Origin of the sequence: Psychrobacter sp. PG1 (genome assembly GCF_014897815.1) — a bacterium.
GTDB lineage: Bacteria > Pseudomonadota > Gammaproteobacteria > Pseudomonadales > Moraxellaceae > Psychrobacter.
Genome location: NZ_JABUZG010000084.1, coordinates 115,343 through 173,013 on the forward strand (window position 1 = coordinate 115,343; position 57,671 = coordinate 173,013).

Genomic DNA, 57,671 nt, shown 5'->3' on the forward strand with positions numbered 1-57,671 from the left:
TCACCAACCACCATCAGCGATACCGACTCAGATGCACCAATCAAATCTATCAGCTGCTTTTGCGGAATATTGGTATCTTGATATTCATCAACCATGATGTAGCGATATTGGTTTTGTAGCATTTGGCGAAAGGTATCATTCGTCTTTAAATGGCGCACGACCTGACTGATAATATCGTCAAAATCGTAGAGATGATTGGCACGCTTATACTCATGAAAATCGACTGCCAATTGCTCAATAATCGGAATATGTACGGCGATATCAGGATAACTGCTTTCGATTAAATCACGGATATGAATACGTCTATTCCGAGAGCTAGAAATGATATTTTGCAGTGTCTTTTTGCGCGGGAATGCTTGGCTCTTATTTTGCGCGGGATACTTTTTTTCTTTGTGAATTAAGTCGATGGCATCTTCGCTATCGCCCGTGTCTAAAATCGTAAATCGTGGATTTATACCGAGTAGCCCTGAATATTGGCGCAATAGCATATTGCAGAATGAGTGAAAAGTACCACTGGTGATATCGTTGAGCCGTTTATCAGTTGGCAGCTTATCCTTTACCAAGTCTTCATCAGACTGTTTATCAAATAAGGTATTCGCAAGTAAGGTTTTGGCGCGACCTTTGATTTCATTCGCTGCTTTACGCGTAAAAGTCAGTAGCAAGATGCTTTTGGGCGTGACCCCACTCTCTAATAAATAACTGGTACGGTACGTGAGCGTTTTAGTCTTGCCAGAGCCTGCACCAGCAATGACTAGCACCTTGCCGTCGATAGTTGTGGCTGCTAATAACTGGTCAGGATTTAGTTCACGGGCATAGTCTACTTTTAATCCTAATTCACTATTCAGCCTGTCACTTAACAGCTCAATATTTGCAGCATTATTAGCATCGATTAAATTTGCCTCTAGCTTTTTAATTGCCTGCTCAAGTCGTGCCAGCTTGGACTTAATTTCGATGAAGTTCTGTGGATAGTTATAGCTGTGCGTGTCAAAAATCGTGGTAGTCATTATAGGGTTTTGCCTTTCATTTTATTTTAGCGGCCTTTATCGATACGGCGCATTTATCATTTATACCTAGGGCATGTCATCAATTAGCACATTAATACAGTTAGCGTTAATAATGAGGTCTGCTCGTACAGTGTAACGAGTCGTAGGCGCTTACCTGTTATACGCCGACAAGCCAAACTATCGTTTTATAGCACAGCTTACCATAATCGATAAAACAGCAAAATTGCCAGTCATGACCGAACGCAAAATCTCAGTATACAACACAACAACCTCACCCCTATTCAGGTAAATTTGCTACAATGTGCCCAATTTTGATTTATCATTTAACCAATCTTTATACCAACTGATTTTATTATTATATTGAGAGAATGTTATGGGTTTTAATTGCGGCATCGTCGGCCTACCAAACGTGGGTAAATCCACCTTGTTTAATGCGTTGACCAAAGCGGGTATCGCCGCTGAAAACTTTCCATTTTGCACCAAAGATCCCAACACGGGTATCGTACCAGTACCTGACCCACGCCTAAAGAAATTGGCTGATATCGTTAAGCCTGAGCGTGTATTACCAACGACGATGGAGTTTGTGGATATCGCAGGTCTAGTCGCTGGTGCTTCAAAAGGCGAAGGCATGGGCAACCAGTTCCTAGCCAACATTCGTGAGACTGATGCGATTGCGCACGTCGTACGCTGTTTTGATGATGACAACGTCGTCCACGTTGATGGTCGCGTCAGCCCGATTGATGATATCGAAACCATTAATACTGAATTGGCATTGGCAGATTTAGAGGCCGTTGAGCGTGCCATTCACAACCAAACCAAGAAGGCTAAAGGTGGCGACAAAGACGCGCAAGCATTACTTGATATCTTCAAAAAAGTTGAGCCATTATTAGCAGAAGGTCAGGCAGCACGCGCCGCCAATCTGGATGCAGATGAGAAAAAACTCATCAGAAGCTATGGTTTAATCACCCTAAAACCAACCATGTATATCGCTAACGTCAGTGAAGATGGCTTTGAAAATAACCCTTACCTTGATGCGGTACGCAACTATGCGACTGGCGAAGATTCTATCGTTATCGCTCTATGCAACCAAATCGAATCTGAAATCGCTCAGCTTGATGAAGACGACAAAAAAGACTTCCTAGCTGAGATGGATATGGAAGAAGCTGGTCTTGATCAAGTCATTCGCGGTGGTTATGACTTGCTAGATATGCAGACTTACTTTACTGCTGGTGTTAAAGAAGTGCGCGCTTGGACGGTTGCAGTTGGCGCAACGGCTCCGCAAGCTGCTGGCGTGATTCATACCGATTTTGAGCGCGGCTTCATTCGTGCCGAAGTCATTGCGTATGATGATTTTATCGAATACAACGGTGAAAAAGGCGCAGCTGCCGCTGGCAAATCACGCTTAGAAGGCAAAACCTATATCGTACAAGATGGCGATATCATGCACTTTAGATTTAACGTGTAACGTTAAGCGGTACATCCTGACTGATAGTTAATAAGCCGATGTTGGAAATTCTCCATCATCGGCTTTATTTTATCTTAACATTGTTATATTATAACATATCTTTATTTTACTATTTGAGGACTTATACTGTGACTGACTATTTCTCTTTTTCTAGATTTGCCAGTGTTGCGCTTGTAGGAAGTATCATGACAGGCTCTCTATTGGGCTGTCAGCCTAATACAGAAAGTGATACGGTAGTATCTGAAGAAGTAACGCCCGTAGACGATCACGCTGAACATGCTCATGAAGAGCACGATGCTATGGAAAAAGGTCATGAAGGACACAATCATGAAAGTCATAGCCACGAAGAAAGCGCGCACGCAGGCCACGATCATGCAGAACATGCCAGCAACAGCACACCATTCTCTTGTGAGCCTACTGCTACTATCGGCGTGTCCTACCATGATGATGCTCCATTGCAGACAGTGCACCTACTCATCGATGGTATCGAATACGATTTGACCGCTACTTCTGATAGCGACGCCAGTACTGAAAAAACCATCTATACTAGTGATATCGGATTAGATAATACCCATGGCATTATATGGCAAGTAAATGGTGACAAGGCAACGTTGCGAAATAAAACATTGGGCAGCAATGTAGCTATCGAAGAGGAAGAGGTGCTTTTTAACTGCCAGAAATCTTAGTAGCTGTACCAAGGGCGCTATTTTGCTATGCTAGAGGCTCCCTTGGTTTCGGATGTTTCAATATGCTAACTACTCCAACCTCTTTGCCGTCTCCTACCACACAATGGTCTCATCTCCTCAACTCGCAGCGTCTTGGTGCTGCCAAAAAGTTTAACACCAATACGAGTACTCGCTCTCAGTTTCACAAAGACTACGACAGACTGGTATTTTCTCACTCCTTTCGGCAGTTGAATCAAAAAACCCAAGTCCATCCATTAACCAATCAGCTCGGTATCCATACACGTCTGACTCATTCGCTTGAGGTCTCCTCTATTGGACGCTCTCTAGCAATGATGGCAGCAGAAAAGCTCCATGATAAATTGGCCAGCGGTCTACCAGCAGGCGTATCGCCAGCCGATGTCGGTGTCATTGTACAAGCAGCGTGCCTCGCTCACGATATTGGCAACCCGCCTTTTGGTCATGCGGGAGAGTATGCCATTCGAGATTGGTTTAGGCAGCCTGACCCTCAAGCGATATTACAAAAGTTAAGTAGCAACGAGCGCTTGGACTTGCTGGCCTACGAAGGTAATGCACAAGGGTTTCGACTGTTGGCGCGTAATGAGCACCATCCCGATAAAGGTGGTATGCGTCTCACTTGTGCGACCTTAGGCGCTTTTATGAAGTATCCGTGGCTTGCCTCTCACAGCAACGATGACAATGATAAATACCATCAAAATGTACAAAAATTTGGCTGTTTTTATAGCGAGTCAGCACAATTAGAAGAGTTGGCAGCCTGTTTGCATTTACCGCGCTCAACACAGCACGATGGTTTTGCACGTCATCCGCTGGCTTATTTACTAGAAGCGGCAGACGATATTTGCTATGCCTTGATCGATTTAGAAGATGGTATCAATCTCAATATGCTGACCTATAGTGAGGTTGCCGCCATATTTTATGAGCTGATTGGTAAGCGCCCTAACAGTATCAATCTGCCCGTACACATGTCTGTCAGGCAGAGCTTAGCGTCATTGCGAGCCCGTGCGATGATGCGCTTGGTCAATACCGTGACCGATGCTTTTGTCGCCAACAGTGATGCATTGCTGGCTGGTACACTACAAGGCAGTTTATTTACCCATTGTGATGCAAATGTGCAAAATGGCATCTTGCAGGCCAAGCAATTGGCACGTGAGAAAATATTCAATCACCCAAGCAAAGTACGTATGGAATTGATGGCCAATCAATGCTTGCACCGATTATTAGACGCCTTTATACCACTGGCTTGGACAAACGCAAAAGCTACCCCTATCTCCTTTGAGCAGCAGCGCCTACTCATGTTGTTACAGCCACATCTTGATGAGCATCGGCGGATATTATCAGATAATGTCTATCACAATATCTTAAATATATTGGACTTTATCACTGGGATGAATGATCATGAGGCGTATCGATTGGCACAAGAGTTACAAGGCCATTGGGGTACGATGGTTTAAAAGACCCGTGCAGGTCTAGTAAATTAACACAAGTTGCGTATTTCAGTCGTATTTTTACGCTGAAATGAGTATGATAAACCCTTATTGGACAATTTTGAAATATTATGAGCAGTCGCGAACAAAAGAAACTTCAAACTCGGCACGCCTTTTTTAACGCCGTCCTTGATTTATGTATGACAGGGCAGTCTTTTAGCTCAATCAGCCTCCGGCAAGTAACGCGTGAGGTTGGCGTGGTGCCGACCGCATTTTATCGGCATTTCGATGACATGGAATCGCTTGGTCGAGCATTGGTGGTAGAAGAGCTAGGCGGTACGCTGGCGATCCTAAGCGATAGCTTGCAAATTGGGCGTAAACGTAGCTTTGATCGCCAAATTGCTAAGAGCATTCAGCTGTTCTTGTATATGGTCAGTGATCAGCCTTATTACTGGCAATTTTTAGTCAGTGAGCGCTACGGTGGCTCAGAAGCTGTACGCAAAGCCATTAACGAACTTGTCAAAAAACATGCTCAAAGCTTGGCTGATGATTTAGCGCTACAGCCTGCTTTTACTCATATCAACGCCTATGACCGTCGCCTACTGGCTGAAGCTGGGGTAAATATGTTCTTTTCTTGGATTATCGATTGGTTGGAGCTGACTTATACTGAAGACCATGATGATGAAATCGATCTGAATGAGATTGAAGAAAATAAACAGCTGATGCTCCATAATTGCACTCGCCAAGCACAGATGTTGTTTTATGGTGCTTATAACTGGAAATCTACGGAAGAGACGCACTTAGGAGATTAGGTGGCATCAGATATTCTACCGCGGCACTGATTGAGACTCTTTTTAGGTGGCTCAACGTTAGAAACTGGGTCTAAATGCCCATAAACGCTGTGTCACCACTTTAATTTCTTTGGCTTGTTTATTATTGCCACTCTCATTATTGCCATTATTATTGTTAGGCGTGCTGTTATTCGCATTACTCCCTGCTGCCGCGCTAGCATCAGTCGCAATTTTACTAATCAGTACGGTTGCAAACCGTTGTCTTTGTTGACCAAGACTTGCACTATCCGTTGCGGTAATAAGCGCCAAAAAGGCTTGGCTATCGACTGCGAGCAGTGGTTTTAACGCCTTTCGCTGATCATCATTCAAGCTGCTCAACATCGGCAATTTCCACACATCATCGATAGAGGCTAACGCCTGCTTTGCCCGCATATCGACCAACCCCTGCATCTGTTGGCTGGTTGCGCCATCTATCAGTGCAGCCAGCAAAACTGGACTGGCAGTATTGACATTAATAGGCACATGATAAGGAACCGCCGTAATATAAGGACGTAGTGCCGCTAGTACTTCAGCATTTACCCCTCGAATCTCTTGCAATTGATCGACACTGACCAATGCTTGATTGGGCAAAGTCTTACTCGCTGAGCCACTTGATTGCTGAGCATAAACCACACTCTCATCACCACCGTCTTGGTAAACGTCGCTATCCGTATCTTGATAATCAAGAACAGCAATGGCAATATCAGGTTCTAGATTTAATTGTGTCAACAGTCTTTGAAATATGGCTAAGGCGGCGCTATCAACCACGCCATTCTGATATAAGTTATTAATATTAAAACGACTGGCTTCATCACGCAATTCGATACTGATGCTATGATTGGCTAAAAGATAAGGCGGTAATGGCTGCGCCCAAATGTCTTGCTCACTATCTGTGTCATTCAGCTTATCGTCAGCACGAATCATCGTGATGGCTAATTGCTGACCAGCATTGATATCTTGTGACAGCTGATTTTGATCAAACAATAAGCCGCTACGCCTAATAGCAATCTTTTGACTGGCAAGCATCGCCCCCGCCACCACGGTAATACTGACCACCAATAGTAAGATAGTGAGCAGCGCTACTCCGCGCTGAGAGTGCGCTGTCATTAAATTAAACCGCCTTTATTATTGACCCAATGGTACATGTTAAATATTACTTCCTGCATTGTTATTTACATTGCTATTCGGGTCGTCATTATTAGTCTTATCACTACTATCGTTATTGCTACCATTGCCATTATTAGCAGCATTGTTATTGCTTTTATTGGTATTGTTAATTGATATTGGTTGGGGCGCAAGCGCCCACTGCCAAGTGATGGGCATATCCTGATAAGTAAAATTGACAGTAATGCCTTTGGGCAATAAAACCACTGCTGGCTTGGCGTTTACGGCATTGGCCGTTTGCCCAGAGGTTGTCTTTGTACTGCTATTGCCGTTATTACTGCTGTCTGCATCTGGGAATTTGGTGCTCAGTTCAGGTAAATATGCTTGCCAACGCCCTGCGGTAACGCCTTCTAGCAATACACTGTCTAGGCTGATGCTATCGCGCCCACCATCGATGCTGGTATATTGGCGGCGAATTAAACGCTCATCGGCAAAAATGTATTCAATATGCTGGACACTCATGCTACTTTGATAACGTGGATCGGGGTCGGCAAAACGAACAAAGCTGACATGCTCACCATCCAAGCTCATAAAAGGCCCAGGTACTGTTTCATTGGCTTGGGCGCTATTGTTTGTGCTATCACTGGCATTTGTACTGTTACTTGTCACACTGATATTTTGAGTATTTGGTATTTGATAAGGGATAATTTGACCCATATCTTGCTGTAGCTGCAAATAAGCATATTGCAAAACAGCTAAGTTATCAGCATGAAATTGTGCACGTTCTCGGGCGCGGTTGACGCTATCAAACACCTGCCAGCCAGCCACCGCCAACATCGCAAATATTGCCATGGCAACCATCAATTCAAGTAGCGTAAATCCACGCTGCGACTTCACGGATTGCCTCCAGACTGCCCTGCAATATCAGCGCCCAAACTGCTTAAGTCCAAACTACCAATGTCTTGCTCTGCATTGCTCAATATTACGTTGATATCCGTCACGGCTGTGCGCGTCTGTCCATCTATAATGGGTGCGACAGCGATATTCACCTCTTTTAAAGCAGGCGTAATGGCATCATTGACCGTCATCACTACTTGCCAATCACGCCCTTGAGCATTGATTGTTTGTGTGCGATTGGCCGTCAGCCATGTCTCTTGGATACGCAAATCAGCGGCCGCGTTCTGTGCGACAAAATGTGCCAATGTACGTGTGCGTAAGACATCCACTGAGCTGAGATAGGCACTACTGGCACGGCTAGCAGCCACCGCAACAACTGCTAAAATTGCTAACGCTACCATTACCTCAATCAGAGTAAAGCCGCTTTCATGCTTTGATAGCATTGGCTTTTTGTTTATATCAGCAGATATAATGCCATCCTTATCTATCATCAGTTACAGTCCTTGTCCGATCGTCATACTACCATCAGGCATAATAGTAATGACCTCGCCCACCAGACGCGAATTGTGCAGCACCTCAATGGTGACAGGCGTTGCTTGCCCTGTACCAAACCATAATATCTGTGGGACTGCTTGATTGGCAAACCAAGGCTGCAATGTTTGTCCCTGTTCAGGCATTGATAGATTGCCAGCCTCCAAGCTTTGCACCCTTAAACTAACCCCAGCAGGTAACTCTGGCAAACTGACTTCTGGCTCAATCTCCCAGCTAGGTACTGGCTGTTGCTTTCCCATCGCCCCCGACATATTTGTCAGGTCAGCAGACAATTCCATCGAATTTTTAGGCGTGCTGTCCATGCTATTTGACGGGGTATCATTGGTCTGATAGGCAATATAAGGATTTGATAAAGTAACAATCACAGGAGCTACTTGACCTTGTTTATCTGCTTGCAAGCTCAAACCCATCGGCTGCATACGCTCAGCAGACAACAACCGTACATAGCTCAACGAATCCGTTAGATGTTCATAAAAAGCACGGTTTTTACGCGACTCACTACTGCCCACCGACAAGCTCATCATGCCAGCAAAGATAGACAGAATAACGACCACCACTACAATTTCGACAAGGGTAAAGCCCTGCTGTGCCTGAGCAAAGTTTGAGGATTCATAAGGGGAAATGTGAGCGTTTCGTACTAGAAAGGATTTATGCTGATAAACCAGAGGTAAGAGACATCTATCCGTGTTTTTATACTGCAAATATTGATGACTTAAGTGTGAATAGCAAGTGACCGCTGAGCTGGAAGGAATCTTGGCAGTGACCGGCATATTGCACCTATAAACCTATGAGTAGGTTGTGGTATAAAGAATAAAACTATAATTGGGCGGTACAGCTGGTAAGCATATATCCATTTTTAGCATGGATGCACCGTGCTGCGATAACGAATATAGCAACACGAATTTAAAAAAATTGGGTTAAAAGACCATAAGTTAAACAAAGATATTAATAACTGGTATTACGGTGCTCTTCTGACTCAGTATCGATTTGCTCGACCAACTCCTGCATATCTTCATCCATCACCTCATCGTCGGCCGCAGGATAATGGCTCGGCAACTCAAGCATTTGCTGAACGAAGGCATAACGCAGGGTATCACGGCGACCCAAATACCGCTGGTAAAAGCTTGAATTTAATAGTCCAGCACCGCCCTGACCCATCGCCCAAATCGAGGACAAATAGTCGCGCGTGCTCAAACTACTGTGCTGCTCTTGTAAATACGCACTGATAATGTCAATCAAGCGTTTCATACGCTGACGGCGAATATCATATAGCTCACCAAATAAACGATTAAGACCCGTCACTGATGCAGCCAAACGCTCTTCGATTTGATTGAGCAACATGGCTTTTTGTGGATTAAATAACTGCTGAAAGATCATACGAGCAACGCCTGCTGATGGACAATCATCAATACGATTAATCTCAAACAGTTGTTCTTCATAGCGGATAATAATACGCAAATAGAGTTCATCTTTACTGGAGAAATGCTTGTACAGTGTACCTTTAGCCAGATCCAGCTGGTCTGCCAAACTGTCTAAAGTAATATCACCATCGCCCGACTCAAGTAGCAATTGCTCTGCCATCGCTAAGATATTCTCTTCTCGTGCCTTGAACTGATGCTGACGACTCATAATCTCTCCTAAAACCTGACAAGATTAAGCATATGACCATCTTGTGGATGAATGCATCGGCGACAAGCGTATAAGGTCATACAAAGTCTGCTCGAAAACCACCAAAGGAGATATGCTTATGTTTGCTAAATAGTCATTGATAATCATAGGCTTATGCTCCACATCATAAGTGCAAATAACCTAAAGCAACAGGACTGTATCATAAATGACTGAGTGGTCATAGCATAACCATTTTAGTGATACTGTGCCAGTAAATTCTCAAAGTTTTTTGCAGTTAATACCCCAACATCATCGCTACTACAGCCATACATCTCTGCCAAACAACTGGCGACATACGGTACGTAGGCAGGCTCATTCGGTCTACCACGCTTGGGCACCGGTGCTAGATAAGGACTGTCAGTTTCGATAAGCAGTCTGTCTCTAGGCATGTTTTTTGCTGCATCTTTAATCATTTGAGCACTTTTAAAGCTAACAATGCCCGAAAATGATATATAAAACCCTAAGTCAAGTGCACGCTTGGCCGTCTCCCAATCTTCGGTAAAGCAGTGAATAATACCGTGTTCAGCGCCTTCTGATTTTAGGATATCAATCGTATCTTCTTTAGCATCACGCATATGAATGACGAGTGGCTTTTGCAGGCTTTGACTGGCATGAATATGACGAGCAAGACTGGCTTGCTGCTCTTTTTTGTTTTCCGTTGACCAGTAATAATCTAATCCTGTCTCCCCAATCGCCCATACATGGTCGGCATCAGCGGTTTCGATCAAACGCTCAACCGTCGCTGATTGTAAGACACTAATGTCCTCACAAGGATGAATACCGACGCTCATGCCAAGATTTAGCGCCTCATCGCTATAGGTGCTGACAATATGAGCAATCTCATCATATTCGGCAAAATCACACATAATTGCCATTGCCCGAGTGACATTGGCAGCTTTCATCGCGTCAATCGCGCCAGACAATTGACCATCATACTTGGTTAAATCTAAACGATTAAGATGACAATGGCTATCAGTAAACATAAGTAATCTCGTTAATAAAAATGAATGAATAAAAAATATTAGGTTTAAAACCTTAGAGTATTGATTGCTCCAAAGGCAACTGTTTTCAAGCAAAGTTTAGCGTTACACTATCAGAGTCATGGTTAACCGTGTCTGAAACGGTATCAAAACTGACTATATTCTTGACATGAGCCTTGATATAAAGACAGCTAATCAACCATAGAAGCCATTCGCTAGCGAAAACATTACGCCTTCTACTCACTTTTCATAAGCCCATCATTATGAACCATAAAAAAACCATCAGCCTTTCTCCGATTATAAAAACATTATTACCCAAACAGCTCTATAAAAAGCGGTTTTTGTTACAAGACAAAGGGCTCAATAATCATATCAATATCGCCAAAGATGCACGCATCATTGGCAATTCGACCATTACCATTCGTAAGGGTTATGACAATCACATCACTATCGGTAAGGGCGGCAAATTTAATCAGTTAAAAATTGACATCAACGGCAATCACAATCAAGTCACGATTGGAGAGCACGTTAAATTCTCGGGGCGATTATTGGTTGTCGGTAATTATCTACATATTTATATCGGCAATCATACCACCGCTATTGACTGCTATATTTTGGCGCGCGATAAAAGTGTGACCATTGGTCAATCATGCATGATATCACGTGGTATCGAAATTCGAGCGACTGACGTTCACAAGGTCTATGATATAGACACTAACGCGCGAGTGAATAAGGCACATACAGACGTCAGTTTAGGAGACCATATTTGGATTGCCGCCAATGTAACCATTTCTAAAAACGTCTCTATCGCCAGTGGTTGTATTATTGCAGCAGGGGCATTTGTCAATAAACCAGTTGAGACGCCCAACTGCATGATTGCTGGTACACCAGCCAAAATTATTCGCCAAAATGTACGCTGGGAGCGTTAAAGAGTTAAGTTACAAGGCAACGTTTTACTAAAGCAAGCGTTAGCCGTTTGATGTCAATGCAATGGCACCACTCGCATTACTTCTTCTATGGTCGTCAGCCCTTCACTAATACGCTTTGCACCCGATAAGCGCAATGGCTGCACACCTTCGCGGTACGCTTGCTGCTTAAGCACATCTAAATTGGCATCGGCGGCGACCAGTTTTTTTAGCTCATTTGACAACGGCATGATCTCGTACAGACCAACGCGACCTTGATAGCCCGTATGGCGACAATGCTCGCAGCCTTGCGCCGTATAAATTTGCGCTGGAGCGGGCGCACGCCAAGGCTGAACCAATTCCTGCCACTGAATAGCAATTTCACTGTCTGGGATTACGTCTAGAGCTTTTTTGCAATGCGGACATAAGGTGCGTAGCAAACGCTGCGCCATGACGCCTAATATCGTCGCTGAGGTTAAAAACGGCTGAATGCCCAAATCATGCAAGCGAGTAAGTGAGCTTGGTGCATCATTGGTATGCAACGTCGAGAGTACCAAATGTCCAGTGAGTGATGCTTGTACTGCCATATTGGCGGTTTCGGCATCGCGAATCTCACCAACCATAATGATATCTGGGTCTTGGCGCATCAAAGAGCGAATACCATCGGCAAAGTGCAAATCAACCCCTGGATTAACCTGCATTTGGTTGAAAGCTGGTTCAATCATCTCGATAGGATCTTCAATCGTACAAACGTTAACTTGTTCTGTGGCGAGCTGCTTAAGCGTACTGTACAACGTCGTAGTCTTACCTGAACCCGTTGGCCCTGTGACCAAAATAATACCGTTGGGATGCGCTGTCAGCTCATGCCAAGTATCGAGCTGTTTACCTGACAAACCAAGCTGAGCAAACGAGCGCACCAGCACTTCAGGGTCAAATACCCGCATCACCAGCTTTTCGCCAAAGGCTGTCGGCATCGTCGATAGGCGCAGCTCAGTTTCTAGACCCTTTGGCGTACGGGTTTTCAACCTACCATCTTGTGGTTTGCGTTTTTCTGCCACATTCAGTCGTCCTAATATTTTAATCCGCGCCGTCACCGCGACAATGATTGCCAAAGGCATCTCATAGACGGTATGTAGCACGCCATCGATACGAAAACGGACTTTACCCGTCTCACGGCGAGGCTCTAAATGGATATCACTGGCTCGCTGCTCAAAAGCATATTGCAACAACCAATCGACAACTCTGACAATATGTTGATCGTTGGCATCAGGGTTGGTATTGTCGCCCAGTTGCAATAATGCCTCAACATTGGTGACATCAGCCGCCGCCCGCTTATGGACACTATTTGCTCCTGCAATCGCTTGGGTGACTTGGTAAAACTCTTGACGGTAGCGATTGATTTGCTCAGGATTGATATAAACCGTACGATAGCTTTTAGACTTGATTAATTTTTCGATACTTGTCTGCCACTCCGTACAAAACGGCTGGTCTGTACCGATGACGACTTCATCATTCGTCACTTCAATGGGCAAAATATGCTGTGAGCGGGCATATTCAAAGGACATCAGTTGGGTCACGGCTGGGACATCGACTTTTAATGGATCAATACGGACAAGTGCCATGCCTGCTTTGGCAGCCAACCATTGATTCAACCATACCAAAGTCAATTTATGCTCAACGTTTTTATCGAGTGCATGACCGTTTGGCAGACCAAATTCACTGATGGTCAGGAGTGGATGCTGCGCTTTATCACGGCGGCTCGTCATCACTAAATTGTAGCCACGCTGATCAATTACCTTATCTGCCAATAGTTCATCTAAGCACCAACGTAAATCAATCACGATTGAATATTTCTGAGCAGACATATTTTTCTTCTTTTATTATTGATGCGTTATTTATTGAGGAGTGATTTATGGATAATTCATGCGGCAGTAATGGCGTCACTGGGCGCTACAAGCTCACTTTCACAACAGCCATTATCTGCAATTGCCCTGATTCTATCAACTGGAAGCTCACATCGACAGACTTATAACGCATGACAAACGGCGTATTGATCTCCGCGCGACGATAGGCTGGACGCGGGTCTTGCGCAATTAATGCTTTAATAGTCTCGATATCAGCAATGAGCAATTGCTCTTGCATTTGTCGAATAAGCGTCGCTACACTATTATTTTTTGCATGAATAGCTTTCTTATTATTTTTATTTTCAGTCTCATTGTCATTTTTATCGCATCGTCCAGCATCAACCAACGTCATAAATTGCTCGTAAGCAGACTCCGTGATAATTATCTCTAATAAATCTGGCGCAGTTGGCGCAAACCCGCTTTTTACATTGCTGAGCGCATCGCTATAAGCGACATAGGGCTTAATATCGATAATCGGCGTACCATCTATCATATCTGCACCGCTAATAATAAGTAACACGCGCCCATCACAAACCTCGATACTTTCAAGCTTGACGACAGATAACCCAAGCGCTGAGGGTCGATACATACTGCGACTGGCAAACACCCCTATTTTTTGATTGCCACCGAGCCTTGGTGGGCGGACTTGCGCACGAAAGTCAGTGCCGCTTTTGCCAATGTGACTGTCTTTATTGGTATAGTTATGATGAAACTGCCAACTGATCCAGATATGGCTGAACGCGTCTAAACCGGCAAATGCTGCTGGCGAGTCATAAGGCGCTATCATCTCAATGATACTGGTGAGCGCAACCAAGTTCGGCTGGCGTGGCGCACCAAATTTCTGTGATAGCGGCGCGCGATGGTAGCCAATCATTGGCGCATGGTGGTAACCCGCCAAAGAGATATTATCATCGGACATCATGTTTCTCCAAAAAACCGTTCAATAGTAAGCATCTGCTTTTATGAGAGCGTTTAGCACATATTATCCAGTGATACAAAATTACTCACTAACGATATTCCATTTTATCATGCCCCATCGTCGCTGCCAGACGGATTTTTATTTTAAATTTTGGTATTATGAGCCATAAATTCGATGAGAGCCTTTATTTTTCAACCCTTATAAGCCAGCAACAGCCATTGTCGTGGTTTGGCAGGTGACAGATTCAGTCGTATCTATCCTTAGACCTTATCAGTCCCTCTCCTGATTTTAAATGCTCAATAAGGTGTTAGAATATCGCCCCATCACATTGATTAAAACATCGGCTATGCTACTTACTTTGCATGACAGAGGTTTTAAACGATTGGCTGTTCCAATAGTGATTGAAAATTTACTACCCTTCTATACCCTTTTTCATTGAAAATTTTAATTTAACACTCATTTAAACTTAATAAAACCGATAGCAACTTATTAACGAGGACTTTATGTCAAAACTTCGCACCGAAACGGTCACAGAGGTTCATCACTGGAATGACGCTCTATTTAGCATCAAGACAACTCGCGACGATGGCCTGCGCTTTCGTAATGGAGAATTTGCGATGATCGGAATCGTTGTCGATGGCAGACCGCTATTGCGCGCTTATTCGATTGCTAGCCCGAACTACGAAGATCACTTAGAATTCTTTTCTATCAAGGTTCAAGATGGTCCATTAACCTCGCGCTTGCAGCATATCAAAGTTGGTGACGAGCTGTTGGTCAGCAAAAAACCAACGGGCACTTTGGTACTAGATGATTTACTGCCTGGCAAAAACCTTTATATGCTCTCTACAGGCACTGGACTGGCGCCATTTTTATCGTTGGCACGTGATCCTGAAGTCTATGAACGCTTTGAAAAAATCATCTTGGTACATGGTGTGCGCCATGTCGATGATTTGGCGTATCGTGATATGTTTGAAAACGAATTACCTAACGACGAGATCTTTGGTGAATGGTATCGTGAAAAATTCATCTACTACCCAACAGTGACTCGTGAAGATTTCAAAAATCAAGGTCGCGTGACTGACTTAATGACCTCAGGAAAGCTCTTTGAAGACATTGGCTTACCGCCGATGAATAAAGAAGACGACCGTGTCATGATCTGCGGTAGCATGCCATTTAATGCTGAAGTTTCAGCGATTTTGGATGATTTTGGTTTGACTGTTTCACCACGCATGGGTGTCCAAGCAGATTATGCCGTTGAACGTGCTTTTGTAGGCTAAACCAATTTAATTGAAAATTATATCAAATAATTCTTGACGGATAAAAATAGGCTGCTATAATACGCAGCCTATACAGAGTTAACCCTGTAGCCCAATTCGATAATCTCTATCTAATAGACCTTATCTTCTAACATGCCAGTGTGATGGAATTGGTAGACATGACGGATTCAAAATCCGTTGCCTAATAAGCGTGTCGGTTCGAGTCCGACCACTGGTACCAATATTAGTAACAAATCAGCCTCCTCATCAGGAGGTTTTTTTGTGCCGGTAATATTATTGCTATACTTACTTCTCTATTTCAGATTGCAGCACCGCAATTATCTTAATGGGCACGGCAAACTCCCACGGCATGCCAGCATTACAATAAAAATGTCCGTCACGAAATGATACGATATAAGCCGTAAAATCATTACCACAATGATCCATCATTGCTTGCTCATCACTATCATCACAAACCGCACACCATACTTTTTTATCGCCGCGTGCTAGCATCGCCCTTGTTAAATCGCTCCCTTTTAGTTCATTATTCATCATCAGCTCCTTAGTCATTCTAAACTCTCTAACATCAAGCTCTTAAAGAGTTAATTTTACCAAAACTCCATTTTCGATCTTGGCATGAGCGATAAGTAATGTCTTTTTTACATGGTCATAGAGGCGCACAAGGCATTACTTATTGTTTTATAATCATCCATTAGCGCGGATACTATATTGTAAAACACCAGAATCAAAACTGTAACATCTAAATGTGAGATTTATGACAAACGGTGAGGTGGATACGACAGGTGGTGCAAGAGTACAAATGAGTTTGATTTACAGTAGACTTAGATAATTCAATAGCAGAAATATGTTTGCTAAATACGATTTTTTTGAATTAATACTTCTGTTTATCATTAACTAACTCTATGATATATAAGATTTATGACATATAAAATTATTCATATATCATTGCTAGTGTCCTGCTAACCTAGCAAAGGAGTCTATCGATAAATCCAAATTTTGACACTCAATCAAAGCGCTTGAATCAGGTAAAATAGTGAGTATGACAACTTCTATAAATGCTAGCCCTCGTAAAATCATTCATATAGACATGGATGCTTTTTATGCCAGTGTGGAGCAGCGTGACTTTCCTGAACTGCGCGGTAAGCCACTGGTGGTTGGTGGCGATCCAAGTGGTCGCGGCGTGGTCGCAGCAGCCAGCTATGAGGTGCGTAAATTTGGTGTACGCTCTGCCATGTCTTGTTATGAGGCGCGTAAACGTTGCCCAGAAGTCATTTTTGTTAGACCACGTTTTGAGGTTTATCGCGCAGTTAGTAGCGATATTCGCCAGATTATGTACCGCTTAACGCCACATGTTGAACCATTGTCTCTAGATGAGGCGTATCTCGATGTTACAGGGCTCAAAGTCCATAAAGGCTCAGCTACCTTGATGGCGAACTGGCTAAGGGCACAAATACTAGCGCATACTGGGTTAACCGCCTCAGCAGGTGTGTCGTTTAACAAGATGTTGGCTAAAATTGCCTCTGATATCAATAAGCCCAATGGTACGGCCATTATCACGCCAGCGGACGCTGATGCCTTTATCAGTACGCTACCTATCGAGCGTTTTCATGGTATTGGTAAAGCCACTGCCAAGCGCTTACATGCAATGGGTGTAAGTACTGGCGCGGATCTCAAGCGAATGCAAGCAGCTGTCTTGGTGCAGGAGTTCGGCAAGCGTGGGCAGTTTTATCACGATATTGCCCATGGGCGTGATGAGCGTGCTGTCAAATCTGAGCGCGCGCATAAATCTGTGGGTTCTGAGACCACATTCAAAGACAATCTAAATGACAACCATGAATTACGTATACAAATTTATGAACAAAATGGTGATGCCTTTCATCAATTGCAACAAAAACAGCTGGTCGCCTATACCATTACTCTAAAAGTTAAATACGCAGACTTCACTCAAATCACCCGCTCACACACGCTATCGACTGCCTTTAACAGTGCTGATTCTGCCCATTATTGGTTGGACAAACTGTTTTTAGACATTCCTCGTGAGCTACCTATCCGCTTAGTCGGTGTTACTTTCTCTTCATTAGCACCTGCCGCCCAATTGTTGCCGCAGTTAAATTTGTTTGAATAACATACTGACGCTTATCGCTTTTGTTGATGATTCATTCTAACAATTAATGCTTAGGCTATTTAATATACAAACCCTTTTGTGCGCATAAGTCCTTACTAAACTGCCCTTTCATGACATGGTTTCTGCTACAATTACGCCAAAATTTACATTCATTTAAAGATTAATTATGAACGATTTTCACACTATAGACTCTACTACTGCCGCCTCAATTGATGCCGAAAAAAACAACAATGGTTTGAACTATTTGAGCGTTGATGACTATGATTATGAGCTGCCAGATAGCCTGATTGCACGCTATCCTCTCTCACAGCGTTCTGCCTCAAAACTTTTGTATTTGCCTGCCAATAATCAAAAAGACTCTACGCTTGTAGAAGATCGCTTATTCACTGAGTTACCTGAGTTATTAAATGAGGGTGATTTGATTGTATTTAATGATACAAAGGTGATGAAAGCGCGTCTTTTTGGACAAAAGGATACTGGCGGTAAGCTTGAAGTATTGATTGAACGTTTGGTTGATATCTCAGATTTAGAGACAGCGACTTTATATGTAGAGGCTGAAAAATCTGTAGAAGCTGCAAATGACAAAGCCGTGAATCAAGAACATATTGCACTTTGCCATGTTAAAGCCAGTAAAGCGCTCAAACTTGGACAACACTTGCAGCTTGCTGACGGTCATATGAAGGCGGTGATGATTGGTCGTCAAGACAACTTATTTATTTTAGCGTTTGATGCGCCGATCTTGCCGCATTTAGAGCTTTATGGTGAGCTGCCTATTCCCCCCTACTTTGAACGCCATGCGGATGAGACAGACAATACTCGTTATCAAACGGTTTTTCATGATCCAACCAAGCTTGCGAGTGTGGCTGCACCGACTGCAAGCTTACACTTTGATGAATCGGTACTGAGCAAACTTGCGGCAAAAGGTATTCGTACGGCTTTTGTGACTTTACACGTTGGCGCTGGTACATTTGCGCCAGTAAAAACGAACAACTTGCTCAATCACACCATGCATAGTGAATATGCACATTTACCACAAGCAACCGCTGAGCTCATCAATGAAACCCATGCGAATGGTAAACAAGTCATCGCTATTGGCACCACGGTCACACGCGTGCTCGAAACGGCTTATCAAAAAACAGCCGTTAATGGGCAGCCTCTCTCCAGCTGGTCAGGTGACACCGATATATTCATTTACCCAGGGTTTAAGTTTGGTGTGATAGATCGACTATTAACCAATTTCCATTTACCCAAATCAACGTTATTAATGCTGGTCTCGGCATTTTCGGGTAAAGATGCCATTGAGCATGGTTATCAACATGCGATTAAAGAACACTATCGTTTCTTTAGTTATGGCGATGCAATGCTGCTCGACAGAAAGCGATATTAAACAATGCTTAAACATTTTTTGCATTGTCCACAACAGTTGTGAAATAAACTGGTAAACTAAATGGTATTTTGTTATAACAGCACAGATAACTTATATCTTAAAGGTCTGCACATGTCTTGTCATTTATCTCATCGGTTGACTACGGTACATCGCGCGGTCTCGATGGCACTAATTTGTTCCGTAGGCTATGCGGCTCTCGTATCGAGTGCACAAGCTGCAACGATTGGTAAGACTGTTGTGACCTCTGCCCAGCATGAGCCGCTAGCTGCGAGCATTATGGTCAGTGATATCCGAGCCGCTGACTTTTCAGCAAGTTTGGCAAACTCTACTATTTATCAGCAAATGGGCTTGGCCCAAACTGATTCGATGACCGTACGTTTTAAACCTACCTCAGCGACCAGCGGTGAAGTATTTATTACTACTTCACAACCTGTATCTACACCTTTTGCTGATGTGGTTTTGAACATAAATGATAAGGGTCAACGCAACGTCATTCCCAAGACATTGTTGATGCCGCTCAATAGCCGTTTGCCCATTGACGCGCCTAAAAATATCGTTACTGGCGCAAAAAAACCCAATCTACCCAGTGTGTCCTCTAATACGGCTAAACCGTTGACCGTTAGAGAAGGTGCACCGCCGCCATTAACATTATCACCTATACTAGCGACTACTCACTCGTCAACGAGCGAGTTGGTGGCGTCTAAATTGCCAGCACCTAATATCCAAGCACCTACAACGACTCCTACTTCGCAAGGCAACAATCTTGCTTATGCGCCTAGCCGGCTAGATAATGGTCGTTTAAACAACGTTAACAATACTCTTAACGCTAACGACAATGCTCGTAATCCAACCAGTCGATTAGACAATGGTCGCTTGAGTGTAAATGGCAACGTTACCACAATGGGTAACAGCAATATCGACCTCAATTCTGCTAAGAATGTAGCGAATGATACAGCCCTAGTCAATAACAAGACCATGCCAATAGATAATAGTCTATCAGCTACAGCTGTCACTGATAAGCAGCTCGATATTTTGAATATTCAAGTCACTCGCCAGATACAGCCAAGTAGCAAATCAGAAGCTGGCATGATGACTGCTTCTCCTATTATGCCAACGCCGAGTGACAACAAAGCGAGTACACCAAAAGCCAGTCTTGACACTAGCAATACAGCTGTCGCCACTGTCCCATCTAGTTTCACCAACAACGCCTCTATCAGTACGGCAGCCAGCACTACTACTGCGTCCCAATATCAAGTACAGCGCAACGACAGTCTATGGATTATTGCACAGCAAATTGCGCAAGAAAATGACTTAGACATTCAAACAGTAATGAAGCAGATTCAGACGCAAAACCCTGATGCCTTTATTAATAAAGACGCGGGTCAACTCAAAGCGGATGCCAAGCTTAGCTTGCCCAGTTACGATGTCGTACCATCACAACAAAAACTAGAAGCGGCGATTGAGGCGCAAAGACAATATAGCCGCAGAGCAAACACCCCTGTGGTAAAAAAGGCCGCAAAAGCACCCTCTAAAAAACTGTCTGAAACAAATCAAGTCGCTAAACAGCGTAAAAAACCCATGATTACTAAAACACAAACGTTGCCAAAAGCACAATTTTCAGTGCTCGCACCTGGTCGTAATGGCAACGCAGATGGCACCCAAGCAACATCAGCAGCGACAACAGGTAATGGTCTCAGCACAGATATATTAGCCACGCTCAAGGCCTCAAGACAAAGTACCGCAGCTCAAGCTCAGCAGCTGTCAAAAACCAGCAGTGCACTTGATAGCTATACAAGAAAAATTCAATTACAAAACCAAAAACTGGCTGAGCTCCAAGCTCGTCTCAAAAAACTACGCAATCAATAATTGCCTAACTGATCAACGCAGTGTGCTGTGATCATAGGCGTGGGAGTAACTATGGACAATATGCTATATATCATCGCCGGATTGGTACTTATTCTAATAGTAGCCGGTTTACTATTGTACAAAAAGAAAGCGCAAAAGCCCTCAGCGCAGCCGGGAATGAGTACCGCTACGCCAGCTCCGATGCCAAAAACGGATCACAACACTCCTGCCCAAAGCCGCAAAGATGATGACAATAAGTTTGATCATATTACGATTGCCCAGCGCTTCATGGATCAACAGCGTTATGACAAAGCCATTGAAACCCTCAGTCGCGGCCTAAGCGAAAAACCGAATGATGGTCAATTATCTGTTAAATTACTCAGCATATACGCGACTATTAATCAGCCAGAGAACTTTAACAAAGTTTATGATGCCATCAAGACGCAAAGCGACCCAAAAAGTCTTGCGCTAGCTGATGAGTTAAAAGCTTTATTTTCGGAAGAGCAGAATCAAGTCGCAGCAAAAGAGGCACCCGTAGAAGATAATAGCCATTTTGAAAGCATAGATTTTGACTTACCGATTAATCAAATCGATAGTAAGAACGCGCTATCTGATCAGCCAGCAACCTCTGAAGATAACCGTAGTACGCTGATAGATGACAGTATGTCTAACTCGTCAGTAACAAACACATCTTATGAGGCCAGTCTTACTAGCGACAATGTAGAAAATAACTTTGATCTTACGCTGAGTGATTTAGAGAATAATATTGGCGCATCTGAGGCGACTGATACGGCACCAGTCACATCACCATTAGAGATGATGGACGACGAAAGCCTGAACACTGCCAATATCAACATAACTGATAATGATGTCGCGGTGTCCGCAGAAGATAATGATCTCAATGATCTTAGCGATTTTGACTTCAGCTTTGATTCATCTGAAGAAACTGATGCGCAGGCAACGGATTCTGTCATTCCAGACCGCCCTGATAGTATTAACGAGGAAATGATGCTAGAAGATGACGCGTTCATTTTAGACTTTGATGATCTAGCAACTGATGTCGATAAAGGTGTTGACGAGACTGTTGAAGCATTGTCTATCAACACTGTCCAGAATGACGAAGAAAATGATTTCACTTTGTCTTTAGACAGTCTCGATGCGCCAAACAACATAGAAACATTAACAGAAAGCGAAGCGCCTGTACTTGAAGAAAATAGTGATATTGATAACTTCATTATTGAAGAAGATCGTTTTGAAACCGAAAGCTTTGAAAATATTAATCTCGAAGCACAATCGCTTGATAATAATGATTCAGAATATGCTCTTGCTGAAGAATCTAGTGTTACACCGACAGCCCCGTTGCTATTCGATGATAACTCTTTATTAGACAATGAATTCGATACTCACTCTTCAACAGCACTCAGCCCAGTTGCTCAAATTGAGGACGAGTCGGCCCTTACCGCCGAAGAAGATACTGAAACGGCAGAAGACTTTTCCTCGCGCTTTGCGGCCGACTTTGACTTTGTCAAATCATTAGATAGCACTCAAGTTACGCTAGATTTGGCAGGCCAATATTTACAATTGGGTGAATACGACAGTGCCAAACGCTTATTGAATGAGGTATTAATTCAGGGCACTAGTGAGCAACAGAACCAAGCAAAAGTATTACTAGATCGTACTGCGTAAAAGCCCCATCGTTCTTTGGTCAGCAAGTATTCTATAACACTAAGAATACTTGCTGATTTTTTTTGCATTTAACCTTTATACTATTTATTATTACTGAGCGCTATTAGCTATTAGCTATTAGCATCCAACCTTAAACTCTCTTTTTTATCACATACTTCTTTATTACGGCTCATACTATGCCATTTTCTGCTATGACAAATACATTATCCAATCCTGTCCAACTCATTTATGCTGGCGGTACTTTTGGTAGCTATGGACGACCCTTAGCACCGTTATCAGCAGAAGTATTCTTACCGACTTTACAAAAGCTATTGACTGACCGAGATAACGCTAACCACTTGCCTCAAATCTCATGGCTGGATAACGCCTTAATTAAAGACAGTAGCCAATTTACCCCTAACGACTTTGTACATTTTTATCAGCTTTTGCTAGCAGCCTATGCACAAGGCGACAGGCGTTTTGTGCTCATCACTGGTACAGATACTTTGAGTTATTTGGGTGCCTTTTTAGCAGAAGCGTTTGCTGGCAGTGATATTTGTATAGTCGTCACTGGTAGTATGCGCCCATTGTTAGACAGCGAGGTGATACATTCCTATGATATCGATGACCATAGCGACGCATGGGATAACCTCAGCGATTCACTAAAACTGGCTGCTGCTGGTGAGTCGGGTGTGAAGATTGCTTTTGGCGGTGAGTCTTGGCCTGCGCAAACGGTACAAAAAATTCATAGCCATGATTTGATGGCATTTACGGGTCACTCCAGAGCCGCCTATCCTGCCAATAGTTATATCAAAAACTTACCGGATACCCGCCGCCAGCATTGGCTCGATGATCAGCAAGCAATGATTGACTATATCGAATCTCGGGCTGAGCAAGCACGCATTCATGCTTTATATTGCTTGCCAAACGACACTGAGGTAATGACTAGCCAGCTACAGGCATTATTATCACAGCCGCCATGTGGCATTATCCTGTTAGGATTTGGCGCAGGTAATGTTCCTTATTCGCAAGCGCTAGCAGAGGCACTAGAGCTTGCTTATAAAAACGGCCACATGGTGATATGCGCTAGCCAGTCTCCATTTGGCGGTGTCAGTGACAGCTATGCGGCTGGTAGTTGGCAATATGAGTATCATGTTATTGCTGGCGGACGCTTAACGATTCCCGCTATCTATGCACGATTATTATGGCTATTGCTGCGTTATGACAATCCCACTCGGCGCAGACAACGTTGGTTGAACAATGTCAATCAGGCGGGCACCACTATCAAAAAACGTTAGACTATCGTTAAATATATTTACTTTATAAGCGCCAATACGAAAATGTCCAATACCAACCATGTCCGAGATTAACATGTCCGAGATTAACAGCATCAACGCTGAAATGCCCCCAACCTATACATTAGCCATTGCAATTGAGTTCTTGGGCACGCGCTATCATGGCTGGCAGCGACAACGAGAAGTATTAGGCGTACAAGAAGCATTAGAAACCGCTATCGGTAAAGTCGCAAATGAGACGGTAGAGGTCGTCGCGGCTGGTCGTACCGATGCAAGCGTTCATGCCAGCAATATGATTGCCCACTTTACGACACGTGCCTATCGTCCTACTCATAACTGGCTGCGCGGGGTAAACAGTCTATTGCCTGATGATATCGCCTTGCGCTGGATTCAACCAATGCCTGACGACTTTCATGCGCGTTTTGGTGCCATTGCCCGTCGCTATCGCTACATCACGCTGAATCAAGCACAGCGCCCTGCTATTTTGAATCACCAAGTTACTCACATCTATGAACCGCTCGATTTAGCAGCGATGCAACTGGTGGCGGCTGAGATCGTCGGTACTCACGATTTTAGTAGCTACCGCGCCGCTGCTTGCCAGTCTAATCAGCCGGTACGCTCAGTCAGTCACGCAAGACTCTTTGCTCATGGTCAGTTTATTGTTTTTGATATTCAAGCAGATGGATTTTTGCATCATATGGTTCGTAACTTAATGGGTACCTTGTATGCCATCGGTCGACACGAATTGCAGCCAGAAGCCTTTTTAGATATTTTAGCCAAAAAAGATCGTACTATCGCACCGCCTACTGCCTCTGGTGATGGTCTATACTTTATCAATGCTTACTATCCTGAGCATTTTCAACAACGACTGCCAAATGCTCCTTTAACCCCCATTTGGCTAAATTTACCTGACTAAATAAATAGAAGTTGGCATACATAACGGTTACAGGCTGTCAAGTAAAAACCTAGTGCTGTATTGCTTTAATCCGCTAACTTACGTATAATATGGGCTTATTTTTAATTGATTGATACCAACTATGGCAAAAGACGATATTATTGAATTTGAAGGCGAAGTCATTGACACCCTTCCAAATACCCTGTTTAGAGTTCGTTTAGAAAACGGACACGAAATCATTGCTCATATCTCAGGTAAGATGCGTAAGCATTATATCCGTATCTTGACAGGTGATAAAGTTAAGGTCGAAATGACACCTTATGACCTATCAAAAGGTCGTATTACTTATCGTGGCAAAAACTAATTTCTTATACACTAAAATGGTTATAAAAGCATTTATATATATACAGCTGGTTGCTAAATGGCTTCTTTTCGCTGATAGCTGATATAGACGCTTGGGTGGTTTAACTGATAATAATAATGAAAATGCTAACCTGCTCATTATTGCCTATCAATATTTTAGTTATTCAGTCTTAGTTATTTGTTTTTATCATAAAAAATACCGCTAAATTTCAGCGGTATTTTTTTGTCTAAATTTTATGAGTTGACTTCCTTTCAAACTTTTAAATCATGATTAATAAGTAGCATGGTTAAGAATTAGCATGATTAAGAAGTAGTGAGGCACTATTTAAACTCGACCGTCGCACCATTTTGAATCACCCCTAGCAAAGCAAGTGCATCCCAATTTGTCAGGCGTATACAACCCGCTGAGGCTTGACGACTAATACGATCAGGATCTGGTGAGCCATGAATACCATAAGAAGGCTTACTAAGCCCAATCCATACTGAGCCCACTGGATTATTGGGGCCAGGTGGAAGAATAGACTTGCTACCGTCTTTAGCAGTATAAGTATAATTAGGCTCATGTACCTTCACCTCTACCGTATGTGTCCCTGTTGGTGACGGTGTTGCCGTACTACCTACTGTGGTCGGATAGCTGGCAACTAAGTTGTCTTTATCATCATAGGCATATAGCGTTTCAGTGGCTTTATCAGCAACGACTCGACTAACAGGCTTGATATTTGGATTGCCAGGATTATAAACTGTGATGGTTTCGCCTGCCGTAAAGCTAGCCTTAGGGTTTAACGCTTTGAGATAGCTTTCACTGATATGGAATTTTTCTGCTAGCCCTTCTATGATGCTCTCGTAATACAATCCCTCAAGTTTGGATTTGGCTTCAGCACCAGCTGGTATTTCTGTCGTCTTAATATTAACATCCGCATCAGTTATCTGATAACTGACTAGCACTGGCTGCACCGTGAGTTTTTCATTCTTTGTCAGCGCTTGCCATGTTTCGTTGTTTAGCGTGTCAGTAACTGCCAAACCATTTGCTTGTTGAAACGCTTGCATGGCCTTGCGGGTATTTTTGCCCCAATAACCATCAACAGGGCCTACACCATTGTGATGCCAATTTAATAAGGCTTGCAATTTAGTACCGATGATACGGTCGATACTCATCCCCTCTTTCCAAGTAGCATTATTCACCTTTTGCGCAGCAACTGATAAATTGTCTGTCGTATACTTGATAGTAGGTAAAAATTTGTTCGAAGCATTTGCGGTTTTGCTATCACGTGCTAGCTTTTGGCTAACGCCATTGGTCACAGGGCTGACCTCTTCAGCAGCATTCGCTTTATTAGCATTATTTTTGCTAATACTGGCTTCATCGTTATTGGTCGGTGCTTGATTGTTAGCATTTACACTATCCAGTGGTGCTGCAATGCTCTGCCCCATGAAAACTGCCGTAGAAAAACCAATCATCGCTACTGCTGTGCTGATTTTTTTTAATTGATACACCTCATGCTCCTAATTTTTTATAAAAATAATAAGTTTTATTTTGTTATGTTGTCATCAAGGCTTGTTATTTTGAGTTGTAACGCCTTCATAACCAACTTTACTCAAACGCCTTTTTATCAGCTCTCTTCTAACGTGAAAGTCTGAGATTCTAGTGGTTTGTAAGCTGTTAATAGTGTCATATTACCTTGTGAGCATATAACAGCTTTATGTTAATAAAGCCCTTGTCCTGCGGTGTCTGTGTTAAAACAAGTACTTTTTTACAACTATCTGGTTTAGTGTGTTACCGCTAGAAAGCGATTAATAATAAACATAAAAAAACCCATAATTTGCTGAGCAAACTATGGGTTTAGAACGACGATAAACGATAAAGATGAGAATTTTTCCCTATCAAAATAAAACAGGGGAAAATTCAATCTATATCACTATAGTGGGACTAGAGTAATTTAGCCAATACTGCTTGACCCATCTCTTGGCACCCTACTTGCTTCAATCCAGCTTCACTACTGTCTAAGATATCAAGCGTACGCAAACCGTCATCAAGGACATCACTCACTGCTTGCTCAATCGCTTGTGCCGCTGCTTCTTGCTTAAAGGTATAACGCAGCATCATCGCAACCGATAAAATAGTCGCCAATGGGTTGGCTTTGTCCTGCCCAGCAATATCAGGCGCTGAACCATGACACGGCTCATACATCCCTTTGCCTGCTTCATCAAGACTGGCTGATGGCAGCATACCGATAGATCCAGTGAGCATAGCAGCCTCATCAGACAAGATATCACCGAACATATTGCCTGTCACCATGACATCAAACTGCTTAGGATTCTTGATCAATTGCATACAAGCATTGTCAGCATACATGTGCGATAACGCCACGTCGCTATAATCTGCTTGCTGCATTTGGGTCATCGTTTGCTTCCACAGCTCGGTGACTTCTAATACGTTTGCCTTGTCCACTGAGCAAACTTTAGCTGCTGTGTCTGCTGCTTGCGCACGCGTTTTTGCCAATTCAAAAGCAACTTTGCCGATACGCTGAATCTCGCTTGTGCTATAGACCATGGTGTTGTAGCCTTGCTGTTCACCATTCTCTAGTGTGCGGATTCCACGTGGCTCACCAAAATAGATACCACCAGTCAACTCACGAACGATAAGCAAATCCAAGCCTGAAATAATCTCAGGTTTGATACTAGACGCATTGACCAACTGCGGGTAAAGCTTTGCCACACGTAGATTAGCGAACAAACCAAGCTCACCACGTATTTTAAGTAAACCACGTTCAGGGCGCTTGCTGCGTTCAATACCATCCCATTTAGGGCCACCGACCGCTCCTAACAATACCGCATCTGCTGCACGAGCACGGTCTAGCGTCTCATCTGGCAAAGGCTCACCCGTTGCATCAATGGCCACCCCGCCAATCAATCCAGATTCAAGTGTCAAATCTAACGCAAATTTCTTATTGACCGCATTCAGTACGTCAATGGCTTGAGTCATGATTTCGGGACCGATACCATCGCCCGCTAATGTTAAAATCGTTGCCATACTAATCCTTGTGGGTAGGTAGTTTTTTATTTATGTTAGGGCGTGTCCTCATTTTAAAAATGGTGATAAAAATTGCCGTCAAACAAGGAAAGTAGCGCAAATAATATCGAGATATTGATAAGCTATTTAACGATGTTTGGCAAAATTTAGCCATTTTTAACTCATTTAGAGGATAATCGATTGAATTGAGGACACGCCCTAATACTATAAATTTACGATATTTTCCTAAAAACGATTTTTAGTGCCTTCAATAGCACAAAAAATCGTGGTCAATTTACTATTTTTGAAACTCAAATAGGCTTTAAGCTTTGGCTTTTACTTTCGATGATGCAGGCAATGCTTTCACGATACGAGTTTCTACAAACTCTCCTTGATGCTCAGCAGACAGCTCTTTACAAAAGCGGCGCTGTACGGTGTTGCCTTGATACAGATCAACACATAGCGGCTGTGGTGAAGCGGTGTCTAATAAACTGCCAGAATTATCGTTAGATTTTTTCTGATAAGCCCGTAATTGATAAGTATCAGCGTCAATAAAATCGTGAATTAAAGTAAAACGCTCAACATAGCCCAGATTGTTTTCTGGATAGAAATTCACCTGTACTTCGCGTTTTGCAGGTTTTACCCGCGCATAATAATTGGTTAGACCCTGCATGCCTGAGGCAGACAAAGGTACAATTTTAATCTCATTTTTATGAGCGAGTGGTGTCATATCTATGTTTGCATGCATTAATGTTTGTGCATGCTTATTGTTGGTATGACTGCTGGTATGACTTTTGCCCTTTGCACTCATATCTTTCATCGCGACCAGCATGGCAGGATTGATAGGCTCATGCGTATCAGCCCCTATCACTCGTGTCTTATCTATCCTTGCAATTTCACAATGATAAGTTCCTATACAGGCAATATTAACTTCACCCGCAATCGGTTGAATCTTACCTGCCCATGCTTTGGCGTTTTCTGCCTCATCTATTTTCTGATACCCAGTCAATAGCTGACAGCCTGACAACAATAAGCTTGCGGCAACAACCGTACTTGTCCATAAAGCATAACGTTTTTTATTCATAATGGCGGCTACTATTTATGAGAGAAATAATAAAATATCGTAAAAAAACTACCCTTCATTTTAGCCAGTTCACCGCCATAACTCAACGTTACATTATTACTGTTCAGCAGTTTTATAAGTAATGGCTTGCAGATTCATTATTTATGCTCGTACATCGTTAAATATCCATGGTGTTTTTTGCATTATATTATGCTCATAATCTTTAATGGCATCGCTTTGCTGCAAGGTTAAACCAATATCATCAAGGCCATTTAACAAGCAATGTTTGCGAAAAGCATCCACGTCAAATGCATATTCTTTACCTGTTGAGGTGATGACGACTTGGCGTTCAAGATCTGCGGTTAGCTCATAGCCTTCATTAGCAAGCGTGTCTTTCATTAATGTATCTACAATTGCCTCGTCCAAGACAATTGGTAGCATGCCATTTTTAAAGCAATTGTTATAAAAAATATCGGCAAAGCTTGGTGCAATCACCGTACGAAAACCATATTCAGACAACGCCCATGGCGCATGCTCACGACTAGAACCACAACCAAAGTTGCGGCGTGCCAGCAAAATCGTCGCGCCTTGATAACGTGGCTTATTTAGCACAAATTCTGGATTGATAACGCGTGTGCTATTGTCTTGACCAGGATACCCTTCGTCAAGATAACGCCAATCATCAAACAAATTGACGCCAAAACCTGTGCGTTTAATAGACTTTAAAAACTGTTTTGCAATAATTTGATCGGTATCGACGTTTGCGCGATCTAATGGGCAAACGATACCCGTTTGAGTGTTATAAGCTTGCATGAGTTTTCCTTAAAATATCGATTACTAACGTAAATTTTTTTGACGGTCTAATGAATCTTAAAAGAGCGTGCCATTTGTTTAACAATACTTGTCATTTTAGTTTTTTCACTTTCAGGATAATTCAGATGTAATACTGCTTCCTGACCATCCTTAACTTTAATAACATGATAAAAAACTTGACCGTCTTTTCTATAGCCGCTTGCTGTATAGGTTTTATCTTTTAACAGCTCGTAAGTAACTGTCATGCCTGTTTTATATCGATGCTGCTTCTCTTTTAGATAATCACTATCTGTATAAAAGAAAACAGTTGGTGTATTACTCCCAAAGACCAAAATAGTGGCATTAGAATTGGGTAACTTAAAATGACGACCATCACCATTATCTGCCTCAGGCAACCATGCCAATTGATTTGGCACATCGACACAATAGGCAAATCTTCCATTACAGTAATCACGAGCCATTGCTAGCTGAGAGCTACCCAATAAGCAAAATAAAACAAACAGCATTTTCATTTTTATGCTCTATAGAAATGCAAAGTTAAAACGTCCGCACATCGACAAAGTGACCCGCCAATGCGGCGGCAGCGGCCATTGCTGGGCTTACCAAATGGGTACGACCACCATTGCCCTGACGACCTTCAAAGTTACGGTTAGACGTTGAAGCGCAGTGTTCTTGTGGCTCAAGCTTATCCGCATTCATGGCAAGACACATCGAACAACCCGGCTCACGCCACTCAAAACCCGCCGCAGTAAACAAGGCATCTAAGCCTTCTGCTTCAGCCTGCAACTTCACTTGCCCAGAACCTGCCACAACGATGGCTTCTTTGATATTGTCCGCGACTTTACGACCTTTAATGACTGCGGCGGCATCACGCAAATCTTCGATACGCGAATTGGTACATGAACCAATAAAAATGCGATCAAGCTGGATATCGGTAATCTTTTGCCCAGCGTCTAAACCCATATAGGTATAAGCACGTAACCAGCCTTCTTCTTGTGCTTCATCTGCCGCTTGATCAGGTGTTGGTACAGATTGAGTGATATCGACAACCATTTCAGGAGAGGTTCCCCAAGAGACTTGTGGCGCTATTTGGCTACCATCCAACTCAACCACGGTATCAAATACCGCGTCATCATCTGAATATAAGGTACGCCAGTAAGCTTCCGCTTGTGCCCATTGCTCAGAGGTTGGCGCATAAGGACGACCTTTGACATACTCGATGGTTGTGTCATCGACCGCAACCATACCCACGCGAGCACCCGCTTCGATTGCCATGTTACAGACGGTCATGCGACCTTCCAAGCTCATCTCTTCAAATACTTGCCCAGCAAATTCGATAGCATGACCTGTCCCGCCAGCCGTGCCAATTTTGGCAATGATAGCCAATACCACGTCTTTTGAGGTCACGCCAGCACCAAGCTTACCAGTGACACGAATTTGCATATTTTTTGATTTCTTTTGAATCAAGCACTGCGTTGCCAATACATGCTCAACCTCTGATGTGCCGATACCGTGCGCTAAGCAGCCCAGCGCGCCATGAGTAGCGGTATGAGAATCACCACAAACAACCGTCATACCCGGTAACACCAAACCCTGCTCAGGGCCAACGACGTGTAAAATACCTTGACGAGCATCATTAATCATAAACTCAGCGATATCGAATTTGGCGCAATTTTCATCCAATGTCACTACCTGCAAGCGTGATACCTTGTCTTTGATACCAGGCACGCCTTCTAAACGCTCTTTAGTGACTGTGGGTACGTTATGATCAGGACTGGCGATATTAGCCGACAGGCGCCACGGTGCTCTATTGGCTAATTCCAAGCCTTCAAATGCTTGCGGACTGGTCACTTCATGCAACAGATGGCGGTCGATATAAATCAGGCTCGAACCATCGTCACGCTTGGTGACTTCGTGAGCATTCCAAAGTTTGTCATATAACGTTTGACCTGCCATGTTGCTATCCTTTATTAGTTGCTAATTACTGGTTTTTTTACTTGCTTATAGTCATTCCACTATAAAAGTATTACTGCGTTAACCTCGCTTGAAGTATTAAATATACATCTACACTCGGTTGCCTTGTACTACTTTTAAATTGACTCGACTATAGCCTATGGTAAAAATTTTATACGTCGCGATACTTTATCATCAGCGGCATCGTCAGCAGCGCTTGTATCAAAATCGATATTTTTATATTGGCGATTTTACATTGATGACCATTATCAGCGCTTAAAACGTGCGATGAGCTGCAAATAGTCAATTTAATAGAATAAATATGTCACAATACGCCTTGATGTCTTGTGATTATAGCAGGCTAATCCTATAATAATAATTGATGATTTTTGCCCAGACGCAAACTTTTATTTCTAATACATTGTGATTGGGTCAGCCAACTTTTATTTATAGCTCGCAAAGTAGCTAAGGACATCCGTTTGAACACCACAAACTTGACGACATTCGTTACCGTTATGCACACTGGCAGCATCTCAGGTGCCGCAGAAAAACTGTTTATCACACAGCCTGCCGTCAGTAAACGCATCAAAAATTTGGAAGATGAATTCAACATTACTTTGTTTGATACGGTGGGACGCGGCATTGTACCGACCCAAGCAGCCAATGAAATGCTGCCGCACGCCAAGCGTTGGCTAGAAGATTATGAAAATTTTAAGATTAATCTGCAACACTCTCAGCATATCGTGTCTGGTAAATTAGTGATCGGTACCAGTCATCATATTGGCTTGCACCATTTAGCGCCTGTACTTAAGCATTTTATCCAAGCTTATCCTGCCGTACAACTAGAAGTACATTTCGTTGATTCAGAAAAAGCGCACAAAGCCGTACTCGATGGCGATTTATCATTAGCATTTTTAACACTGCCGCCCGTTTATGATAAGCGCTTGACCTATCATACGCTATGGTCAGACCCTCTTTACTTTATGACAGGTACGCTATCGCCTTTAGCGACCAAATCTAATGTGACACTAGAGCAATTGGCACGCTATCCTGCTATTTTACCGTCTGCCAACACCTTTACCAGTCAAATTACCTTGGCTGAATTCGCCAAGCACAATCTGAAACCTTATGCCACGATGAGCACCAATCCTCTTGAGTCTATCCGCATGCTGGTTTCTGTTGGTCTGGGATGGTCTGTATTACCGCAAACCATGATTAGTCAGGATTTAGAACGTATCGATATGGCAGACAATATAGAGTTACAACGCTATTTGGGTGTGGTTATCAATCCGAAATTGACGCAATCTAGCAGCGTTACAGCTTTGTTAGACTTGTTAGCGCCTATTGAATAAGACTCCCGCTAAATGAGGATTAGAGCGTGCTATGGAATCTAAAAAGCACGCTATTCGCATTTATGACCCTCATGCGTTATAATACGCTTGACGTTGTTTTTATAACAAAAATTTACTATAAGAACACTGATAGTCATATATTGAACACTTCGAGTAATATATGATGGTTAACAGTAGGTTTAATGGTTTTAAATGATTGGTTATATAGGTGGCCGATACTGATAAATGAGTCGCAAATGCGAGCAGTCGATATTATTTAATATGACATTCTTATTGATCTCTAAGCACTGCGAATTCATATTAGCCCTAGAACAGCATCAATCATATAAAACTAACAGCAGATATTGAATAAAAGCCATTATGTCCTACTTAATGGCTTTTTTCGTCTTTAGATATTGTTTGGGACATCGTCTTATAACACTTAATCTTTATAGTTAAAATAATTACCGCCAACCATGTTGGTTAAGGACAATTTATATGAACGGAGTTTCTAGTGGCGTGCTGGTATCACTTGGCGCCTATTTTTTAGTGATGATTGGTATTGGCATTTACGCTTACTTTAAGCAAGCCAATGATACTGAAGGCTATATGTTAGGAGGACGCAGTTTAGGTCCAGCAGTTACTGCACTATCGGCAGGTGCATCAGATATGTCAGGTTGGTTACTACTTGGCTTGCCCGGCTATATGTATGCTGACGGTGTCGTAAGTATATGGATCGCACTTGGTTTGACACTTGGTGCATTTTTAAACTACCTTATCGTGGCACCGCGCCTTCGCGTTTATACCGAAGTGGCTGACAATGCCATCACTCTACCCGATTATTTCGCCAACCGCTTCGAAGATAAGTCGCACATGCTGCGTGTTATCTCAGCCGTGGTTATCATTTTATTCTTCACGGTTTATACTGCTGCAAGCCTAGTAGGCGGTGGTAAACTCTTCGAAAGCTCGCTCAATCTTTCTTATAGCACTGGTCTATGGGTCACCGCTGGCGTTGTCGTTGCTTATACGTTATTCGGTGGTTTCTTAGCCGTTTCAATGACTGACTTTGTACAGGGTATCATCATGCTATTTGCGATGGTCATTGTTCCTGTCGTCGCTTTCACTGATTTGGGTGGTATTTCAGCCACCACTCAAGCGGTTAGAAATATCGATCCGAGCTTGCTTAACATTACTAATGGTATGAGTATCCTTGGTATTGTGTCATTGATGGCATGGGGTTTAGGTTATTTTGGTCAGCCACACATCATTGTACGTTTTATGGCCATTCGCTCAGTCAAAGATGTCCCTACTGCTCGTAACATCGGTATGAGCTGGATGATTGTCAGCCTTATCGGGGCACTGATGACAGGTTTTGCTGGTCGTGCTTATGTGCAAAAGACAGCGATGACTTTAGATGATCCTGAAACCATCTTTTTAGTATTTACGCAGTTTTTATTCCATCCATTGGTTTCAGGCTTCTTATTAGCGGCAATTTTAGCTGCGATTATGAGTACCATCTCATCACAGCTATTGGTAGTATCAAGCTCATTGACTAAAGATGTCTATAAGTTATTTTTTGATCAAGATGCACCTGAGGCGCGTCAAGTATTGGTCGGCCGCATTTCCGTAATCATTGTCGCCGTTGTTGCCATTTTACTGGCGTCTAATCCAGAAAGCTCAGTATTGAATTTGGTTTCTAACGCTTGGGCAGGGTTTGGTGCCGCATTTGGACCGTTGGTTATTTTCAGCCTAATCTGGCGCGGTATGAACCGTAATGGTGCAGTTGCTGGTATGGTCGTTGGTGCATTGACGGTTATTCTATGGATTTATGGTCCTTTCCAGATGAATGGCATGGCACTCAATAGCTGGTTATATGCTATCGTTCCAGGCTTTATCTTAAGTACAATCGCCATTTTTGCGGTAAGTATCATGACAGGCGGTCCAAAAGCCTCTGTTACTGCGAAATTTAAAGAAATGGAACTTAATTTAAATAAATAAGCTTATCGATATAATTATCACTATAAAAAAACCTCGCCATTATTGGCGAGGTTTTTTATTGATGACTATTAAATATAATACCTAGGACATTGGTACATAAGTAAGCTATGGTTATTTCTATTAGAGATCTCATACTTAGCTAATAGCGCTATAACATTTCATAATTCAGGTGTTAACTTTTCACTCAATCATCACGCTTGTAGCCACTTATGCTATGTCATTAATCATCTAACTTGTTAGTGTAAGATATACTACTGAATAAATTTATAATGCACCTCAAATATCAAAGATAAATGGATAAGCAGAACTACCTCAGCGAGGCTAAAAAGTTAGAGATATGGCAGTTATGATATCTATTAGCGCTGAGAGGTCAATGAGTCTTGGATTTAAGTGTGTTTCAAGAAGCGTATATTTCAGCTGAAATATACTTATGATCATCATAACTCAATGATGTTGTGGCTTATGTTTGAGGCAAATATCGTTTCATTGCAGGCAAGAAACCAATCACCGCCTTCTTAGACATCGCCTAAAAAAGGCTGTCAAATAAATTTATTATTTTGCTAAAAACCTTTATGCACACTTTAAAGTCGTTGATTTAATGTTCTTTTATATCAATTTCTATTTCGAACACCGATAAAAAAGCGACCCATCACGGATCGCTTTTTTTATGTATTGATACTGCTAAATATACGTATTATTTAGTGTCTTGGTAAGACAATTTTACACCGAATATGTATCCATCATTGTCTTGAAAATCACCAACAATTTTGTCACTTGGCAACACACCTTGGGCATCGCCAAACCATAGGTATTTGCCACCTGCTGATACTGCCCAGTTTTCTGTCACGTTATACTTTGCACCCAAACCAGCGCTGTAATAGCCTTCGATAGGACCTAACGACGTGACAGGGTTACCAGCACCACTATCCCAACCAACGGTACCACTAATTGCAAGTGCTGGCGCAACACGCTTGGCTAGACCAAGCTCTACTTGCCATTGATCCTCTTCGTACTCAACCAAGTTTAAACCATCAGGTCCATAAGATCTTTTACTAACCTCATTATATAGTGGCGGCGTAATCTTAAAGTCACCCCAAGGTACCCAGCGCACTTTTGCAGTTGCTAACGTCGTTGGGTTAATACCGGTTTGAAAATCAAAGTTTACGGATTTAGGAGTAGTAATTTCCATATTACTGGTGCGATTGGCTGCAGCTGGATCACCAGCTAAAGCACCTGCAATCGGGTAATTTTCAGCAATCTTCATGTTGTGGTCGATTTCAGAGCGATAGGTCAGCGCTGCTTTTAAGGCAATTTCAGGTTTGCTATAGGCAATACCAGCTATATAACCATAATCCATATCAGGGCTGTTACGTGAGGTATAGCCAGTAGCAGGACCATAAGCCAAACCTCGTAATTTCACTTCAGACTCAATACGCTGAGCGACTGGACCACCGTATACTTGAAACTCTTTATTGGCACCAAATTTTGCCCCAAGAATAGCTGTCAGGCTGTTACTACGTACTTCAACATTAGTACCTTCCCCTGCATTAGCTGCTTCAGCATTTGCGATACCTACTGCTCCACGCAAACCATCTAACTGCGCTTGCTGTTCATCTGTCAAGACTCCAGCCGTTTCTCCTGGCGTGAGCGCACCTATTCCAGCCAAAGCTGCGGCATAAGTGGGAGCTTGATTGTTAGTAATGGCAGCGACAGAAGCATCAAGATCGCCTTTCGACACAAAATTGTTGTCGCCAGTGTATTGCGCTGCTGCGCCAAAGGGCTCATCATATAAGATACCAACACTAAAGGTTTCATTGATATCTGTTTTTACACCATAACGAAAAAAGTCATAATACTCAGCGATATCGCCAGTCTTATCACCTCTAACATAGGTATTGTTGCTAGGAACGTTATTGGCACTATCATAACCACTAACGTCAGCATCGATATAGGTGTAAACAGCTTCAGCATAGGTGCCATCTTGGAGGAAGGCTGTGACATCCTGACCTGAACGGTCAAGACCAGCAGCATTGGTTACGCTAGCTACAGAAAAAGCGGCAATCGCTACTGCAAGAGTTTTTAAATGAAAAGTATTGCGCATTGTGTATCTCCAAACGTCCTTGTTGTTTTACTACTTAAATAATCAATATGTAGCATTGCTGCGCATAACTTTATGATTATAAAAGTCGTGTCCTGAGATGAATACTAATGCCTTTTTGACACTAAAACAACAATTAAAGTGCTTTATTTCCCGAATATGACTGGACAGTACAAATAAGATACAGGTACAAAACTAATATCTAGTTTTTCATTCTGATATTTTTTAAATTGCTCTCAGTATTTTTTAGAGATAGCAGGCAGATACTTATCTGTTATAACTTAATAATTCTAAAATACTCCAATCCTTTATTAAACTTAAATACACTGGCATAAAAAAGCGACCCAATCAGGATCGCTTTTTATTATTTAGACTATGGATTTATAAGTTAGCAAATTACAACTTATATTAGTTTGCTTGGTAAGAAAGCTTCACGCCAAGTGCAAAACCATCGTTGTCTTCAAAGTTACTAACCACGGCTTTAGTCGGAATTTGGCCTTTAGCATCACCGAACCATAGATATTTACCACCAGCTGATACTGCCCAGTTTTCAGTCACATTGTACTTGGCACCCAAACCAGCACTGTAGTAGCCTTCGATAGGACCTAGCGAGGTTACAGGGTTACCAGCACCACTATCCCAACCGACAGTACCTGTCACTGCTAATGCTGGCGTCATGCGCTTAGCGAGACCTAGCTCAATTTGCCATTGATCTTCATCGTAACTAACTAATGCCAAGCCTTCATCATCTTTTGTCGATACTTTACTGACATCATTGTATAGTGACGGTACGATAGCAAAATCACTCCAAGGCACCCAACGGACTTTCGCAGTAGCTAGCATGGTAGGATTGATACCCGTCTGGAAATCAAAGTTGACTGATTCTGGCGTGTTGATTTCAATATCAGAATGTCTGGTAGTCGGCAACGCTAGGCCAGCGGTAGCACCTGCAGCCGTAGCAATTGGAAAAGTCTCAAAAGCTTTTGCATTGTGCTTGATTTCAGAGCGATACGTCAAAGCAGCTTTAAGTGCAATTTCAGGCTTGCTATAAGCCATACCAGCGATCCAGCCATAGTCTTGGTCATTACTGATGTGAGTGGTATAACCCTTGGCTGAACTGTATGCATCACCGCGCAATTTTACATCTGCCTTTACGCGCTGAGCAACTGGACCACCATAAGCTTGAAACTCTTTGTTAGCACCAAATTTAGCACCAAGAATACCAGTAATACTCTCAGTACGTACTTCTACTTGCGTCGCTTCGCCCGCTACTGCTGCTAGACCTTTAGCGGCTTCAAGACCAATAAGCTGACCTTGAGCGGCTTGTAATTCTTCAGCAGTTAGACCACCTGGATTACCTGGAGCAAGCGCCCCTTGCAATTGTGGTATTAATACGTTATCGACATAAGCTTCGGTAATATTAGGGTTTTTTGTAAAGTCTTGAATGATAGCGTCACGATCACTGTCGGTAACGAAATCGTTTTGACCGTTATAATCCGCAGCTGCACCAAAAGGCTCATCATATAAAATACCGATGCTAAACGTGTCGTTAATATCTGCTTTTACACCATAACGGAAAAAATCATAAGACTCTGCGATATCATTGAGCTTATTGCCTGACAAGTCGTTACCACTCACATCGGCATCGATATAAGTATAAACAGATTCGGCGTAGGTGCCATCTTGTAAGAATGCAGTGATATCTTGACCTGAACGATCAAGACCAGCAGCACTAGCAACGCTAGCAATAGAAAGAGCAGCAACAGCTACTGTGAGAGTTTTCAAATGAAAATTTGCGCGCATTATGTATCTCCAAACGTCCGCATTGTTTTACTACTTTACTTAATTTTAATAAGCAAGCAGCATCCGAGGTGGAGGATAGTAATGATTTTCGAACATTAAAACAACTGCAAAAACACATTATTTCCCGATTATGACTGAACAGTATCTGTATTTCATAATGCGGATATAGTGGATATTATAGTCATAAATTTTCAACCATTTAGTTTTTGCAGATATTAATAATGAGGGGGTCTTTCTGCCATTACATCAAAAGGTGCAATGCCGCCTTCAGGATCCTGACTTTCCACTTGTTTATAAATCAGCTGCAACTGTCGTTGTAATGTCTGAATATCTTTATCTTGCCGCGCAATCACCTCATCGAGTCGCTCTACTGTCATCTCTAGATGCGCCATACTCATCTGTAAATCAATGACTTGTTGCGTTTGTAAGTCAACATGCATAGCTAAAGCCTCGTTCTGAGCTTTATCTTGAGAATTAAATTGATTCATATTTTTCTCTGAATTATCATAAACATAAGACTGGTAGGATTCATTAATGAAATGGCTCGATGACCGATAAAAAGTAGCAATTAGACGACGATGCTCTTTATAAAATAGCAGCCTTGAACAAAAGTCATAAATAGTGCGGATAAAATCATTTACGCTCACTACAGTCACGTGATGGCATGTTATACTGCTCGCAATTTTGCAGCAACCCCTACCTCACTATTATATAAGCTTAAGATATTCTATGGCTCTGATACATTTAAAAGATATCCACCTCGCTTTTGGCGTCGCTCCTGTTCTTGATGGCATTGATTTTGCTATTGAAGCAGGTGAACGTGTCTGTTTAATTGGCCGTAATGGCGAAGGCAAATCCACCTTATTTAAGCTAATTAACGGCACCTTACAACCTGATAGCGGCGAAGTCATTATCAATAGCAGCGTGCGCGTGGCGATGCTAGAACAAGATGTTCCCGAGACAAGCGGACGTATCCTAGACATCGTTATGGGTGGTAGCAGCCGCACGGCTGAGCTGCTTATCAACTACAATGCCCAAACAGATTTATGTGCCAATGGCGACATGGATGCTTGTGAGCGTATGGCAGACTTGCAGCATGATATCGATGCGGTACACGGTTGGGATTTAGAACGAGAAGCCACCCGCCTGATCAAAACCATGGGGCTGGATCCAGATGATGATTTATCTTCATTATCAGGTGGTCGTAAGCGCCGTGTACTACTAGCACGCTCATTGGTCACCAAACCTGATGTACTGCTGCTCGATGAACCAACCAACCATTTAGACGTTGATAGTATTGAGTGGCTAGAGCGCTTCTTATTGGATTGGCAAGGCCTGACATTATTATTTGTCACCCATGATAGAGCATTCGTTAACAAACTATCGACGCGCATCATTGAGCTAGATCGTGGTCAATTAACCAGCTATGACGTCACTCAAGGCGAAGGTGGCTATGCACGCTATCAAGAGCTAAAAGAACTACAGTTACTCGCTGAAGAAAAAAATAACGCCAACTTTGATAAAAAACTGGCGCAAGAAGAAGTATGGATTCGCCAAGGTATCAAAGCCCGTCGTACCCGTAACGAAGGCCGTGTCCGCGAGCTAAAAGCATTGCGTGAAGAGCGTAGCGATCGCCGTGAGCAAGTCGGTAATGTGAACATTACGATGGGTCAAGGTGAGAAAAGCGGTAAGCTGGTCTGTAAAGTTAAAAACTTACATCTTGAATATGATGGCAACGTATTGGTTGATAATTTTACAACCACTATTATGCGCGGTGATAAAATCGGCATTGTCGGACCCAACGGTGCGGGTAAAACCACACTGATTAAAGCCCTACTCGATATTTCTGATGATGAAGTCACAAAGACTGGTAGTGTTGAATTAGGCACTAACTTAAAAATCGCTTTCTTTGACCAGTTGCGCGATCAGTTAGACCTTGAAGCCAGTGTGGCGCAAAACGTCTCTGAAGGCTCAGACTTTGTAGAAGTGGGTGGTCGTAAGACACACATCATGAGCTATCTACAAGATTTCTTATTTGCCCCAGAGCGTGCGCGTACCCCTGTCAAAGCACTATCAGGTGGTGAGCGTAACCGCGTGCTACTTGCAAAACAGCTATTAAAGCCTGCCAACATTCTGGTACTTGATGAGCCAACCAACGACTTGGATATGGCGACACTTGAGCTACTAGAAGAGTCCGTCGCCAGCTTTGGCGGTACGATTTTGCTAATCAGCCATGACCGCTCATTTATGGACAATGTCGTTACCTCTACTTGGGTATTTGACCAAGATGAAGACGGCAAAGGTATCGTCAAAGAGTATGTCGGTGGTTATCAAGAATACTTGGTACAGAAAAACCGTGAGCAAGCCGCACACGCGGCTAGAGCACCAGCCAATAATGCAAATACTGCCAGTAAAGTTACCAATAAGACAACTGCAGCAAAACCTAACAAATCTGCTAAAAAGCTCAATTTCAATGAACAGCGTGAACTGGATAATTTGCCAAAAGAAATCGCTGCATTAGAAGCTGAACAAGCGCAATTGCAAGAGAAACTAGCAGATGGCTCATGGTTCACCACTGACGTTAATGCAGCGACTGCCGCAAGTGAGCGCCTACTGACGATTGAAGATGAGATGATGAATAAGCTTGAGCGTTGGAGTGCGCTTGAGAGCTAACGTTAGCGACTGAAGCGATGTTTTATAAAACTTCGAGTTTTATAAGATATGAAAAATAATGAAATAATCACCGTTTTGTTCTTATAAAGCGGTGATTATTGGTTTACGACTACTTACATAGTAGTTAGGTACTGAAAGTTAGTGAACATTACCTTAATTTCGAGTATCATTCGCTATTGCAAAATATCCTTATTAATTATAAGGTCATCACGCTTATAATCCTTGCCAAAAAATCTATGTGAGACATTGATAATGCAGCTATTTTGCATCAATTCTCCTATTCAACCTTAGAGTATGTTCTATCAAGGTTGCTTTATTTTTAACGCAATAATTTATTTTATCACCGAAATAGCTTAGAATAGCAACAATTAGCAAAATTAGGCACAGCCAAAGTGGCTTGATATTGTACATTTTCTAAGCCACAAACCCAGTGTGGGATAATCCCATTTCATTCACCTGGAGGAAGTATTAATGAGCCAAGCCGAAGGCGTTAACGTACAACGCCGTAGAGTTCTTATTGCCTCGACTGCCGCGATTGGTGCAGCTGGGGTAGCTGCTGTGGCAACACCTTTTGTCCGTTCTTGGTACCCAAGCGCTAAAGCTGAGGCTGCAGGGGCTGCAGTGACCCAAGATATTGGTTCTATCGAAGCAGGACAGATGATCGTTGTCAAATATCGTGGTAAACCCATTTTTGTGGTCAAACGCACAGAAGATATGCTAGCGACTTTAGCGTCAGTAAAACCTTTACTGTCTGACCCTGAATCTGATGCATCATTACAACCTGAATACTGTAAAAATCCAGAACGCTCTATCTCGCCAGAAGTCTTGGTAGTAGAAGGCGTCTGTACACATTTAGGTTGTGCACCAAACTACCGTCCTGATGTTGGCGCGGCTGACTTGGGTGGTAATGATTGGTATGGCGGATTTTTCTGCCCATGCCACGGGTCTAAATATGACTTGGCGGGTCGCGTTTATAGTGGCGTTCCTGCACCGCTTAACTTACCTGTCCCAGATTACAACATGGATGGTACCATCTTGACGATTGGGGAGGCTTAATATGAGCATGGGTAAAAAGTTAATGCATTGGGTGGACGCACGCTTTCCAGCGACCGAAACCTATGAATACCATATGTCAAAGTACTATGCACCAAAAAACTTTAACTTTTGGTACTTTTTTGGCGTGTTATCAATGGTGGTATTGGTTAACCAATTGGTAACAGGTATTTGGCTGACCATGATGTACAACCCAAGTGCCGAAGGGGCATTTGCATCTGTTGAATACATCATGCGCGATGTCAAAGGTGGTTGGCTTATCCGTTACATGCACTCAACTGGCGCATCTGCGTTCTTTGTGGTCGTATATCTGCATATGTTCAGAGCACTGCTATATGGTTCATACCAGAAACCACGTGAGCTTATTTGGCTCATCGGTATGGGTATTTACTTAGCATTGATGGCAGAAGGTTTCTTCGGTTACCTACTTCCTTGGGGCAATATGTCATTTTGGGGTGCACAGGTTATCTTGAACCTTCCTGCTGCTCTACCTGTGATTGGTGATGGGCTTGCAGAATGGGTACGTGGTGATTATATTATCTCAGGTATCACCCTAAACCGCTTCTTTGCTCTACATGTGGTTGCTATCCCGCTTGTACTTGTGGGCTTAGTATTCATGCATATTGTAGCGCTACACCATGTGGGTTCGAACAACCCTGATGGTATTGATATCAAGAAGCTAAAAGATAAAAATGGTGTGCCGTTAGATGGTATTGAATTCCATCCGTACTACACAGTGCATGATATGATTGGTATCGTGGTATTCTTTATCTTGTTCTTTGCAGTGGTATTCTTCTTCCCAGAAGGCGGCGGATTCTTCCTTGAGCCACCAAACTTTGAGACAGCGAATTCATTGAAAACGCCAGCACACATTGCACCAGTATGGTATTACACGCCATTCTATGCCATTTTACGTGCGGTTCCTGACAAGTTGGGTGGTGTGATTGCGATGGGTGGTGCGATTGCCGTACTATTCTTGATTCCATGGCTAGACAGATCGCCTGTACGCTCTATACGTTATAAAGGCATTTTATCTAAAATTGCTTTAACCGTGTTTGCGATTAGTTTCTTAGTTTTAGGTTACTTAGGCGCGACGCCAACGACACCAACAGCAACATTGATGGCTCGTATCTTCACTGTCTTGTATTTCTTGTTTTTCTTACTGATGCCAATTTATACCTCTATTGAGAAGTGTAAACAGCCACCAGAACGCGTTACCGGAGGTCACTAATGAACACGCTAATTAAATCCCTAGCGGGTCTAGGCTTAGGCGCGGCATTAACCTTGACGGCTGGTACTGCACTGGCAGCTGGTGGCGGTGGATGTGGTACATTCACCAATGCTGAGGGTGTTGAAGAACACTTAGCTTGTAGTACTGCTCCTATTGATTTTACCAATAAGGGCTCGCTACAAAACGGTGCGAAAATCTTTATGAACTACTGTGCTGGTTGTCACTCTGCACAGTATGTTCGTCACTCGCGCATTGCTAAAGATTTAGAGATACCACCTGAGTTGGTCGAAAAGTATTTGATGGTCACCACCGATCAAATCGGTGATCATATTAATGCTGAAATTGATCCTGAAGTACAAGCATCATGGTTTGGCGCAGCGCCTCCTGATCTATCACTTGAAACCAGACTACGTGGCGATGACTGGGTATATACTTACCTGTTATCGTTTTATGAAGACCCAAGCCGTCCTTGGGGTGCCAATAACTTAGTACTTGCCAATGCGGCGATGCCTCATGTATTGCATAATATGCAAGAAGAGCTAAGTGCTGAAGAGTTTGAATCCGAAGTGGGTGATTTGGTTAACTTTATGGCGTGGATGGCAGAGCCTAACCGTCATGACCGTCAAGTGATTGGCTTCTTTGTGATTTTATTCTTATTAGTATTACTCATTCCAGTTTACTTATTGAACAAAGAATTCTGGAAAGATGTAAAGTAATTGAGTATTAAAAAATATATTTTTATCGAAAAAAAGGCACTACTCTGGTAGTGCCTTTTTTTGTCTCTTAAAAGACCATAAAACACTGAACCATAATTTAAAACAAGGCTCACCCGCAATGTTTACGTACCTTGCCTTGATAATCAGGGCAACTTTGTTTACGATGATAGGCTTTACTATTAACATTAGGCTTTCATGATTGATGCGAACGACATTCCAAGTAGTCAGCTGATTTTATACGCTGATGACGGCTACGACAGTCATGTAGTGCGCCTATTACTTGAGGAAAAAAAGCTTGCCTATTATCTATCACGCTTGCACTCTGAACGGCCTGAAGATTTAACCGAGCTGAATCCCTATCACACCTTACCTGTTCTGCAACAACGTGAAATCGCACTGTATGAGATCAACGTTATCTTTGAGTATCTTGAAGAACGTTACCATACAAACAAGCTACTACCAGATACCCCGCAAGAGCGTGCCCAATTTCGCCAACTGGCTTGGCGTATTCAGCATGATTGGCTGGTACTCGGTAAGCGTCTACTCATGCACCCTAATAGCTTTAATAAAACACAAGCTGCTATTGCGAAAAAACAGTTAAGCGATTCTTTGATTACTCTATCACCACTGTTTGCTCATAAACCTTATTTTATGGCAGACGATTTTGGCTGGTGTGATGTATTGTTAGCACCTTTGTTATGGCGACTTGAAGAAATGGGAATTGAGCTGCCACGCGCAATTAGTCGCCCCTTATTTGATTATCAACAGCGGGTCTTTGAGCGTACTAGCTTTCAAAAAAGTGTGCGTTAATTAGGGTGTATCCTCAATCTGAGCATTAAACCTTAAATGGGTCAAAAATGACTAAATCTTTGTCAAACTGTGTCAAATAGCTTGCTTATATTTCGATATTATCAGTACTATTTTATTTGTTTGGCTGCAATTTTTATTACCATTTGCAAGAGCAGGACACACCCTAGACAATGCTTAACCGCTGTCTTAAAATAGAAAACAACAAAATACCTTTAAGTTATTATCTTCAAATTATCAGTATAGGAAACCCTTAGATGAGCGAAACCACCTCTATTACCCCAACACGTCCTTATATGGTGCGCGCGCTTTATCAGTGGATAGAAGACAATCAACTAACGCCTTACCTGATGGTTGATGCCACTGCCGAAAACGTACAGATTCCAAGGGAACACGTGCAAGATGGTCGTATCGTATTGAATATCGCCAGCCGTGCGACTGGTAATATGAGTATGGAAAATGATTATATTCATTTTAGTGCGCGTTTTGGCGGCGTGTCACAAGAGATTTGGGTACCAATGACGTCGGTGTTAGGTATTTATGCGAAAGAAAACTCGCAAGGGATGTTTTTTGACCCCAATGAATATGACAACTATCAACCTGAAGATGATGCGATAGTAAGCTCACAGAAGAGCCCTACTGCGGCACCTAAAGCCAAACGTGATAATAAAGCAGGTTTAAAAGTGTTGAAATAGTCAATTTTTCGGTATAAAAAAGGCTGGTCGTATTATATACGGTCAGCCTTTTTGTGATTAATCTAAAAGATTTATCATTGTGCACTTTCAGTTAGCATATAAGATTACTAGGTTCTTGGCAATGTCACGCCGCGTTGACCTTGATACTTACCGCCGCGATCTTTATAGCTGGTTTCACATACGTCATCAGCATCGCTTTGGAAAAATAGCATTTGTGCCACTCCTTCGCCTGCATAAATACGCGCTGGTAGATTGGTGGTGTTGCTAAATTCCAAAGTGACATGCCCTTCCCATTCAGGCTCCAGCGGCGTCACATTGACGATAATTCCGCAACGGGCATACGTTGATTTACCAAGACAGATCGTCAATACATCGCGTGGAATACGGAAATATTCCATGGTGCGTGCTAGCGCAAACGAGTTTGGTGGAATAATGCACTCGTCACCGATGACATCAATAAAGCTTTTTTCATCAAAGTTTTTTGGATCTACAATCACTGAATGAACATTGGTAAAAACTTTAAATTCAGGCGCGCAGCGTACATCATAACCATAGCTTGACGTACCGTAGCTAACCAAACGCTCGCCTGTATCATTAAAACGTACTTGACCCGCTTCAAACGGCTCAATCATGCCGTGTTCTTCAGCCATTTTACGAATCCAGCGGTCAGACTTGATAGACATTGTTGTTCCTTAGCAGCTATAAAATAAAATTTACGATATGAACGGTATTTTGATAGCGACGATTATACGGAATTGAGCGCTCAATTTATAGGCTTGCCTGCGTTTAATATAAATCTACAATCAATACGACAACCGCCTACCATTTTGCGAAATGATCTTCTGCTAAGCCCATTATCTTATCGATTTCAATCACGTCATCTTTTAGACGAATCTCACCACTATAAAAGCCAAGCCATTGCTCAAATATACTGGCAAGCACACCAAAGTTATCTGTCTTTTTATAAACGGTTATCGGCGTGAAAGTTAAGTCAATATCAACATTGCTCCAGCCTAGGTTTTGATGATAGATGCGCCAAGGCTGTCGCGTATTATCTATGGTTTTAGCATTATCATCCTGCTCATTAGCTGGCAACTTTAAACCATCACGGACAAACATCACAGGCGGTAAATAATAAATCTGCCCATCCAGCCAGCACGCATTTTCGCTAACCCCTGTTTCATTGACGCCCATCGCTAGATTTAGGGCAAAATGACGACCGTCTGGCAAATAACTATTGATACAACTCCAAAACCAATTGGTCTTGTGACGCATATAGCCAAGCGTCCAATCGAGATTGGCGATAGTCGTTTCGGAAAAGTGGATTTGTTTGGCTTGAGCATCAGTGTTAAATTTTGAATGGGCTTTAATAAGCAAATGACCAGCTAGAGCAGTTAACGGTTCTTTTTGAGTAAAGGTCCAGCCACGCCTGCCCGTTGGTGTGCAGACTGCTAATGGCGCTGCTTGCCGCTGTAGCGTCGCATCAAGCGTAATGTGTTTACTGTCCAATGCTACTGCGATTTTTGATGGCGTAAAATCCAATGTTAATGTGAGATTACTATGGGTAAATGCCATTTGCCCTTGATAGCAATCGCCTTCTAACTGTGTGTGATGCATCAACGGCTGCAATGCTTCACAAACCTCTAACTGCTTAGTCTCATCATTATAAAGATAAACAAAGGCACTGGTTGCCAACTTAATCGTTGCCAATGCCAAACAAATCCGATAAGGCGGCTGGATAATTTGAATAAAGCAGAATTGATTGGCTTTTAACTCTTTGCGCCAGTTTGGCAGCGCCTTTTGCGAAATAAGATGACTGTGATAGTCCAAATAATTGATATTTTTAACGTGAGCAAAAACACCAAAAATAGGCTGACCATTTTGAATAAGCTCGTTAAGAACAGCTGGCTTAATGCTGGTAGATAAGTGTTGCTGATCTTGCTCATTACGATTTTGATTCATGATTGAGGCATCCTAGCCAAATTTTTCTAAAGGTACTATTTTTCCTTGATAACTCACGGCAGTATGTACAGTTTTTCTTTTTGCCTTCGCAGAACCCACAAAAAACGCTGCCGTTATCACCTTAACTTCAATGCTGGTCAATCCATCTGCCAACCTTTCCGTCACATTTGCTGATGGCGTTTGCTACTCCCGTCTTTAGAGTAGCAAACGGCCATCAGTTGATTGTTTGAGAGCTCAATCGCATATATCGGCGAACGGAATAATTTCAGTCACCTATACTGTTTGGGAATATTATCTAAATGTCGTTGATAAATTGATAAGCTCGCAATATTCCCTGTTTAAAAATATAAGTTCTTTAACGATTTTCTACTTAAGCTGTTCTACTATCACTAAGAACTACTATTAAAAAATACGTTTATCATCGACAGGCTTGGCGAATTTATTAATATTGGCTTCGATATTTTTGGCAATGCTAAGATAGTACGGCGCAAACTCATCATCGGCTAATACGCTCGGCTCACCTTTATCCACTTGTGCACGAATACCTCTGGCCAATGGCAACTGACCTAACAGCGGCACCTGATATTGCTCAGCGATTTTTTCGCCGCCGCCTGTGCCAAAGATAGCTTCTGTATGATTACAGTTACTACAGGTATGCAGCGCCATGTTTTCGACTACGCCAAGTACTGGGATGTTGGTTTTGTTAAACATCTCAATGCCTTTTTGCGCATCAAGCAAGGCAATATGCTGCGGCGTCGTGACAATCACCGCGCCCGTTACGGGAATACGCTGCGCTAGTGTTAACTGAATATCGCCCGTACCCGGTGGCATATCAATGACTAAGTAATCTAGCTGCGGCCAGTTGGTTTGGTTATACAGCTGCATCAGCGCACCAGTGGCTTTTGGTCCACGCCATGCGACAGGCGTATTGTCACCATCGAGCAAGCTACCAATCGATAACATCGCCATGCCATGCGCATTGATAGGAACGAACTGCTCATTTTCTAGCTCAGGTCTGACATTATTGACGCCCAGCATGGTTGGCATACTAGGGCCGTAGATATCGGCATCGAGCACGCCAACACGGTTGCCGAGCTTTTGTAATGCCAAGGCGATATTGACAGTAGTGGTTGATTTACCAACACCGCCTTTACCTGACGCCACCACGATAATATGACGAATGCGCGGATGCGCTGTCAATGATGCTTGTGTCGGTGCGGCTTTGGTAATCGGCGGTTCGGCATCAGTTGTCTTATTATTAACTGAAGACTGACTTTGGCTGTCCATTGCATTGGTGGTCTTGGGCATTGCCTTCGGTAAGCTTGATCCTGTCCCTTTCGCTGGCGCTGGTAGACGGACATTCATGTGAATCGCTTTGATACCGTGCGGATGTAGCAGCTGCCCAAGCTCTTGTTGGATGATTTCAGGGTTACTATTTACGGGAAGACGCAAATCTAAGGTAAGCTGATCGCCATCGCGCTCAAGTCCTGTGACCATGGTGGCAATGCTAATGGTACCTACTTCGTAACCAAGCAGCACCTTGTCCACAGCACTATCGCGCTCTGCCCGCTGCTCTGGTGTTTCTGGTTTTTTGGTGGAGGTTTTCTTCATAAAGTTAAACATAGCGACCGTTACTGCCTATACAAGTGGGTAGGTATGGTAAAACAACTCAATTGATACTGTCGTAAATAGCGTAAATAACATAGCCCATAAGCTTTTTAGCCAAACCTTTTACAGTGATAGTGTAGCTGAATTGGATAAATAAAAAAACCACAACGCTAGTGGGACTAGGCTTTATAGCAGCGTTAACCGATAGACAAAAACTGTGAAGCAATAAACAAATAAATAAGTACACCCGAGGCATCACAGACAGAGGTAATCAAAGGCGCACTGGCAGTGGCAGGGTCAAAACCCAATTTATTAAGCACAAAAGGTAAGCTCATACCAATCACACAACCAATCATTACCACCGACATCATACTCAGTGCCAGCACTAACGACACCACTGCATCACCACGTACATAACCGATGATTGAGATAGCCACCGCCATCGTCGCCCCAAGCATCAACGCAACCACTGCCTCTCGACCCAATAATGAAAACCAGTCACGCATGACCACATCGCCAGTCGCCAAAGCTCGCACCATCAAGGTCGCTGACTGCGAGCCAGCGTTACCGCCACTGTCGACCAATAAAGGTAAAAAGAACACCAATACCAAATTGGCGGCAATCACATCTTCAAAACTGGAAATACTAAAGCCTGAGAGCAAGTTGCCAAATACCAAAAACACTAGCCAGAATACGCGCTTACGGTATAACACTCGAACGCTGACGTCTTTTAATTTGCCAACCATGGTCGAGACACCGCCCGACTTATGGAAATCATCGGTTGCCTCATCACTCGCCACATCCATCGCATCATCGTGGGTAACAATACCGACCAAGGCACCACTATCATCGGTAATAGGCAGCGCAATTAAATCATAGCGAGCCACGACTTTCGCAACGTCTTTTTGATCATCATTGACATTACAAGACACTACTGTGCTCATCATAATGTCATTAATCAGCTGCTCAGGAGCCGCTAAAATAAGTACTCGTAAAGAGACAACGCCTAATAACTTACGCTCATCATCAATCACATAAGCATGATAAATAGTCTCGGCATCAGGTGCTTCTAGGCGCAGTGCTGCCAATGCCTCAGAGACAGTCATATGAGCAGCTAAAGTCGCATAATCAGACGTCATCAACGCACCAGCAGTGCGCTCCTCATAGGCAGATAACTTACGAATATCTTCACGTTGTGCCTGTGCCAAGGCGGGTAACAAAGCATCCCGCTGCTCCTGATTGAGGTGCTTATATAAGTCGGTACGCTCATCCGCAGGCATCTCGCCTACTATTTTCGCTAACACAGCCCGAGGAAATACATAGGCAAGTGCAACCTGAATATCCGTTTCTAAATAGGAGAACACGGTAGAACGATTGGGCAGATGCTCAAGTAGCTGCCATGCAAGATTTGGCTCCATGAGTGCTAGAACATCGGCAATATCAATCGGGCGCAAATTTTGAAGTTGATTGATTGATTGCTCAAACTGCTGTTGCTCGATAGCACGGCTTAATTTTGCTGCAAGCGTTTTTGCAAAATTCTTATCATTCATTATACTTACTCCGTGCAACCCGAAACGCTATTCAAGCGCTCATAAAAAAGAGCCAATCTAATTGGCTCAAATTAATATAAAACTAGATGCTAATGGATTGGTCTTTTATTAGCAAGCCCATGATTCTTAAACCAATCAAACAGCCCGCAAACCCATTAATTCACCACTCAGTTAATTCATAAACCACCCATGACTGGCAACGATAGACTGACCTGTGAAGACATTGCTCGGGAATGCTGCTAAAAATAGCGCTAACTGAGCAATATCATCGACGGTCGTGAATTCTTTATCTACCGTATTCACCAGCATAATATCATTGACTACAGATTCTTCACTGATACCTTTTTCGGCCGCTTGTTGCGGAATTTGCTTTTCGACCAATGGCGTTTTGACAAATCCTGGGCAAATTACATGCGTGCGTACATTATGCTCAGCGCCTTCTTTAGCCAATACACGGCACAGCCCAAGTAACCCATGTTTCGCTGTGACGTAAGGCGCCTTAAACATGGATGCTTCATGCGAATGGACTGAACCCATACAGATGACCGTACCGCCTTTGTCATCTTTATACATGTGCTGTATCGCCGCTTTAGTGGTCAAAAACGCCCCATCTAAATGAATGGCAAGCATTTTTTTCCAATCCTCAAACGCCATTTTATGGATCGGATCGATGATCTGAATACCAGCATTGGAGACGAGAATATCAATAGCACCAAAGGTATCGACAAGCTGCTGCACACCAGCGTTTACCGCCTCCTCTGAAGTCACATCCATGGCAATGGCCAGTGCGCGTCCGCCTGCCGCTTCAATAGCATCAACGGTTTTCTGAGCGGCTTCAAGATTAATATCAGCAATACCAACCGCTGCGCCTGCCTTCGCATAAGTCTCAGCGATATCACGTCCGATACCGCTGGCAGCGCCGGTGACCAATGCCACCTTGCCAGTCAAATCTTGTTGTAATGTGGTCGCCATATTTTATAGTCCATTATAAATAGGTTTTTTAGAGGTTTGTGCCAAATATATCTAACAAGCTTATTGAGCAATGCTCACTGGCGTTTTTTCTTGTAGCTCATCAAAGCTAACACCTTCTGCCAGCTCAACTAGCTTTAGACCGTTGTCAGTAACATCTAGTACAGCAAGTTCGGTAATAATCCGATCAACCACCCCTTTGCCCGTCAATGGTAGCTCGCAACTGGCAAGGATTTTTGGCTCGCCGTGTTTATTGACTTGTTCCATCAAGACAATCACGCGCTGCACGCCAGCGACTAAATCCATCGCACCGCCCATGCCTTTAACCATTTTTTTGGGAATCATCCAGTTGGCCAAATCACCTTTTTCTGACACTTCCATCGCACCCAATATCGCAAGATTAACATGACCACCGCGAATCATCGCAAACGACTCTGAGCTACTAAAATAACTGGCACCCGCTTCGGCAGTGACGGTTTGTTTACCCGCATTAATCAAATCTGCATCGACATTTTCTGCCGTTGGAAACTCGCCGATACCTAATAGACCATTTTCAGACTGTAGCCAAACATCGACATCTTTAGGGATATAATTGGCGACTAGGGTTGGTAGTCCAATGCCTAAGTTGACATAATAGCCGTCTTGTAGCTCTTGTGCGGCACGCTGTGCCATCTGCTCTCTTGTCCATGCCATGATAACTTCCTTATTTTTATAACGACCCCAAAAAATATGATGAGCGGTGTCAAACTCACTTAGTCTACTAGATGTAGCACTTTCACTCGTTTTCCTTGCCACTCAAATCTTTAGGAATAGTATGACAATATTCTATTATTAATTTAACATTTTAAAAAAATCTATAAAGCCTTTAACTAAGGGCCTTCAACGGCCTTAGTCGTGGTTTTTTCAATACGCTTTTCAGGATTGCTATTCAAGACGATACGCTGCACAAAGATACCCGGTAGGTGCACGTCATCAGGATCAAAGGTGCCCGTCTCTACGATTTCTTCGACTTCAACAATGGTGATTTTTCCTGCCATAGCGCAATCTGGATTAAAGTTACGCGCCGTTTTATTGAATATTAAATTACCTGCTTTATCCGCTTTTTGCGCTTTGATTAATGACACATCAGCGCGTAATGAGTGCTCAAGTATATAAGTACGACCATCAAAATCACGGGTTTCTTTGCCTTCAGCGACCAGTGTGCCAACGCCAGTTGCGGTGTAGAAAGCAGGAATACCAGCGCCGCCCGAACGTAGTTTTTCCGCTAAAGTACCTTGCGGCGTCAGCTCAACTTCTAACTCGCCTGCCAAGTATTGACGCTCAAATTCTTTATTTTCACCGACATAGGATGAAATCATTTTTTTAATCTGGCGCGTTTGCAATAGCAATCCTAAGCCAAAGTCATCGACGCCTGCGTTATTACTGATGCAAGTTAACCCTTTAACACCACTATCACGCAATGCGGCGATTAACGCTTCCGGAATACCGCACAGACCAAAACCACCGATAGCGAGCGTTTGTCCATCGCTGACGATGCCTTTTAGCGCTTCTTCGGCACTGCTATATACTTTTGATTGACTCATGCTTATCTCCTTGCAAGTCTATTTTTTGTTATTAACTTCTATCATCAATGATTATGAGTGGCTGACATCACTCAATATTTCCATATTTATATTAATACATTTTCTATCGATATATAATAATTAAAAATCCTGTGTTAACTTACCATATTATTCTCGTAGCGAGAAGAGAATAACCATAGGAATATACAAGCCAGCGCAGTAGCGATATATATGATGGGTCAATATCTTATTAAGACAGGATTTATGTTTAATAAAATATCAAATATTGGCTATTTTAAGTAATTTTATTGACCAATATCACTATGCTCTGCATACTCGCTGACTGAACTTTGCCAAGGAGGGCGATCATGTTTAGTACCTTTGCTATTGTCATTACTTTATTATTACTGATGTTTTTTGCTTATCGTGGTTATTCCGTGCTGATATTAGCACCGATTATGGCGACATTAGCCGTACTATTATCAGGTGATTTTTTAAGCACAATTCCTGCCTATACCGATGTCTTTATGGGCGCATTGAGTGGATTTTTACTTAAGTTTTTCCCTATATTCTTGCTGGGTGCATTATTTGGGCGTTTGATGGCAGACTCTGGTGCGGCGACCGCGATTGCCAAAACCGTGGTCGAAAAGCTTGGTGCCAGCAAAGCCATCTTAGCGGTTATCTTAGTTTGTGCCATTTTAACCTATGGTGGCGTCTCGTTATTTGTCGTGGCATTTGCTATTTACCCCATCGCCAAAGACTTGTTTAAAGCCGCTGATATTCCTAAGCGCTTGATTCCGGCAGCGATTGCCTTAGGCTCATTTACCTTTACGATGACGGCATTGCCAGGTACACCTGCCATTCAAAACGCCATTCCGATTCCTTACTATAATACCAACGTTTTTGCCGCGCCTATCTTGGGTATTATCGGCGGTACCATCATGTTTATTTGCGGTTGGTTATGGCTACAATCACGCGCCAGAAAAGCCAATGCAGCAGGCGAAGGCTATGGTCAGCATGACGAAGAGGATGTGGGCGGCGTTGGCGCAGCCAAAAAAGAAACTGAGGTATTAAATACGCATCACACCTCATTTACTATTGCTATGATTCCACTGGTATTGGTCATTGGCTTAAATGCTCTATTAACTTACGCTGTCTTTCCATCAGTGGATTTTAGCGGCTTACAAGCTCAGTTTCCTGATCTAAATATCGCAGGCTCACTGGGTTTATGGTCAATTATCATCTCGTTAGTCGTGGCTTGTGCGGTGTTAATTTTGTTACGTATCGGTCATTGGAATAATCTGCAAAAAACCATCAACCGTGGTACTTATGATTCGATGTTGCCGATTTTTAATACCGCCTCAGAAGTCGGTTACGGCGCGGTTATCGCCTCGCTAGCAGGCTTCCTCATCATTCGTGATAGTATCTTAAATCTAACGCCTGACAATCCTTTAATCTCAGAAGCGGTGGCGATGACCACGCTGGCTGGTATTACTGGTTCGTCATCTGGCGGTTTAAGTATTGCCCTCTCGACGTTGGGTGAAGACTATTTAAGAATGGCGGTCGCAGCGGGTATTGACCCAGAGCTCATGCACCGTGTTGCTGTGATGGCAGCGGGTGGTTTGGATACGCTACCGCATAGTGGTGCGGTCATCACCTTACTTGCGATTTGTGGTTTGACCCATAAGCAGTCTTATCTGAACGTCGCCATGGTGACAATGGTGATTCCACTTATTGCTGTGGTCGCCGTTATCATTTTAGGGACGATATTTGGCTCGTTCTAATGTTCTGGAATGAGGCATTTACTAAACCTTAAAGATAATTAAATGTAACGATTATTGCTTGATACCGAAGAGCCCACTGAGCGATTGCTTGGTGGGTTTTTTATGCATGCTTTCTCATTACTACCTCTAAATACAACCGACTATTTATCTCTCATAATTGATTGACACTCTATATACCGTATAGAGTTAATCGCTTTATTAGCGACTATATTAATTACTCAGGTAATGTCACAAATTTGGCTGAATTACGGTATCATAGGCACACTTTTTTAAATTTTTATTTGCTTAATACGTTTTAGTATTGATAGTTTGATATTAATAGTATCGCGTCTAATAGCTCAAAACCGCTGAAGACGTTTGATAACCAACCCGTTTATATAAAAATATAGGTGATTTTGTGCGTGAGATTCTAGTAACCAGTGCTCTTCCTTATGCCAATGGCGATCTTCATTTAGGCCATCTTTTAGAACATGTACAGACCGACGTTTGGGTACGTGCGATGAAAGCACAAGGTCATCAAGTCACCTATGTCTGTGCCGATGATGCTCATGGCACTGGTATCATGTTAAAAGCTGAAGAAAATGGCGTCACGCCAGAGGAGCAAATTGCCTCGGTGAAAGCGTCGCATGAAGCAGATTTTGCTAAATTTTTGATTAACTTTGACAATTATCACTCCACCCACTCAGAAGAAAACAAGCATTTCTCTGAGCTGATTTATCGTCGCTTGAATGATGCTGGGCATATTAGTACAAAAGATGTCGAACAACTATTTGACCCTGAAAAACAGTTGTTTTTAGCCGATCGTTTTGTCAAGGGTACTTGCCCTGAATGCGCAGCGCCAGACCAATACGGCGATAACTGTGAAGTTTGCGGTACCACCTATGATGCAACGGATCTTAAAGACCCGCATTCAACGCTATCAGATGCCACGCCTATTCTAAAAACGTCCAAGCATTACTTCTTTAATTTGCCTGAATTTGAGCAATTCTTGAAAGATTGGACGCGTAGTGACAATCGCTTGCAAACATCGGTCGCCAATAAACTACAAGAATGGTTTGAAGCAGGTCTGGCAACGTGGGACATTTCCCGTGATGCGCCCTACTTTGGTTTTCAGATTCCAGATACCCCAAGCGATGAGCCAGACAAATATTTTTATGTTTGGCTCGATGCGCCAGTCGGTTACATGGCGAGCTTCAAAAATCTGTGCGATAAACGCGCAGGTACAGACGAGGCGCTTGATTTCGACCGTTATTGGATGCAAGAAAACGAGCATAAAACCGAGGTGTATCACTTCATCGGTAAAGACATCGTTTATTTCCATGCGCTATTTTGGCCTGCCATGCTTGCCGGTAGTGAGTTCCGTACACCAACGGGTGTTTTTGCTCATGGCTTCTTGATGGTCAATGGCGAAAAAATGAGTAAGTCACGCGGTACTTTTATTAAAGCCGAAACGTATGCTGATCACTTACATCCTGAATACTTGCGTTATTATTTTGCTAGTAAACTGTCTGATAAAGTCGAAGATATCAACCTTGATTTAGAAGACTTTATGCAAAAGGTCAACTCTGATCTAGTTGGTAAAGTGGTCAATATCGCCAGTCGCAGCGCTGGATTCTTGGTCAAAAAGTACGACGGCATGCTCACAGAGATCTGCGCTGAACCAAGTTTATTAGAAGATATCACCAAAACGGGCGATGAGATTGCTGCCGCTTACGAGAACCGTGAGTTTTCACGTGCCATGCGTTTGATTATGCAATGTGCTGATAAAGCCAATGAATATATCGATG

At 42.9% G+C, this 57,671-nt stretch carries 49 protein-coding genes and 1 tRNA gene (2 of these 50 running past the window's edge); 24 read left to right on the forward strand and 26 right to left on the reverse strand.

Going from position 1 to position 57,671, the window contains the following annotated elements; genetic code table 11:
- Window positions 1-1,004, reverse strand: the start of a protein-coding gene (locus tag INT03_RS13660; RefSeq protein WP_193009363.1) for an ATP-dependent helicase. 1,189 nt of this gene lie to the left of the window's left edge; the window shows 1,004 of its 2,193 coding nt (coding positions 1-1,004); its start codon is at window positions 1,002-1,004; its stop codon lies beyond the left edge, outside the window.
- Window positions 1,005-1,377: 373 nt separating this feature from the next.
- On the opposite strand from INT03_RS13660, the gene ychF reads away from it, so the two are divergent.
- The 4 genes from ychF to INT03_RS13680 all read left to right on the forward strand — a co-directional run bounded on the left by ychF (window position 1,378) and on the right by INT03_RS13680 (window position 5,409).
- Window positions 1,378-2,469: a redox-regulated ATPase YchF gene (gene ychF / locus INT03_RS13665; protein WP_193009364.1), complete on the forward strand. Its 1,092-nt coding sequence runs from the start codon at window positions 1,378-1,380 to the stop codon at window positions 2,467-2,469.
- A 185-nt stretch (window positions 2,470-2,654) separates the two neighbouring features.
- A complete protein-coding gene (locus INT03_RS13670) occupies window positions 2,655-3,155 on the forward strand; it encodes a hypothetical protein (RefSeq protein WP_087815014.1) in 501 nt (166 codons plus the stop codon).
- 62 nt (window positions 3,156-3,217) lie between these two features.
- Window positions 3,218-4,624: a deoxyguanosinetriphosphate triphosphohydrolase gene (locus INT03_RS13675; RefSeq protein ID WP_193009365.1), complete on the forward strand. Its 1,407-nt coding sequence runs from the start codon at window positions 3,218-3,220 to the stop codon at window positions 4,622-4,624.
- 104 nt (window positions 4,625-4,728) lie between these two features.
- Window positions 4,729-5,409, forward strand: a complete 681-nt coding sequence (locus INT03_RS13680) for a TetR family transcriptional regulator (RefSeq protein ID WP_045446867.1) — start codon at window positions 4,729-4,731, stop codon at window positions 5,407-5,409.
- 57 nt (window positions 5,410-5,466) lie between these two features.
- On the opposite strand, the gene gspK is transcribed toward INT03_RS13680, so the two are convergent.
- From gspK to INT03_RS13710, 6 genes are all read right to left on the reverse strand, one after another.
- Entirely contained in the window at window positions 5,467-6,534 is a 1,068-nt protein-coding gene (gene gspK, locus INT03_RS13685; RefSeq protein ID WP_193009366.1) for a type II secretion system minor pseudopilin GspK, read from the reverse strand.
- A gap of 39 nt (window positions 6,535-6,573) precedes the next feature.
- Window positions 6,574-7,428 (reverse strand): type II secretion system minor pseudopilin GspJ, encoded by an 855-nt coding sequence (gspJ, locus tag INT03_RS13690; RefSeq protein WP_193009367.1) that lies wholly within the window; start codon window positions 7,426-7,428, stop codon window positions 6,574-6,576.
- On the reverse strand, window positions 7,425-7,919 hold the full coding sequence (gene gspI, locus INT03_RS13695) for a type II secretion system minor pseudopilin GspI (RefSeq protein WP_193009368.1): 495 nt from the start codon (window positions 7,917-7,919) through the stop codon (window positions 7,425-7,427). The genes gspJ and gspI overlap by 4 nt, the downstream gene beginning before the upstream one ends.
- 3 nt (window positions 7,920-7,922) lie before the next feature.
- Window positions 7,923-8,750: a prepilin-type N-terminal cleavage/methylation domain-containing protein gene (locus INT03_RS13700; protein WP_226950202.1), complete on the reverse strand. Its 828-nt coding sequence runs from the start codon at window positions 8,748-8,750 to the stop codon at window positions 7,923-7,925.
- Between the two features lie 175 nt (window positions 8,751-8,925).
- Window positions 8,926-9,609 (reverse strand): TetR/AcrR family transcriptional regulator, encoded by a 684-nt coding sequence (locus tag INT03_RS13705; RefSeq protein ID WP_045446854.1) that lies wholly within the window; start codon window positions 9,607-9,609, stop codon window positions 8,926-8,928.
- A gap of 233 nt (window positions 9,610-9,842) precedes the next feature.
- Window positions 9,843-10,631, reverse strand: coding sequence for a TatD family hydrolase (locus tag INT03_RS13710; RefSeq protein WP_193009369.1), 789 nt, complete (start codon window positions 10,629-10,631; stop codon window positions 9,843-9,845).
- A gap of 260 nt (window positions 10,632-10,891) precedes the next feature.
- Here INT03_RS13710 and INT03_RS13715 point away from each other — a divergent pair, with 260 nt between their 5' ends.
- Window positions 10,892-11,557 (forward strand): acyltransferase, encoded by a 666-nt coding sequence (locus tag INT03_RS13715; RefSeq protein ID WP_193009370.1) that lies wholly within the window; start codon window positions 10,892-10,894, stop codon window positions 11,555-11,557.
- Window positions 11,558-11,610: 53 nt separating this feature from the next.
- Here the strand turns inward: INT03_RS13715 and INT03_RS13720 are convergent, their stop codons facing one another.
- Both INT03_RS13720 and tsaA read right to left on the reverse strand, forming a co-directional pair.
- Window positions 11,611-13,398 (reverse strand): GspE/PulE family protein, encoded by a 1,788-nt coding sequence (locus tag INT03_RS13720; RefSeq protein ID WP_193009371.1) that lies wholly within the window; start codon window positions 13,396-13,398, stop codon window positions 11,611-11,613.
- An 85-nt stretch (window positions 13,399-13,483) separates the two neighbouring features.
- Window positions 13,484-14,356 (reverse strand): tRNA (N6-threonylcarbamoyladenosine(37)-N6)-methyltransferase TrmO, encoded by an 873-nt coding sequence (gene tsaA, locus INT03_RS13725; protein WP_193009372.1) that lies wholly within the window; start codon window positions 14,354-14,356, stop codon window positions 13,484-13,486.
- A 503-nt stretch (window positions 14,357-14,859) separates the two neighbouring features.
- Here tsaA and INT03_RS13730 point away from each other — a divergent pair.
- Window positions 14,860-15,633 carry a ferredoxin--NADP reductase gene (locus INT03_RS13730; protein ID WP_045452050.1) on the forward strand — a complete coding sequence of 258 codons (774 nt, stop codon included), beginning with the start codon at window positions 14,860-14,862 and terminating at the stop codon, window positions 15,631-15,633.
- A 134-nt stretch (window positions 15,634-15,767) separates the two neighbouring features.
- Window positions 15,768-15,853, forward strand: a tRNA-Leu gene (locus INT03_RS13735).
- A gap of 65 nt (window positions 15,854-15,918) precedes the next feature.
- Here INT03_RS13735 and INT03_RS13740 read toward each other — a convergent pair.
- Window positions 15,919-16,164, reverse strand: a complete 246-nt coding sequence (locus INT03_RS13740) for a hypothetical protein (protein ID WP_045446843.1) — start codon at window positions 16,162-16,164, stop codon at window positions 15,919-15,921.
- A gap of 508 nt (window positions 16,165-16,672) precedes the next feature.
- Here INT03_RS13740 and dinB point away from each other — a divergent pair.
- From dinB to infA, 7 genes are all read left to right on the forward strand, one after another.
- A complete protein-coding gene (gene dinB, locus INT03_RS13745; protein ID WP_193009373.1) occupies window positions 16,673-17,758 on the forward strand; it encodes a DNA polymerase IV in 1,086 nt (361 codons plus the stop codon).
- A gap of 166 nt (window positions 17,759-17,924) precedes the next feature.
- Window positions 17,925-19,145 carry a tRNA preQ1(34) S-adenosylmethionine ribosyltransferase-isomerase QueA gene (gene queA, locus INT03_RS13750; RefSeq protein ID WP_193009374.1) on the forward strand — a complete coding sequence of 407 codons (1,221 nt, stop codon included), beginning with the start codon at window positions 17,925-17,927 and terminating at the stop codon, window positions 19,143-19,145.
- Between the two features lie 111 nt (window positions 19,146-19,256).
- Window positions 19,257-21,011 carry a FimV family protein gene (locus tag INT03_RS13755; RefSeq protein WP_193009375.1) on the forward strand — a complete coding sequence of 585 codons (1,755 nt, stop codon included), beginning with the start codon at window positions 19,257-19,259 and terminating at the stop codon, window positions 21,009-21,011.
- A gap of 51 nt (window positions 21,012-21,062) precedes the next feature.
- On the forward strand, window positions 21,063-22,676 hold the full coding sequence (locus INT03_RS13760) for a FimV/HubP family polar landmark protein (protein WP_193009376.1): 1,614 nt from the start codon (window positions 21,063-21,065) through the stop codon (window positions 22,674-22,676).
- Window positions 22,677-22,867: 191 nt separating this feature from the next.
- Window positions 22,868-23,953: an asparaginase gene (locus INT03_RS13765; protein ID WP_193009531.1), complete on the forward strand. Its 1,086-nt coding sequence runs from the start codon at window positions 22,868-22,870 to the stop codon at window positions 23,951-23,953.
- 73 nt (window positions 23,954-24,026) lie between these two features.
- Complete coding sequence (gene truA / locus INT03_RS13770; RefSeq protein WP_193009377.1) at window positions 24,027-24,866, forward strand: tRNA pseudouridine(38-40) synthase TruA; 840 nt, start codon at window positions 24,027-24,029, stop codon at window positions 24,864-24,866.
- Window positions 24,867-24,987: 121 nt separating this feature from the next.
- On the forward strand, window positions 24,988-25,209 hold the full coding sequence (infA, locus tag INT03_RS13775; protein ID WP_045446828.1) for a translation initiation factor IF-1: 222 nt from the start codon (window positions 24,988-24,990) through the stop codon (window positions 25,207-25,209).
- A gap of 320 nt (window positions 25,210-25,529) precedes the next feature.
- Here infA and INT03_RS13780 read toward each other — a convergent pair whose 3' ends face one another.
- From INT03_RS13780 to leuC, 6 genes are all read right to left on the reverse strand, one after another.
- On the reverse strand, window positions 25,530-26,699 hold the full coding sequence (locus tag INT03_RS13780; RefSeq protein WP_193009378.1) for a L,D-transpeptidase family protein: 1,170 nt from the start codon (window positions 26,697-26,699) through the stop codon (window positions 25,530-25,532).
- 433 nt (window positions 26,700-27,132) lie between these two features.
- On the reverse strand, window positions 27,133-28,236 hold the full coding sequence (leuB, locus tag INT03_RS13785; protein WP_193009379.1) for a 3-isopropylmalate dehydrogenase: 1,104 nt from the start codon (window positions 28,234-28,236) through the stop codon (window positions 27,133-27,135).
- A 301-nt stretch (window positions 28,237-28,537) separates the two neighbouring features.
- Entirely contained in the window at window positions 28,538-29,299 is a 762-nt protein-coding gene (locus INT03_RS13790) for a hypothetical protein (protein ID WP_193009380.1), read from the reverse strand.
- Window positions 29,300-29,440: 141 nt separating this feature from the next.
- Window positions 29,441-30,091 (reverse strand): 3-isopropylmalate dehydratase small subunit, encoded by a 651-nt coding sequence (leuD, locus tag INT03_RS13795; RefSeq protein ID WP_193009381.1) that lies wholly within the window; start codon window positions 30,089-30,091, stop codon window positions 29,441-29,443.
- 47 nt (window positions 30,092-30,138) lie between these two features.
- Window positions 30,139-30,603 carry a hypothetical protein gene (locus INT03_RS13800; RefSeq protein ID WP_060490801.1) on the reverse strand — a complete coding sequence of 155 codons (465 nt, stop codon included), beginning with the start codon at window positions 30,601-30,603 and terminating at the stop codon, window positions 30,139-30,141.
- Window positions 30,604-30,628: 25 nt separating this feature from the next.
- On the reverse strand, window positions 30,629-32,047 hold the full coding sequence (gene leuC, locus INT03_RS13805; protein WP_193009382.1) for a 3-isopropylmalate dehydratase large subunit: 1,419 nt from the start codon (window positions 32,045-32,047) through the stop codon (window positions 30,629-30,631).
- A 476-nt stretch (window positions 32,048-32,523) separates the two neighbouring features.
- Here leuC and INT03_RS13810 point away from each other — a divergent pair, with 476 nt between their 5' ends.
- Together INT03_RS13810 and putP are read left to right on the forward strand one after the other, a co-directional pair.
- On the forward strand, window positions 32,524-33,396 hold the full coding sequence (locus tag INT03_RS13810) for a LysR family transcriptional regulator (RefSeq protein WP_045446822.1): 873 nt from the start codon (window positions 32,524-32,526) through the stop codon (window positions 33,394-33,396).
- Window positions 33,397-33,873: 477 nt separating this feature from the next.
- Window positions 33,874-35,373 (forward strand): sodium/proline symporter PutP, encoded by a 1,500-nt coding sequence (gene putP, locus INT03_RS13815; protein WP_045446819.1) that lies wholly within the window; start codon window positions 33,874-33,876, stop codon window positions 35,371-35,373.
- Between the two features lie 694 nt (window positions 35,374-36,067).
- On the opposite strand, the gene INT03_RS13820 is transcribed toward putP, so the two are convergent.
- From INT03_RS13820 to INT03_RS13830, 3 genes are all read right to left on the reverse strand, one after another.
- On the reverse strand, window positions 36,068-37,474 hold the full coding sequence (locus INT03_RS13820) for a hypothetical protein (protein ID WP_193009383.1): 1,407 nt from the start codon (window positions 37,472-37,474) through the stop codon (window positions 36,068-36,070).
- A gap of 405 nt (window positions 37,475-37,879) precedes the next feature.
- Entirely contained in the window at window positions 37,880-39,274 is a 1,395-nt protein-coding gene (locus INT03_RS13825) for an outer membrane protein transport protein (protein ID WP_193009384.1), read from the reverse strand.
- Between the two features lie 215 nt (window positions 39,275-39,489).
- Entirely contained in the window at window positions 39,490-39,762 is a 273-nt protein-coding gene (locus INT03_RS13830; RefSeq protein WP_193009385.1) for a SlyX family protein, read from the reverse strand.
- Between the two features lie 241 nt (window positions 39,763-40,003).
- Here INT03_RS13830 and INT03_RS13835 point away from each other — a divergent pair, with 241 nt between their 5' ends.
- The 6 genes from INT03_RS13835 to INT03_RS13860 all read left to right on the forward strand — a co-directional run bounded on the left by INT03_RS13835 (window position 40,004) and on the right by INT03_RS13860 (window position 46,449).
- The gene (locus INT03_RS13835; RefSeq protein ID WP_193009386.1) at window positions 40,004-41,947 is read left to right on the forward strand and encodes an ATP-binding cassette domain-containing protein; all 1,944 of its coding nucleotides are present in this window, start codon (window positions 40,004-40,006) and stop codon (window positions 41,945-41,947) included.
- A 471-nt stretch (window positions 41,948-42,418) separates the two neighbouring features.
- Entirely contained in the window at window positions 42,419-43,003 is a 585-nt protein-coding gene (petA, locus tag INT03_RS13840; protein ID WP_045446807.1) for a ubiquinol-cytochrome c reductase iron-sulfur subunit, read from the forward strand.
- 7 nt (window positions 43,004-43,010) lie between these two features.
- Complete coding sequence (locus INT03_RS13845) at window positions 43,011-44,231, forward strand: cytochrome b (protein ID WP_372815435.1); 1,221 nt, start codon at window positions 43,011-43,013, stop codon at window positions 44,229-44,231.
- Window positions 44,231-44,947, forward strand: a complete 717-nt coding sequence (locus INT03_RS13850; RefSeq protein ID WP_045446804.1) for a cytochrome c1 — start codon at window positions 44,231-44,233, stop codon at window positions 44,945-44,947. The genes INT03_RS13845 and INT03_RS13850 overlap by 1 nt, the downstream gene beginning before the upstream one ends.
- Before the next feature lie 195 nt (window positions 44,948-45,142).
- Window positions 45,143-45,757 carry a glutathione S-transferase N-terminal domain-containing protein gene (locus tag INT03_RS13855; RefSeq protein WP_193009387.1) on the forward strand — a complete coding sequence of 205 codons (615 nt, stop codon included), beginning with the start codon at window positions 45,143-45,145 and terminating at the stop codon, window positions 45,755-45,757.
- A gap of 254 nt (window positions 45,758-46,011) precedes the next feature.
- The gene (locus tag INT03_RS13860) at window positions 46,012-46,449 is read left to right on the forward strand and encodes a ClpXP protease specificity-enhancing factor (protein WP_193009388.1); all 438 of its coding nucleotides are present in this window, start codon (window positions 46,012-46,014) and stop codon (window positions 46,447-46,449) included.
- Window positions 46,450-46,556: 107 nt separating this feature from the next.
- Here the strand turns inward: INT03_RS13860 and dcd are convergent, their stop codons facing one another.
- The 7 genes from dcd to INT03_RS13895 form a co-directional block, all read right to left on the reverse strand.
- Complete coding sequence (dcd, locus tag INT03_RS13865) at window positions 46,557-47,132, reverse strand: dCTP deaminase (protein WP_045455197.1); 576 nt, start codon at window positions 47,130-47,132, stop codon at window positions 46,557-46,559.
- Between the two features lie 136 nt (window positions 47,133-47,268).
- The gene (locus INT03_RS13870; protein ID WP_193009389.1) at window positions 47,269-48,411 is read right to left on the reverse strand and encodes a DUF2804 domain-containing protein; all 1,143 of its coding nucleotides are present in this window, start codon (window positions 48,409-48,411) and stop codon (window positions 47,269-47,271) included.
- A 402-nt stretch (window positions 48,412-48,813) separates the two neighbouring features.
- Window positions 48,814-50,034 (reverse strand): iron-sulfur cluster carrier protein ApbC, encoded by a 1,221-nt coding sequence (gene apbC / locus INT03_RS13875; protein ID WP_193009390.1) that lies wholly within the window; start codon window positions 50,032-50,034, stop codon window positions 48,814-48,816.
- Between the two features lie 182 nt (window positions 50,035-50,216).
- Window positions 50,217-51,569, reverse strand: a complete 1,353-nt coding sequence (mgtE, locus tag INT03_RS13880) for a magnesium transporter (RefSeq protein WP_193009391.1) — start codon at window positions 51,567-51,569, stop codon at window positions 50,217-50,219.
- A gap of 171 nt (window positions 51,570-51,740) precedes the next feature.
- Window positions 51,741-52,541: a 3-hydroxybutyrate dehydrogenase gene (locus tag INT03_RS13885; protein WP_193009392.1), complete on the reverse strand. Its 801-nt coding sequence runs from the start codon at window positions 52,539-52,541 to the stop codon at window positions 51,741-51,743.
- A gap of 60 nt (window positions 52,542-52,601) precedes the next feature.
- Window positions 52,602-53,231, reverse strand: a complete 630-nt coding sequence (locus INT03_RS13890) for a CoA transferase subunit B (protein ID WP_193009393.1) — start codon at window positions 53,229-53,231, stop codon at window positions 52,602-52,604.
- A 176-nt stretch (window positions 53,232-53,407) separates the two neighbouring features.
- Entirely contained in the window at window positions 53,408-54,121 is a 714-nt protein-coding gene (locus INT03_RS13895; RefSeq protein WP_193009394.1) for a CoA transferase subunit A, read from the reverse strand.
- Between the two features lie 347 nt (window positions 54,122-54,468).
- On the opposite strand from INT03_RS13895, the gene INT03_RS13900 reads away from it, so the two are divergent.
- Complete coding sequence (locus INT03_RS13900; RefSeq protein WP_193009395.1) at window positions 54,469-55,884, forward strand: GntP family permease; 1,416 nt, start codon at window positions 54,469-54,471, stop codon at window positions 55,882-55,884.
- Window positions 55,885-56,281: 397 nt separating this feature from the next.
- Window positions 56,282-57,671: the 5' portion of a methionine--tRNA ligase gene (gene metG / locus INT03_RS13905; RefSeq protein WP_193009396.1), read on the forward strand. The gene runs 743 nt beyond the window's last position; only the first 1,390 of its 2,133 coding nucleotides appear in the window; its start codon is at window positions 56,282-56,284; the stop codon falls past the right edge of the window.

What these genes read in the sequence shown, in the direction of transcription:
- ychF (WP_193009364.1), top strand. Translation starts at nt 1,378, where the DNA reads ATGGGTTTTAATTGCGGCATCGTCGGCCTACCAAACGTGGGTAAATCC.
- INT03_RS13670 (WP_087815014.1), top strand. Translation starts at nt 2,655, where the DNA reads ATGACAGGCTCTCTATTGGGCTGTCAGCCTAATACAGAAAGTGATACG.
- INT03_RS13675 (WP_193009365.1), top strand. Translation starts at nt 3,218, where the DNA reads ATGCTAACTACTCCAACCTCTTTGCCGTCTCCTACCACACAATGGTCT.
- INT03_RS13680 (WP_045446867.1), top strand. Translation starts at nt 4,729, where the DNA reads ATGAGCAGTCGCGAACAAAAGAAACTTCAAACTCGGCACGCCTTTTTT.
- gspK (WP_193009366.1), bottom strand. Translation starts at nt 6,534, where the DNA reads ATGACAGCGCACTCTCAGCGCGGAGTAGCGCTGCTCACTATCTTACTA.
- gspI (WP_193009368.1), bottom strand. Translation starts at nt 7,919, where the DNA reads ATGATAGATAAGGATGGCATTATATCTGCTGATATAAACAAAAAGCCA.
- INT03_RS13700 (WP_226950202.1), bottom strand. Translation starts at nt 8,750, where the DNA reads ATGCCGGTCACTGCCAAGATTCCTTCCAGCTCAGCGGTCACTTGCTAT.
- INT03_RS13705 (WP_045446854.1), bottom strand. Translation starts at nt 9,609, where the DNA reads ATGAGTCGTCAGCATCAGTTCAAGGCACGAGAAGAGAATATCTTAGCG.
- INT03_RS13710 (WP_193009369.1), bottom strand. Translation starts at nt 10,631, where the DNA reads ATGTTTACTGATAGCCATTGTCATCTTAATCGTTTAGATTTAACCAAG.
- INT03_RS13715 (WP_193009370.1), top strand. Translation starts at nt 10,892, where the DNA reads ATGAACCATAAAAAAACCATCAGCCTTTCTCCGATTATAAAAACATTA.
- INT03_RS13720 (WP_193009371.1), bottom strand. Translation starts at nt 13,398, where the DNA reads ATGTCTGCTCAGAAATATTCAATCGTGATTGATTTACGTTGGTGCTTA.
- tsaA (WP_193009372.1), bottom strand. Translation starts at nt 14,356, where the DNA reads ATGTCCGATGATAATATCTCTTTGGCGGGTTACCACCATGCGCCAATG.
- INT03_RS13730 (WP_045452050.1), top strand. Translation starts at nt 14,860, where the DNA reads ATGTCAAAACTTCGCACCGAAACGGTCACAGAGGTTCATCACTGGAAT.
- INT03_RS13740 (WP_045446843.1), bottom strand. Translation starts at nt 16,164, where the DNA reads ATGAATAATGAACTAAAAGGGAGCGATTTAACAAGGGCGATGCTAGCA.
- dinB (WP_193009373.1), top strand. Translation starts at nt 16,673, where the DNA reads ATGACAACTTCTATAAATGCTAGCCCTCGTAAAATCATTCATATAGAC.
- queA (WP_193009374.1), top strand. Translation starts at nt 17,925, where the DNA reads ATGAACGATTTTCACACTATAGACTCTACTACTGCCGCCTCAATTGAT.
- INT03_RS13755 (WP_193009375.1), top strand. Translation starts at nt 19,257, where the DNA reads ATGTCTTGTCATTTATCTCATCGGTTGACTACGGTACATCGCGCGGTC.
- INT03_RS13760 (WP_193009376.1), top strand. Translation starts at nt 21,063, where the DNA reads ATGGACAATATGCTATATATCATCGCCGGATTGGTACTTATTCTAATA.
- INT03_RS13765 (WP_193009531.1), top strand. Translation starts at nt 22,868, where the DNA reads ATGACAAATACATTATCCAATCCTGTCCAACTCATTTATGCTGGCGGT.
- truA (WP_193009377.1), top strand. Translation starts at nt 24,027, where the DNA reads ATGTCCGAGATTAACAGCATCAACGCTGAAATGCCCCCAACCTATACA.
- infA (WP_045446828.1), top strand. Translation starts at nt 24,988, where the DNA reads ATGGCAAAAGACGATATTATTGAATTTGAAGGCGAAGTCATTGACACC.
- leuB (WP_193009379.1), bottom strand. Translation starts at nt 28,236, where the DNA reads ATGGCAACGATTTTAACATTAGCGGGCGATGGTATCGGTCCCGAAATC.
- INT03_RS13790 (WP_193009380.1), bottom strand. Translation starts at nt 29,299, where the DNA reads ATGAATAAAAAACGTTATGCTTTATGGACAAGTACGGTTGTTGCCGCA.
- leuD (WP_193009381.1), bottom strand. Translation starts at nt 30,091, where the DNA reads ATGCAAGCTTATAACACTCAAACGGGTATCGTTTGCCCATTAGATCGC.
- INT03_RS13800 (WP_060490801.1), bottom strand. Translation starts at nt 30,603, where the DNA reads ATGAAAATGCTGTTTGTTTTATTTTGCTTATTGGGTAGCTCTCAGCTA.
- leuC (WP_193009382.1), bottom strand. Translation starts at nt 32,047, where the DNA reads ATGGCAGGTCAAACGTTATATGACAAACTTTGGAATGCTCACGAAGTC.
- putP (WP_045446819.1), top strand. Translation starts at nt 33,874, where the DNA reads ATGAACGGAGTTTCTAGTGGCGTGCTGGTATCACTTGGCGCCTATTTT.
- INT03_RS13820 (WP_193009383.1), bottom strand. Translation starts at nt 37,474, where the DNA reads ATGCGCAATACTTTTCATTTAAAAACTCTTGCAGTAGCGATTGCCGCT.
- INT03_RS13825 (WP_193009384.1), bottom strand. Translation starts at nt 39,274, where the DNA reads ATGCGCGCAAATTTTCATTTGAAAACTCTCACAGTAGCTGTTGCTGCT.
- INT03_RS13830 (WP_193009385.1), bottom strand. Translation starts at nt 39,762, where the DNA reads ATGAATCAATTTAATTCTCAAGATAAAGCTCAGAACGAGGCTTTAGCT.
- INT03_RS13835 (WP_193009386.1), top strand. Translation starts at nt 40,004, where the DNA reads ATGGCTCTGATACATTTAAAAGATATCCACCTCGCTTTTGGCGTCGCT.
- petA (WP_045446807.1), top strand. Translation starts at nt 42,419, where the DNA reads ATGAGCCAAGCCGAAGGCGTTAACGTACAACGCCGTAGAGTTCTTATT.
- INT03_RS13845 (WP_372815435.1), top strand. Translation starts at nt 43,011, where the DNA reads ATGGGTAAAAAGTTAATGCATTGGGTGGACGCACGCTTTCCAGCGACC.
- INT03_RS13850 (WP_045446804.1), top strand. Translation starts at nt 44,231, where the DNA reads ATGAACACGCTAATTAAATCCCTAGCGGGTCTAGGCTTAGGCGCGGCA.
- INT03_RS13855 (WP_193009387.1), top strand. Translation starts at nt 45,143, where the DNA reads ATGATTGATGCGAACGACATTCCAAGTAGTCAGCTGATTTTATACGCT.
- INT03_RS13860 (WP_193009388.1), top strand. Translation starts at nt 46,012, where the DNA reads ATGAGCGAAACCACCTCTATTACCCCAACACGTCCTTATATGGTGCGC.
- dcd (WP_045455197.1), bottom strand. Translation starts at nt 47,132, where the DNA reads ATGTCTATCAAGTCTGACCGCTGGATTCGTAAAATGGCTGAAGAACAC.
- INT03_RS13870 (WP_193009389.1), bottom strand. Translation starts at nt 48,411, where the DNA reads ATGAATCAAAATCGTAATGAGCAAGATCAGCAACACTTATCTACCAGC.
- apbC (WP_193009390.1), bottom strand. Translation starts at nt 50,034, where the DNA reads ATGTTTAACTTTATGAAGAAAACCTCCACCAAAAAACCAGAAACACCA.
- mgtE (WP_193009391.1), bottom strand. Translation starts at nt 51,569, where the DNA reads ATGAATGATAAGAATTTTGCAAAAACGCTTGCAGCAAAATTAAGCCGT.
- INT03_RS13885 (WP_193009392.1), bottom strand. Translation starts at nt 52,541, where the DNA reads ATGGCGACCACATTACAACAAGATTTGACTGGCAAGGTGGCATTGGTC.
- INT03_RS13890 (WP_193009393.1), bottom strand. Translation starts at nt 53,231, where the DNA reads ATGGCATGGACAAGAGAGCAGATGGCACAGCGTGCCGCACAAGAGCTA.
- INT03_RS13895 (WP_193009394.1), bottom strand. Translation starts at nt 54,121, where the DNA reads ATGAGTCAATCAAAAGTATATAGCAGTGCCGAAGAAGCGCTAAAAGGC.
- INT03_RS13900 (WP_193009395.1), top strand. Translation starts at nt 54,469, where the DNA reads ATGTTTAGTACCTTTGCTATTGTCATTACTTTATTATTACTGATGTTT.